This window comes from Nakamurella panacisegetis, from assembly GCF_900104535.1.
Taxonomy (GTDB): domain Bacteria; phylum Actinomycetota; class Actinomycetes; order Mycobacteriales; family Nakamurellaceae; genus Nakamurella; species Nakamurella panacisegetis.
The window spans coordinates 3,483,378-3,539,378 of sequence record NZ_LT629710.1 but is presented as its reverse complement, the minus strand read 5'-3'; the positions used below and the strand labels follow the sequence as shown (position 1 = coordinate 3,539,378).

Here is a 56,001-nt window from a genome sequence, read left to right as displayed (position 1 = left end):
CCGTGAGGCCGTCGCCTTCGGTGGCCGCGTCCGCCAGCAGGGCAATCGCGGCGGCGATGACGGCCAGGCCGGCCCCGCGGAAGGCCAGCCAGGACCAGGTCGACTGAGTGGTCCGGCCGCGGAAACGGACCGCCCACACCACCGACAGCCCGATCAACAGCAGCGCGGCGACGGCGTAGGGCACCCACGCGTAACCGAGGGTGGTCACCGCTGCGGTCGATCGCCTCATGCCCGCATCCGTGTTCGGCTGCATCCACATCGATAGCCCACCCTCCGGTCTCGGTGCGTGGATCAAGTCTTTCATGCGCGGCGACGTCAATTACTACCCGCTTGATAGTTGTTGGGCCCGGCTGCGTCGGGTGAGGCGCCAACCAGCAGAATCATCGACGAACCGAAGGAGGCGGCAAACGTGCCCACACCCGCAGAACCGTTGGCCAAGCTGGGATTTCTGACCATCGGGCTGTTCGACGGTGACCATCCGGCCGACGGGCACGAATCGACCCTGAAGATCATCGAACTCGGAGAGCAGCTCGGTTTCGACAGCGCCTGGGTACGCCATCGGCATCTCCAGTACGGCATCTCCTCGCCGGTGGCCATCCTGGCCGCAGCTACCCAGCGCACCTGCCGGATCGAGCTCGGAACGGCCGTCACTCCGCTCGGCTGGGAGAACCCGCTGCGGTTGGCCGAAGACCTGGCCACCGTGGACATCCTGTCCGGCGGCCGGCTCAACCCGGGGATCAGTGTCGGTCCGCCGATGCGGTGGGACGAGGTCAGACAGGCCCTGTACCCAGACACCGCCGACGTCGAGGACTTCGGCTACGAGCGGGTCAACCGACTCCTCCGCCTGATCAGTGGCGAACCGGCCACCGGATTCAGCGGCGTGGCCGGCATCGAGGTCTTCTCCGATCGCGTACAGCCCCACTCCCCTGGCCTCCGGGCACGCATGTGGTACGGCGGCGCCAGCCTCCGATCCGCCCAGTGGGCCGGCGAGAACGGCATGAACCTGCTGGCCAGCAGCGTCGTCCGGGCCGAGGAATCCGAGGACTTCGCCGACATCCAGCTCTCGCACATCCGGACCTATCGAGCACACCATCCGGACGGAGCGGCGGCCCGCGTGTCACAGGGACTGGTGGTCATTCCCACTGATACCGCCTCGTCCGAGCAACAGGCGAAGTACTGTGCCTACGCCGACTCCCGGCTGGCCCGCACCACCGCACCACAGGGCCCGGCCCGGATGATGTTCGCCCCCGATCTGGTCGGCTCGTCCGAGGAGATCGCCCAGATGCTCTACGCCCACGCCGCTTTCCGGGAGGTCGACGAGGTCGCGTTCGCCCTGCCGTTCAGCTTCGAACACGAGGACTATGTCCAGATCCTGACCGATATGGCCACCCGCCTCGGGCCGGCCCTCGGCTGGTCGGCCCGCACCGCGGAAGGCCGGTGACCCCGCCGGAGCCGGCGGAGACGGCCGCGCGTCCGCCCGCAGCGAAACCGTCGCCCGCTCCCAGGCACATCCGCCGGGACGCCCCTAGAGTTTCTTCATGGATGCTGACCAGGAAAGCCAGGTAGTCGAACTGTTCCCCCGTCGGCGCCGGCCCGAGCCGCTCTGGCGGGAACTGGTGGGGCAGGTGCTCCGGTCCGAACGGATCGAGCAGGGGCGCACCCTGCAACAGGTGGCCGAACGGGCCGGCCTCTCCCCTCAGTACCTGTCCGAGGTGGAGCGCGGGCGCAAGGACTCGTCGTCGGAGATGCTCGAATCGATCTGCGGCGCAATGGGTCTGCGGTTGTCCGACCTGCTCTCGGCCTCCAGCCGGACCCTGCACGGCGTCTCGGCCCACCCGGGCCGACCCACCACCATGCCCGCCGTGAAACCCGCCGGACCGACCGTGCGGCCCGCGGCCCGGCCAACGACCCGACCGTCCGGCGTCACGTCGATGGCGGCGTGAGAGCTTCGGCAGCGACCTTCCGGGCCGGCACGATCCGGTCGGCCAGGCCGTAGGCCAGCGCCTGCTCCGCGTCGAACACCCGGTCGCGTTCCGTATCGGCCAGCAACGTCGCCACCGTCTGGCCGGTGTGACGGCTCAGCACCTCGTTCATCTGGGCCCGGACCCGCAGCACCTCCTGCGTCTGCAGGGCCAGGTCCGCGATCGTCCCCCGGGCGTCGGTCGACGGCTGATGAAGGACCACCCGCGCATGAGGCAGCAGCGACCGATGTCCGGCCGAACCGCCGGCCAGCAGCACGGCCGCCCCGGAGCCGGCCTGGCCGACGCAGGTCGTTGCCACCGGAGCCTGCACGGACTGCACGGTGTCGTAGATGGCCATGGTCGCCGACATCGATCCTCCGGGGGAGTTGAGGTAGATGGAGATCGGCTGACCACCTGACTCCGAGTCCAGATACAGCAGCTGCGCCACGACGACATTGGCCACGTCGTCGTCGATCTCGGTGCCCAGGTAGATGACCCGTTCGGACAACAGTCGCGAGTACACATCGACGATCCGTTCACCCGACGGCGTCTTCTCGATCACCGTCGGCACGGTGTAGTGACCCATGTCAGTACCCCAGCCCGGTGGTGCGCCCGGTCGGCCGGATCTCGTCGAGGGAGGTGATGACTCGGTCGACGAATCCGTAGTCCCTGGCCTCCTCCGCGGTGAACCAGTGGTCCCGGTCGCTGTCCGCTGCGATCGTGTCGACCGGCTGACCGGTGAACTGCGCGTTGAGGCGATTCATCAGGGAGCGGGTGTGCTCCAGATTGGCCGCCTGGATCTGGACGTCGATCGCTGTGCCCTGCACGCCGGCTGATCCCTGGTGCATCAGAATCCGGCTGTGCGGCAACGCGTATCGCTTGCCCGGGGTACCGCCGGACAGCAGGAACTGACCCATGCTGGCGGCCAGCCCCATCGATAGGGTGGCCACGTCGGGACCGATCGCCCGCATGGTGTCGTAGATGGCCAGGCCGGCCGAGACCGAACCTCCGGGGGAGTTGATCATCAACAGGATCTCCTGACGCCGGTCCTCGGCGGCCAGGAGCACCAGTTGTGCGCACAGGCGGTTGGCGACCGCGTCGTCGACCTCCTGACCCAACTGCAGGACACGGCGACGATGCAGCTGGACGGTCAGTTGCTCGCCGAGGTTCTCGGTGACGTGCTCGGTGGTTGTCATGCCCCCACCGTGCCGTCCCCGAGCCACCCCGCGCGAGCAACGCTGCTGACAGCGGATCCGCCTGCAGCAGCGACGCTAGGAGGTGGAGACCGCGCCGCCCCGGCTCCACTCGGCCCAGGACAGGTTCCAGTCGCCGTAGCCGTCCCAGACCGGCATGTCGCCACCGCCGGTGTTCTTGTAGACGGCGACGTCGCCGATCAGGGCGAAATCGAAGAACTGCTTCGCCGCATCCACATTGAGGTTGGTGCATCCGTTGGAGGTGCTGCGCTGACCGATGTTGCCGCCGTTCCAGCTGGCGGCGTGGATGAACTCACCCGAGTTGGTGAGCCGGCACGACCACGGCACCTCGAGGTCGTACTCGTCGCCCGGCGTGGTGCCGATCATCCGCTCCAGCTTCGCCCGCTCCATGATCACCTTGGTGCCGTTGAACGTCGGGGTGGAGGCCTTGCCCAACGAGACCGGGAAGTTGAACTTGACCAGTCCGTCGCTGGTGGTGACCAGCCGCTCGGTGGCGCCGTCGACCATGGTGATGTTGGCCGCCCCGGTTTTGATGCTCAGGGTCAGGCTGTCGTCGAACAGCAGGCCCTTGCCGGCCGAGACGTTCTTGATCGGCAGGTCCAGCGAGATCGCGGCGTGGGCCGGCCAGTACGTCTGGGGACGGTAGTGCGCCTCCATCGGATACCCGCTGTAGATCGCAGACTTCTGGAAGTACCAGGCGCCCTGGATGACCGTCCCGTTGACCTTCACCGTGGTCGCCTTCACGAATGCCTTGGCATCGGTGATCACCTTGGACATGTAGACGATGATCGGCAGGCCGACGCCGTAGGTCTTGCCGTCGCCCTGGTACAGACGCACGTGCACCGGTTTCCCGGTGGGTGCGGCGGTCGTGGTCGGGCTGGCGGTCACCGGTGGGGTGGACGCCGCCGGCGCGCCCGAGGACACGGCTCCGGATGCGGGGGCAGCACCCGACGACGCTGCCGCCGATGACGGGGCGGCTCCGGCAGCGGACGACGGCGCTACACCCGCCGACGACACCGGGTCACCCGGCGTCACGGTGGTGGTGACCACGACGGGGCTGGACGAGCTGGTGCAGGCGGTGAGCACGGCCTCCAGTCCGCCCAGGGCGGCCACGGCCAGGAAGGTGCGGCGGGACAGGGACAACGAACTCATGGGCGGCACCTTTGTGGTCACGTCGATTGACACCGAACAGTCCGCCAAGTTACGGCAGCCGGATCAGCGCCGAACCCGCATCGAGTGCGAGCGTCGTGACAATCCACTGTGCGGGATCGACCCGATCTCATCCGGAATTTACTCGGACGTATCGAGCCGAACCGTGACAGCCAGGCGGCGCGAGTCTACGGTCAGACGAGCGGCGGATCCCCCGTCATCGGCCGGACCATCTGGAGGATAGTCGATCTTGATTCGTCGCGGAGTTGCCCTGGTGTTCGTGGTCGGAGCCGTCGTCCTGAGCCTGGGCCTGGCCGCGCTCCCCGCAGCCGCCGACCCGGCGCCGCCACCGGGCACACCCACGGCGACGAGTTTCGCCGGCGTTCCCTTCGTCGGCGCGGTCTTCGCCGACGGCCTGTCCAACCCGCACAGCTGCTCGGCCAGTGTCGTGCACAGCCCCCGGCACAATCTCGTGCTCACGGCCGCGCACTGCATCAGCGGCACCGGACGCGGGCTCCAGTTCGCCCCCGGTTATGACAACGGCAGCACACCGTACGGCGTGTGGACCGTGCAGAAGGCCTGGGTCGCCCCGGCCTGGATCGCGTCCCAGGATCCGCACGCCGACTACGCGTTCCTGCAGGTGGCGCCGCAACGGTGGGAGCGCCGGAGGGCCAATGTGGAGGATCTCACCGGTGGGTCGATCCTGGGAATGGCCCCATCGCCGGGCACCCAGATCACCGACATCGCCTACGCCTACGGCCTCGACGACCAGCCGATCCGGTGCACCAATACGGTCACCCTCACCGTCGGCTATCCGACCTTCAACTGTCACGGCTACCCCGGCGGCACCAGCGGCAGCCCGTTCCTGGTGACCCGCGGAGATCTGCCCTCGATCGTCGTCGGCGTCATCGGCGGGTTGCACCAGGGCGGCTGTTACGAGTGGAACTCCTTTTCCTCGCCCTTCGGCGCCGAGACCTATCGCACGTATCTCAGGGCCGCCCTCGGCCTGCCCGGCGACACCGTTCCCGTGGCCGGCAGCGACGGCTGCTGAACGCCGGCGGGCCAGCGGCGACCCGGGCGACCGCAGTCAGCGGGCGGCCAGCACTTCGTCCAAGGGCAGCCGCTCGCTGCGCGGCGGATCTCCGGCGTCGTGGGACAGCCGCAGCACCAGCATCGGAGCCTGACCGGCCGTCAGGCCGACGACGTCGGCGAACCGGGAGGACAAGGCACCCAACCGTGACTGGAAGGGTTCCGACACGTTGGCGAGGTCGCGTTCGTCCCGGGCGTAGAGGAAGACCGGCGACACCGGTTGGACCCCGAGCCCGTCCTGCTCGGCGGTGATCCACACCCGTTCCACCGCCGCCCCACCGCGCAGGTAGTCCTGGACCCCGTCGCCGTCCATGGCGACGACGGCGACGGCCGAGCTGGTCCGGACGCGGTCGCGGGTGTTGTCGCCCAGCGCCACACCGCCGCCCCAGGCCGCCAACAGCTCCATCACCTCGGGGCGTCCGGCCACCTCCAGCTTGGCCAGGTCCACCTCGTCCAGTCCGAGTGTTCGCACGTCGATGCCCAGCTCGAGGCGGTCCCGTCCCGGCCATCGCAATTCACTCATCATCTGCGTGTGCAGCAGCGGTGTGAGGTAGCGGAGCCGGTCGGACTCGGCCAGGATGTCGGCCACCTGGCCGAGCCGGTCCGGGTCCTCGACGAGACGGACGAAGCCGCCCTCGATCGCCGCCGCGGCGGCCAACCGATCCCGCACGGCCGCGGTCAACGGCGCCCGCCGGCCCAGGTTCCGATTGGAGATACGGCGGATCATCCCCGGGTAGAGGCCGGGCAGCGACGGATCGGCACCATCGACCAGGGTGACGGCCACCGCCGCCGATGGGTCGCCACCGGGCCGGAAGTCGACCTCGGTCCCCCGCCCGTGGGCCGCCGCGGCCACCCGGGCGTTGAAGGCAGCAGCGCCGATCGCCACGTAGCTGCCACGGAACCGCTGGTCCATGGCCGAGGTGCGCTCCGGTACCAGCGAGATCCGGACGCTGGGCCCAGACACCTCGACCGCCCACGGTTGGACGTTCCCACCGGACGGCGCGAGGCGGATGGCGTGCACGACCGCGTCCAGGACGTCGGCGGGTCGATCCGCGGTGAGGTCGGTTCGCGGGCCGTCGGCGGACATTGACCGGCCGGGCGCCAACGCCGGGTCCAGACGGTCGAAGCTCTGCTCGAGATCGACCCGGATCCGCCCGGACGGCAGGTGCTGCCCCCGCCCGAACCGGCGGACCGCGGTGGCCACCATCGACGCACCCAGTGCGATGTCCCCGCCCAGCTGCGGCCAGGTCGACACGGTGCGGTCGATCTCCACCATCGATGCCGCCATCCGGGCTGACAGCTGCGTCGCCTGGAGGATCCGCATCACGTGCGGGGCCTTGTCCCGGGTCGGCAGACCGCGTAGCGATCCGGCGTCCACGTCACCGAGCAGTCCGTGGAACGGAGGCCGCGACGGCTCAAGGTCGAACCGCTCCACGTCGAACAGACCACGGTCGCTGGTCTCCATCAACACCGGAATGCCACGGCATCGGGCCTCCTCGCGCACCCGCACCTTGATGTCCAGGGAGTCGCACTCCTCGATCACCAGGTCGAGCCCGTCGAAGAACTCGTCCATGGAGTCTTCGGTCAGCCCGTCGGGCAGCACCCGGACCGGAAGATACGGATCGAGCTCGGCGATACGCCGCGCGGCCACCACGGCCTTGTTCACCCCGAGATCGAACACTCCGGCCGGGATCCGGTTCAGGTTCGACAGTTCGATGGTGTCGAAGTCGGCCAGGCGCAACTCGCCGCACAGCCCCTCCAGGGCGATCGTGTGGGCGATGGCGTGACCCACACTCAGACCCACCACCCCGATGACGAGTCGTCCGAGCTGATCCTGTTCGGCCCCGGTGATCTTGTTCCGGTTCCGGTCGGTGCGGATTCGGCGGTAGGCCAGGGGGCCGGGCAACCGGACCACGGTGTTGCGCCACGGGAAGAAGGCCCAGCGGGTCCCTTCGGACACCTCGTCGTCGGTCGGCGGCGGCTGCAGACGGCGCAGTTCGTCCCGGCCGTGACCCGTCTGATCGAGAACCCGCAGCCCGGGACGGGACCGGAGCTCGGACAAGGCGGCCTCGTCGACCCAGACCGGCTGGTGACCGTCCTCCGACACAGGCGTCACGCCGCGACCGGAGCGATCGTCTCGAGTTGCCCGGCGTCGGTCGCGGACAACTGCGCGGCCTCGTAGACGATGTGCGGCAACTGGTGCGCCGCGGACAGATCGGCGAAGGTTTCCCGATCCCACCACATCGGCACCGTCTGGTAGCGGGCGTCGGGATAGGCCACCGGGCAGACGTCCTCGCTGACGGTGCCACCGGTCGTCTGCCACCGGCGGCGGGCGTGCCGCGCCACCGTGCCCAGGGCGTAGCGAACATCCATCAGGGTCAGCGTGTGGACGAATATCCTGGCCATGGCATTCGTCAGGGCATCACGGCCGGGGAACAGGTCATCAACCCAGCCGGTCTTCATCTCGACGACGCCCGCCGACAATCGGGTGCGGATCTCGCGCTCGAGTTCGTCGCTTCCTTCGGCACCACCCCACTCGGCGATCGCGTGGGCCTGCGCGACCTCGCGGTACGGCCCCTGCACGCGCATACCGCCGACCACCGACCCGTCGGGGGCAACCGCCGCGAAGAACATGGCCGTGGAACGCCCGTCGACGACCTGGTCGTACTCCAGCACGGACTCCACGTCGTGCTTGCGGTAACTCTGCTGCGCACCCGCCAGGTAGGCCCGCCAGAGGGTGGGCTGTTGAACCGGGCGAGCGACCAGGAACCGGCATCCGGTGTCCAGATCCCGATAAGAGGCGACCAGTGGGCCACCGGTGGTCGGGGCCTCGATCGGGGCGGTTCGAGGGCCTGGAGACAGCAGATTCGTGCGCGTCATACACCAATACTAGGATTAAGTCTCGCTCCGCTGACGGCCGGTCGATCGGAGATACGCCACAGACCAACGAGCGCTCAGGACCGAAAGCCTGACGGACCCCCCGGTTGGAGGTATGCATATCGTGCAAAGCCCTTCGTTCAGGCGCTTGGCCCGAGGAAATTCGGCTATTTCGGCTACGATCTGCGACAAGTCGACCCGCATAGTCGAATCCCTCACGACAGCGAAATATGATGAGTTGTCATCGCAGCGGGCAATGACTCTGAGCTGCGTGGCCGAAGGATGACCCCATGGACGAGACGACGGATTCGGCACTTCCCTGCCGAGTCTGGTGGGACGAAGAGAACCAGGTGGCGCACAACGATTGGCTGCCTGGTTCGGTGTGCGACCTGGCCGCGGCGCGTCGGGTGACCGCAGCCGTCAGCGCATTCGGGCGGGGTCCGGTCCCGGTCCTGGTCGACATGAGGTTTCTGGCCAAGGCGGACCGGGCCGCCCGGGAGCACTTCACCAGCCCGGAAGCCCAGGCAACGGCCGTTGCCCTCCTGGTCGCCTCCGCGGTGAGCAAAGTGGTGGCGAACTTCGTGATCAGTGTGCAACGGATGCCGGTGCCGGTCCGCATGTTCACGGACGAAGCATCCGCCACCACCTGGCTCAGGGAGCAACGTGAGTGACGCCGCGCTGACGGGCCGTTTCGATGCCGTGATCTCGCTCCTGACTCGACTCGCGGCCGGACAGCTGGAAGCACGAGGAACACCATCGGATCTGGACGACGACATCGACTCGGTGATCGTCGGTATCAACATGCTCGCGGAGGAGTTGCAGGCCAGCCACGAGGAGATGGAACGCCGCGTGATGCAACGGACCCACGAGTTGCAACAACTCAACCGCGACATCACGCAGCTCACCGAACTGGGCAATCTGCTGCAGGCATGCGACAGCGTCCAGGAGGCGTTCGACGCGATGAGCACATCGTTGTCCGCCTTGTTCGACGGCCTGTCGGGGGTCATCTACGTCTATCGATCGTCGCGAAACGTCCTGGAACCCAAGGTGATCTGGGGCGATCTGGTGGACGTCCCGCCCCTGGCCCCGAAGGACTGCTGGGCCCTTCGGCGGGGACAGTCACACGTCGTCAAGGCGGAGAACCCCGCGCTCGTGTGCCAACATCGGCTCGAACGGCAGGGTGACTCGGTCTGCGTACCGATGTCGGCCCACGGTGAGACGAGCGGTCTGCTCCACCTGGTCGAGCCGGCCCGGCCCGGCCAATCGCCCCGCCCCCAGCCGGGCCCGCTGACCCCGGCCAAACAGAGCCTGGCCGCCGCCGTCAGCGAACAGAGCGCCTTGGCCCTGGCCAATCTCGAACTCACCGAGAAGCTGCGGCTGCAGGCCCTCCGCGACCCGCTGACCGGCCTGCTGAACCGCCGTTTCGTCGACGAGTGGATCAACCGGGAGGTCGCCCGCACCGATCAGACCGGCCGATCATTCGGCGTCATCATGGCCGACATCGACCACTTCAAGCAGATCAACGACCTGCACGGCCACGATGCCGGGGATCAGTTGCTCAAAGCGGTGGCGCACAGCATCCGGAACGCATTGCGTCCGGGTGACCTGCCGTGCCGTTACGGCGGCGAGGAGTTCCTGCTGCTGCTCGCCGACATCGACGCGGATGTGCTGCGCGACCGGGCCGAACAGGTGCGGACGAGGATCTCCGAACTCCGTGTCAGCCACCGCGGCGGCACCCTGCCGACGGTCACCCTCTCGGCCGGCATCGCCGTCTATCCCGAAGACGGTCGGACTGCGACCCAGGTCATCGATGCCGCCGACGCCGCTCTGTACGCAGCGAAGCGCAATGGCCGCAACCAGATCGGGGTGGCTCACCCGATCTCGGACGCCGAAGGCACCGGCGCCTGAGTTCTAACGCATCCGCCACTCGGGGTCACGCTTCTCACGGAACGCCGCGACCCCCTCGCCGACATCGGACGTGGTGAGGGCCAGGGCCAGTTGGGCCTGCAGGTGGGACAGGGCCTCCCCCAGCGCAAGATCGCGGGTCACGGCGAGCGCCTGTTTACCCAGACGCATCAGCAGCGGCGACTTGGCCGCGATCCGTCCGGCCCAGGCGTCGACGGTCGCCGCGAATTCCGGCGCCGGGACCACCGCGTTGACGATGTGCAGCGCGAGGGCCTGATCGGCATCGATCAGGTCGCCCAGCATCATCAGTTCGTTGGCCTTGGCCCGTGGGACGCTGCGGTAGATCAACGCGGAGATCATGAACGGGAACACCCCGACGTTGATCTCGGGGCACCCGAACCGGACGCCGCTCCGGGCGATCACCAGGTCGCAGGCCAGGGCCAGTCCGAAGGCACCGGCCAGCACGTCGCCCCCGGCGGCGCAGATCGTCGGCTTCCCCAGGTCTCCGATCAACCGGAACAGCCGCGGGAAGCGGTCCAGGCCGGCGTACTTCTCGATCACCGGACGGTCGTCGGCGAACGCCTTCAAATTCCCACCGCTGGAGAACACCCGGTCCCCCGACGCGGCCAGCACCACGACCCGGACCGCCTCGTCGTCACGGGCGGACTGCAGGTGACCGATCAGCTGGTCGAGCAGATCATCGCCAAGGGCGTTGCGGGTGGCCGGGTCGTCGAGGGTCACCGTGGCCACGCCGCGGCCGTCGACCCCGTATCGAACCAGATCTGTTGTCACGGTCGGATTCCCGTCTGTGGTCGGCTCTCTCGTCGGCGCTCGGTCGGCGATCCGGGAGATCGCATCCGGCCGGCCGCTTCGATGATCCAACACGATCCGGACGGTCCCGGCGAGTGGGGTCAGCCGGAGGGCGAGTTGTCGCTGATGACGTGAGCCGCCTGATCGATCACCGTCCGCCCCCAGTCCTCGGCCTGGTCGATCAGCACCTGATGCGCGTAGTCGACGTCGAAGCCGTTGAGCTGCACCAGAACTCCGACGGCGCGCTGCACCGTGATCTCGTCGGCCAGCGCACGACGCAACACCTCCTCGGCCGAGGGCGACGGAGCGGAGTTCTGGAAGTCGGCCAGTCCACGACTGGCATATTCGGTGAGCACGGTCAACAGGTCTCGATCCGGCATCGGCACCACCGGGTCCTGGCTGTACAGGTTCATCGCTCCGACCGACCGGCCGTTGGCGTACAGCGGCAACGCCAGCACGGCGTACACGCCGACCTGGCGGGCCACCCGGGCCAGATGCGGCCAGGCGCGAGCCAGTTGGACGTCGGTCATGGCGACCGCCGTCCCGGAGCGCATGGCCCGTAGACAGGGGCCGTCCTGGTTCTCGTACTGACGTTCATCGACGATCAGTACCCGGGAGTCGGTGTGTGCAGCCGTCAACGGCGGTCCGTTGAACTGCGCGGTGATCCCGGCCCAGCCGACGTCGGGGAACAGCCGCACCGCCTCCCGGGCGATTCGACTCAACAGGTCCAGCAGCCCGCCCACGTCCACGGCCCGGCGGTGAAGGGCGGCGATGAGATGCGCCATCTCCTCCGGATGAGCGGACAGGGCGCTCATCAGCGCCGGCGATTCGGGAGGGGGTGCCGCGCGGAAATCGGCGATGACGGACTTCTTCCCTTGGTGTCGCATCGTGACTGACGACAGGTTCGTGACCGAAAGGCGTCGCGCGATGCGGTCCCGGCCTAGCAGAGCATCCGCTTTCACGCTAGTCCTCTTCACCCGCCTTACACCGAAATCGCGGCACCTTACAGTCGTCTGCGGGTCCTCACCGGGGTCGGTGCCCGAGCGAGCGCTGCAGTTCGCGAGCGAAGGAAGAGGGCACTTCGAACATCGGGAAGTGCCCGCCCCGCTCGGCCACCTGCCAGTAGGTCAAGTCGCAGAAGCGTTGCTCCACCCAGCGGCGCGGCAGCTTCTCGATGTCAGCCGGAAAGATCGTCACCGCGGTCGGCACCTCGACCACCTCGTCGTTGCCCGGGGGCGGAAAGTTCTCCCAGTAGAACCGGGCGGAGGAACCCCCGGTCCCGCTGAGCCAGTAGAGCGTCACCGTGTCCAGCATGCGGTCCCGACTCACGGCCGCCTCCACGAGGCCGTCGTGGTCGGTCCAGCTGTGGAACTTGTCCAGAATCCAGGCCAGCAGGCCCACCGGTGAGTCGAGAAGGGCGTAGCCGATCGTCTGCGGCCGGGTCGATTGCACCAGCGAGTAGCCCCCACCGGAGCGCCAGAAGCGGCGGGTGTCGGCCACCCAGCCGGTCTCGACCTCGGTGAGGCTCCCGTCACCCTGGGTCGGCTCGCTCACGTACGGGGTGTGGGTGTGGACCGCGGCGACGGTGTCTGGATGACGATGGCCCAGAGCAGTGGTCACCCGCCCACCCCAATCGCCGCCGGCGGCCAGGAAGCGTTGATACCCCAGGCGCCGCATCAGTTCCACCCAGGCATCGGCGGTCCGATCGACATTCCATCCGGCACGGCTCGGCTTGCCCCCGAACCCGAAGCCGGGCAGCGACGGGGCCACTACGTGGAAGGCGGGGGTGGTCGGCGACGCCGGGTTGGCCAGTTCATCGATGACGGCCAGGGGCTCGAGCACCGAACTGGGCCAGCCATGGGTGAGAACCAGCGGTCGGGCATCCGGTCGGGGCGAGCGCACGTGCAGGAAGTGGATGTCCAGCCCGTCGATCTCCGTCAGCGACTGGCCGTGATCATTGAGTTCCCGTTCCACCCGCCGCCAGTCGTACACGTCGATCCAGTAGCGCACCAGCTCAGCGATGTAGTCCACGGGCGGGCCCTGGCGCCAGTCGAGGCCGCCATCAGGACCGGTGACGGTCTCGGCCTCCGGCAGACGCGCTCGGCGCAGCCGTTCCCGCAGGTCGTCCAGCTCGGCCTCACCGACCTCCAGCAGGAATGGACGGACATCTTCAGACTTGGACATCGTTCAGCTCCCTTCCCAGTGGCCCGCCGGCCGGTGACCGGCGGTCGAGTGCTCCGGAGGTGACAGCCAGGGCGACGCCTCCGACCGCCATCCCGGCGCCGACCCAACCAATCGCCGCATACCCGGCGCCGACCGACAACACGAGTCCGCCGGCCCAGGCGCCGATGGCGTTCGCGGTGTTGGTGGCCGAGTGCATGATCGAGGCGGCCAGGGTCGGTGCGTCGGGCGCGACGTCCAGGAGGCGGGCCTGCATGCTCGGCATCGCGCCCATGCACAGCACCCCGAGCAGGAACACCCCGACGACGGCGGTCACCGGATGGTGGACCAATACCGTGAAGGCCGCCATCAACCCCGCGAACGCGATCAGACCGGCCGTGATCGTCCCGAGCACCGACCGATCGGCCAACCGTCCACCGACAACGGTCCCGACCGTCATCCCGACCCCGAAGAGCGACAGGACGGCCGGCACCCATCCGTTGGAGATGCCGGAGACGTCGGTGAGCGTGCTCGAGATATAGGTGTATACGGCGAAGATGCCGCCAAACCCCACGACGCAGGTGGCCACCGCCATCCAGAACTGCCCGTTGCCGAGCGCGCGCATCTCCCGCGTGAGACGACCGTTGCGCCCCCGGGGCAGCACAGGGACGAAGAGGCGGACCGCGAGGACGCTCGCCAGGGCCACCACGGCGACCAGGGCGAAGGTGGCTCGCCAACCCCAGTACTGACCTATGGCGGTGGACAGAGGGACCCCGGCGACGTTGGCGACCGTCAATCCGAGAAAGACCGATGCGATCGCACGGCCCCGCCGCTCGTCCGGCACCAGGGACGCCGCGGCCAGAGCAGCCACACCCAGGTATGCCCCGTGCGGCAGCCCGGCGACGAACCGAGTGGCCGCCAGGGCGGGAAAGTCGGGCGCGAGGGCCGAACCGGAGTTGGACAGGACGACCAGAGCGGTCATCACCAACAGCAGCGAGCGGCGCCGCATCCGAGCTCCGAGGACGCTGATCACCGGGGCACCGATCACTACGCCGAGCGCATAGGCCGAGATCAGCAGGCCGGCCGTCGACTCCGGTACGCGGAGGGATGCCGCCACCCCCGGCAGCACACCCATCGAAGCGAACTCGGCCGTTCCGAGCGCCGCCCCGCCCAGCGCCAGGCTGAACAGGGCGAGGGACGTGCCGCCCGGGGTCAGGGCGCGGCAGTCGTCATCGGCGGTGCGACCGGCCGGTGCGGGCGTCGAGAAGGGCATGACGCGACCGTAACTGGTTATACCGGTTTCATCAACCCCGTGTACCGGTTTCATGCCCAGCTAGACTGACCACATGACGGAGGCGCGAATGACACCCGCCGTGGCCAAGCGGTTCCGGTCGGGACGGGCCTGCCTGGATTTCGCGCACACGGCCGAGACGCCGGACTGGCGGGAACCGGAGCTCGTCTACGACCGACCCAGCCTGGAACGATGGCTGAGTCACATCCTCGGTCTGGCCGCAGTGCGGACGGAGCCCGGCGACGTGGCCGAGGCCCACCGCCTGCGAGCAGCGATCCTGCGGCTGGCCCGGGCCCGCACCAGCGAACAGCCGTTCGACCCGCAGGACGTCGATGTCCTCAACGCGTTCGCCGCGGCCGCGCCGCCGATCCCCCGGCTCACCGCGAACGGTGCCCTGGCCCCGTTGGCCGCCACCGCCGTCGCCGGTCTGTCCGCGATCGCACGCGACGCCATCGATCTGTTCGCCGGCCCGCTGGGCCATCGGATCCGGGTCTGCGCCTCACCGGACTGCGCGTACATGTTCGTCGACGCATCTCGCCCGGGCACCCGGCGGTGGTGTTCCATGCAGCGCTGCGGCAACCTGGCCAAGGTGCACACCCACCGCGACAACCAGGCGGTCAAGGACCTGGCGCGGTAGTCCCGCCGGCGAGGTCGCGGCTGGATGCCGAGTGGCGCCGAGGCAACCTCGCAGGCCTGCTGAACGACGCCACGTACAAACGCCGAGGTCGCGGACGGCAGCGGCACCGTGTCTTCCGTTTCGGGTCGGCTCGGCTGGACTGGCGACCTGGCGGTCGGGGTGACGCTGACCATTGACGAGTGAGCCCAGATGTTGGCCCTGTCATCCGATCCGAGTGTTTCGTCCGACCTTGACATCGGGGACTGATCCCTCCGACGGGCCAGGACGAAGCGCTCCACCCGTCGGCGTCCGCCCGTCGAGGTCGTCGGCACTCAGTAGCTGAAGGTGACGACCGGGTCGTCACCGATCCACTCCCACAGCTGGACCGTGCCCCCCAGGGCCGCGTTGCCGCTCACGGACGCCGCCTCCAGTTGCCGGGCGGTGAAACAGATCGGGCAGACCAGGAACTTGCCGCCGGCGTCGGCGTATCTCTGCATGAGCGACGGCAGCGGTGGGCACCCGTCGCAGGCGACACCGACCGGATACCCGGCCAGGGCCAGCCGCACGGCCTCCTTCGTCAGGAACATGACCGTCTCTCGTCCCGCCTCGGCCGCGCCCACCGCGACCAGCATCGCCACCGTCACCTTTTCCGGGTCCTCCATGCCGGTGGTCAGGCTCACCGCGGTCCGCGAGGTCATCGGGGTTCCTCCTTCTCGACGTCGGGTCGGGTCGCGGTCGGTCGCCAGACGGACCCTGACGATGCCGGGATGTCTTGCCGCGCCCGGATGTTCGGTTCCGGATGAGCGCCCGGCCATGCGCAGATTCTGTTCATGAATAGGTTCTACGTCCGGGACCCGGCGGCTCACATCGGTCGTTCTGCCGATGTTCCGCCGGCGTCAACGAGGCCGTGTCGGAGGGCGAACATCGCCGCCGCGCCGCGCGTCGAGACCCCGGTCTTCGTGAAGACGTGTTCGATGTGCGTCGCCACCGTCCGCGGTGTGACCGACAACCGGGCGGCGATCTGCTTGTTGGCCAATCCACGGACCAGCAACTCGAGCACCTCGGCTTCGCGAGCCGTCAGGCCGGCCACCAGTCGCGTCCGGCGGCCCACCGCATGCCCGGCGGCGGCCAGCACCGCGCGTGCCGCGGCCGCATCCAACCGGCCGGCGTCGACGTCCGCGAGCAGCGCGGCCCGACGCTGCGGAAATGGCAGTGCCGGCCTGGTCGGGCGTTCTTCGGCGAGGTCCTGATAGGCCGCCGCCGCCGCCAGGATGCGAGCCGGCACCGGGATCGCCGCGGCCCGGAGACCCCGCGGGTACCCGGTACCGTCGGATCGCTCGAACGCCATCCCGGCGATGCTCCCGATGCCGGCGAGCGTGGGCTGGCGGGAAAGGATCCGCTCGGTGAAGTACGGGACCTGCCGCACCCGTTCCTGTTCGGCCGCCGACAGCCGTCCTGGCTTGTTCCAGATCGACGTCGACACCCCGGTCGCACCCAGCCGGTGCACCAGGCCGGCTCGCCGCACCAGCGCCCGATCTGCTGCGCTGCAACTCATCTCGACTGCAGCCGCGTCGGCCAGCGCAGAGACCGCCCGTGAGTGCCCGAGATACCAGGGGGATTTGAGGTCGGCGTAGTCCGCGAAGATCTCCAGCATCTGATCGAGCTCAGCGAGCCGAACCGGCCGGTCGAGATCGGGACAGGCCTCGATCACCAGGCTCCAGGCGTCCACCTCGTGAAGGCCGCTGAAGATCCGCTCGGAGTGGGCCAGGCACGTGGCCACCAGAGCCGGATCGAACTCGCTGCCGCGGCGGCTGCGCAGCATCACCCCGGCCGCATCAGGTCCGCCGGTGGAACAGAACACCTCGGCGTCGTCGGCGATCTGCACGACCCGCATCACCGCCTCGATCTGTTCGCCGCCCGCCGTTCCGGGCACGCCCTTGCCGTCCCACCGTTCGAAGGCCTGACTCAACGCGACCTTCACCCTGGCATTCATGCCGAGCCGGTCGGCGACGTCGCCCGTGGTCTGGCAATGCGCCACGAATCCGTCGACCGCATCCCGGAACCCGCCGGTGAGGAAGCGCCCGATCGTGGTGATCCGGCGCAGCGGAGGTGCATCGGCACCGACGTGAGTCAGCATCAACCGCATCATCGGCAGCCCCACCTTGTCGACCTGATAGCTGTCGGCCCGGATCTGTCGGTCGTCCCCGAACCAACGCGACAACTCGTGGGAATCGGCAATGCAGCCGACCCAGGCCAGCAGCGACACGTAGAACGTGTCGGCCTGCGCCGCGTGGTCCAGCCCGGCCGCCTCGGCCAGCCGCATCGCGATCACCGTTTGTCGCAGGACATGCTCCTGCGGCAGGCCGAGACCCAGATCAGTCGCCAGAGACAGCGACGCGATCAACTCGGCCAAACGCGGCTCGCCCTTCATCGATCTATTCTACGGCTCTGACCTGCGGTGATGTCGGCGATCGGGCCGTGTTTCACCCCGATGCGCTTCGGCCGAACGGTGAGTGGACCTTTGATGCGTTTCGGCAATCCCCCACCCCTGGCCCGATCCGGCGCGTACGTTGTCCCGGACACGGAGCGGCCGTGTCACTCGGAACGGTGAGGTGGCTGATGGCGACTGCTCAGGTGGTATTGACCGTGGACGGAGTCGGTGCGCTGGTCGCCGCCGTGGAGGCGCAGCTCTCCGACTACCGGGTGCTTCCGGCGACGGCCGGTCGTGCGTACGAAATCGAGGGGCCCACGCTGCTCGACAACGGATGGCTGTCCGGCACGGTGATCGTGCCCATGGCCGATCGGAGTGGCGAGAACGGCATCAACGCAGTCGCCACCACGCGGATCAATTTGTCGCTCCCGCACCAATCAGTCCTCGCGCTGATCCACTCGGTGCGGCCGGCCGAGAAGAAGTAGCAGCGGCACCGGGCCACGATCGGCCGGTCTGGGTCCGGCGGTCCACGGGCCAGGTCGCGCACCGCACCGGCGAGATATCGGCCATGATCGCTGGATGAATCGACTGATGGTCTGGGAGCGACGAACCGAGTGGCCGCTGGTGGTGGCCGCGTTGATGTTCCTGCTCGGCTACGCACTGCCGATCCTGGACCCCGGCGTACCGCCGGCGCTGCGGTCGGGGTGCACGGTGATTCTGGCGGCGACGTGGCTGGTGTTCGTCGTCGACTTCCTCGGCCGGATCTGGTTCGCCGAACGCCGAGGTCACTATCTCGTCCGTCATCTACCCGACCTTCTGGTGCTGGCGGTACCGATCTTGCGGCCCCTGCGCCTGTTGCGCCTCCTGGTCCTGGTGAAGGTGCTCAACCGACAGGCCGGGAACGCTCTTCGCGGGCGGGTGGCCATCTACGTCGGCGCGGCTGCCGTCACCGTCATCTTCTGCGCGGCTCTGGCCGTGCTGGACGCCGAGCGCGGTCGTCCCGGGGCCAACATCGCCACCTTCGGAGACGCGGCCTGGTGGGCGGTCACCACCGTCATGACCGTCGGCTACGGCGATCGCTATCCCGTCACGGTGGAAGGCCGATTCGTCGCCGTGGGCCTGATGGTCGCCGGCATCGCGTTGATCGGCGTGGTCACCGCATCATTCGCGACGTGGCTGATCGACAAGGTGCGTCAGGTCGAGGCCGAGTCCCGCGCCGCGACCTCCGCCGATGTCAACGCGCTGCGGACCGAGATGACAGCGCTACGCGAGCAACTCGCCCTGCGGGCCGACGAATCGACCGGCAATGGCTCGACTCAGAAGCCCTGATTCGACCGGTTGCGCATCCGAGTTCCAGGCCCGCGGAGCGGACAGGCTTCGGACCACGCGATCACCCGGTCGGATCGGTGCTGTGTTCCAGCTGGTGCAGCAGTTGGTCCACGGCGGTCAGCACCGAACCCTGCAGCATCCACAACTCGGGGCGGCCGGTCGGGTCGACCTGCAGCGTCATGAGTTCCGACAGCACGGCCCGGGTCTCTTCAACCGCGCTGCGCGTGCGGGACATGGCCTCCTCGACGCGATCCGCCTTGTCGGTGCCGTACTGCGCGCTGATCAGGTCACCGTATGCGCGGAGTCCGTTGGCCAGGTCGTCGAACACGACCGCGAACGCCCCGGGCAGCTCGGCGCCGAAGGGCTCGGCCGCCCCGTCGCGATCCATCGGCGACGCCTGCCCGACGACGACGACCAGGGCTCGCTCCGCGGCCAGGCAGCGGTCCAGTCGGTCCAGAGCGGACGGTAGACCCGGGTAGGCCTGGTTGGTGATCAGGGCCCGAGGGTTGAGCCGCAGGCTCTCCTGAACCGCGTGCACGGCAGCGGAAGCGTCGTTGACGTCCCGGGCAATGTCCGCCGTCCAGTCGGACCACGCCCTGACCTCGTCCGGATGCGGTGGGCCGTCGCCCAGGGTGAGGGCGATCTCCTCCAGCAGGGCGGCCTGCGAGCGGGCCACGACGCGCAAGGCGTCGCTGGCCCGCTCGCTGGGGATCGAAACCGGCAACAGCAGGCTGAAGGCGATGCCGACCGCCGTACCGATCAGGGTGTTGACCACCCTGACCTCGGCCGCCACCTCCGGTGAGGAAACGGCCAAGATGAGCATGGCGCTGATCGGCGCCTCCAGGGACTGCTCCCCCAGCCGCAGTACCTTGGCCAGCACCAGCGAGGCCGAGATCACGGCGGCCAGACTCCACCACGACAGACCGAACCAGGTGGCCATGCCCACCGCCACCAGCACTCCGGTGAGGACGGCACCGACCCGGACCAGTCCCATTCGCAGCGTTCCGACCGTCGAGGCCTGCACCACCAGCAGGGCGGTGAGCGGGGCGGTGAGATCGAGGATCCCGGGGGACACCGCGGTGGCCACCAGGTAGGCGATGACGGCCGCCGCGGTGAGCCGGCCGATTTGCGCGGCCCCGGGGCGCACCCGCGCCGGAATGTCGGACCAGGACGTCGGGAACGACGGCCAGACCCGCCAGGCCAGCCGGTGCCACCGCGACTGCGCCCGGCGGAGCCGTTCGTGCGGCACGGTCATCCGCTCCTCGGTAGACGCCCGGCCGACCCCGCGGGCCGACGTCACATCCCGGCGGACGCCCCGACGAGCTGCGGCGCGTCACTCACGCCGTAGTAGAGCACCAGGAACGCCAGGATGTCGTCGATGTGCGGCAACAGATCCGGTAGGTACGTCGTGACCGCGTGGCGTGCGGCCGCGACGAAATCACCGTAGCTGGCGGTACGCCCCCGGACGAAGGGCTCGAGGGTGCGAATCAGCTCGTAGTTGCTGCTGATGTTCAGGGCGGCCAACGCCTGGTCCAACGGCTGGGCCGTGCTGTCCACGGCCGCCAGCACCCGACTGACGTATGTCACCCGGTGCAGCACCCGCCACGCCGGGGGCCGCTTGCCGTCCTGTCGGGCCTGCCGCAGTGCCACGGCGGCCGGATCGCTGCTCTGGTTCAGCCAGATCGGGTCGACCACCTGATTGAAGAAGGCGTCGTAGTTGTCCGAGCGAGGCGAGAGGTAGAAGGTGAGCCACCGGTACGCGTCCACCTTTCCGGGCACCTTCACGTGCCGTCCGGTGCCGTCGACCATCGTGATGTCCTGTTCACCGGTGGCGACGACGTCGACCTCGAACGACTTCTGCGCATCCATCGCCTTGCTCACCGACAGATCCAGGTGGCCGCCGAACATCGCGGAGAGCTCGAAGTTGATCGCCACGCCGAAGATCGAGACGTCGGCGCTGACGGTCCCACCGGCCATGCCCTGGAAATGGTATGCGCCACCAACGGTCTCGCTGTAGGTGTCCAGGGTGGACACCGTCTCGGAGAACTGACCGCCGTCGGCCGTCCAGACGTAGGTGTTGACCAGATCCCGCTGCACCGCCGTCACCATGTCCGGCAGTTGGCCTCCGGACAACTGGTTGGGATCGACGCTGTGCTGGGCGTAGAGGGTGGACAACCGCTGTTCCTGCTGTTGGATCTGCGTCTTCAGTCCGTACGCCTCGATCGGCTTGTAGTAGCTCAGGTCCGTGCTCGGGCCGACACCGGCCGGGTAGTAGTCCGGGTCGACTTCCCCGCCCACCTTGCCGTCCAGCACTCCCTGCTTGATGTACCGCGGATCGATGGGGAAAGTGATGATGTTGTAGTCCTTCGGGATATCCGGATTCGGCTGCATCTGGTAAGCGACCAGAGCGCCCGTGTGGGCCAGACGCAACGCGAAGACGTCGGCGGTCTGTGACTGCACCAGGGCGAACCCGTTGTTGTTCGGCACGAACCGGGGCCCGACCGACTCGTGGGCGGCCTTGGTCTCCTTGCTGCCGGTCAGCTGCAGGCTGCTGATCCGGGTGGCCGTGGTGCCCTGCCCACTGCTGGTGTCGTTGAGCCAGGACAGGGACGTCTCGAAATTCGCCTTGGCCGAGAAGGTCACACCGCCCTCGACCGCGGAGGCCAGTTCGATCTCGCCGACGCCGATGCCCAGCGGGGCTTCGAGTTCCAGCAGGCCGACGAATGTCTGCGCCTCGGCGCCGGACCCGGCGCTCAATTCGAACGTGGCATTGAAGCCGGAATCCCGGGTGGAGGCGTAGGTGTAATTGGTCGTGGTGGCCTCGGTCAGGGCGACTGAACTGACACCGGTGTAACTGTCGGCGACGGTGAGATTCTCGCTCGGCACGGGCGGAGCGCCTTCCAAATAGCCGATCAGCTGCGGATCGAATTGGGCCTGACCGACCCATTGGGTGGTCAGGTCACCGACCTTGAAACCGGTGACCAGGCGCCAATTCCCGGCCGAGTCGACGAATGCGTAACTGCGCTTGAGGGCCCCGGTGGTCGCGCCGGCCGCCGTGCTTTCCAGCGTGGCATATTCGGCGGCCGCCGGCGCGCTGTCGATCACCCCGTTGAACTTCGTGCGCAACCCGAGCACGGCATTGCGGGCCAATGGGGTGTCCTCACCGATCGGGGCGGTCGACAGCACCCAGCCGCCCCCGGTGACCAGCAGGTCGTTGCCGCGTAGTCCGTTGTCGGCCACCATCGCTCCGGCGCCGAACGGGTAGTAGGCGACCAGATCGGCGTATTCACCGGTCAGGCGACCGAACAGGTTGTCCTGCAACTCTTCCGACGTACGAGTGGTGCGCCAGACCCGGACCTCTTCCAGCTGCCCCTTGAAGAACTCAACCGGTGTCGGATTGCCCAGCGCACCCAGGGTGAACTGCGGCGTGGACGCGGTCAGGGATGCGGGATTCAGGGCCGTGGTGGCCACCGGTGCCCCGTCCAGGTACACCGACAGGGTCGATCCGCGGCCGTCGGGGGTGTGCACCCAGGACACCGAACCGTGCAGCGTGGCGTCCCGATGCCCCTTGCGGTCGGATGCGACGTTGCCGAGTCCGTCCTGCATGCGCCACCACGCCACCAGGCCGACCTCGGTCCCGGTGATCGTCGCGCCGATCACCGAGGCCTCCCGGGCGGCACTCCACAGCCGGACCTCCGACAACGCGCCGCGCAGTCCCATCGTGACCGAGCCGGGCCCGAAGCAGCGCCCGATGACGGTGGTGCCCTGGCTGGAGCCGACGTCCGGCCCGTCGTACCGAGTGGCCGCGCCGACCTGCGTTCCGTCCGCGTAGAACGTGACGTCGTCCCACGCCGACACCACCGCGCTGCCGCCCTTGGCTCCGGCGCCCGAGGTGTCGACCAGGACGTTGTGCTTGCGGGTCACTGCGATGCGGCGGAACACGCCGGGCGACAGCAACCCGGCCGAGGAGTTGAACTGGTGCACGCCGTGGTTCTTGTCCTCGAAGGCGAAGACGAGCGCGCCGTCCCGGCCCACCCAGAGCGCGTACGGCACGTTGTCCGGTGTGCCGTCGTCCAGCACCCCGCGGGTGATCAGGCCGTGCGGGGCCGAGAGGTCGTCGATCCGCACGCCCACCTCGATGGTCAGGTCTCGAGCCAGGTTGAGCGAGGTCGAGTCGCCGGCATCGAGGTAACCCCCGGCCGCGACCTGCACCCCGTAGAACTGCTCGAAGGTCGCGGCGACGTGATTCCATGCGGCGCCCGTCAGCCACGGAATCGTCTCGGCCCCCTGGTCGCCGACGGTAGCGATCGCCGAGTACACCGGGTTCGGCCCGGGATAGGCCACGCCGAGTCCGTTGACCGTGCCGTCATGCCGTCCGGGGGTCGCATCGCGCATTGCCTGGCCGTCGTATCGCCAGGCGCCGACCAAGGACGGTTCCGTCCCGACCGCCGGCTTGTGCATCAACGCGGCCACGTCGGCCTGGGCCAGGCCGGTGTTGTAGAGGCGGACCTCGTCGATATCCCCGGAGAAGTTGCGATCACCGGACAGCGAACCACCGATGGTCCACCCACCGCCCACGGGAATGGCGCCGGTCGGGTTCGGGGTGGAGCCGAGCAACGTGCCGTTGCGGTACAGGTGCCATGCCGTGCCGTCGTGCACACCAGCCAGATGTACCCACTGGTTCAGGTCGCCGGAGGGGATCTGAACCGTCACCGCGGCATCACTCGCGCCGGCGTTGTAGTTGCCGACCTGGTAGCTGCCGTTGGACAGGCGCAGGAACACCTCGGCCGGGGGGTTGAAGGTGTAACCGTGGGCGACGATGTCGCGCAGACCGTCGGCCGCGACCGGCCGGATCCAGGCCGAGATGGTGATCGGTCCGGCGATCTGCAGGGCGGGGACGTTCGGCAGCGCGACCTGGTGCCCGGCGCCGCCGTCGAAGTGCAGCGCGGTACCGCGCTGCCGCAGCGCCAGACCGTAGGAGGAGGCGTCGGAATGGTGCACCAGTACCCGGTTCACGCCAGGGCCGGTCGGATTGACCCAGGCTTCCATGGACACGTCACCGGTGATGTCGAAGCCCGCCAGCCGGGCCAGCGCGGGCGGTGAGGTCACCTGGACCGGTGAACCGACCGCTGTCACGGCCACTGGCGATGCGTCATGGTCGACCAGCGCACCGGCGTCCATGTACAGGTACGCGGCGAGCCCGGACTCGGTACCGGTGAGCCGGTGGTTCATGCCGTCGGTGATCTCCTGCGGACCCAGCGGGCGGTTCCAGATCCGCACCTCGTCGACGTCGCCGGCGAAGAAGCGGTCGGTGCCGGCCGCCGACGTGCCGACGGCCCAGGTGGACGGCGTCGCGACCGCCCCGACCTGGTCGTCCGCGGATGCCAGCAGCAGGCCGTTGCGGTACAGGTGCCAGGCGCTGCCGTCGTACACGCCGGTCAGATGGACCCAACTGCCGATGTCCGCGGCCGGCACCGGTACGAAGGCGAAATGGTCGGTGCCGTCCCAGGACCCGATCTGATAGTTGCCGTTGAGGATGCGCAGGTACACCTCGGCCGGCGGATCGAGTGTGTAGCCGCGGGCCACGATGTTGTGGAAACCGGTGGAGGTGGCCGCCGCCGGGCGGACCCAGGCCTGCAGGCTGATCGTGCCGGTGATATCCAGGTCGGTGTGTTCGGCCAGTCGGAAGCCGGAGGAACCGTTCAGGTGCGCGGCCGTGCCGGCCAGCACACCGGCCCGGGTGCTCGTGCCGTTGAAGTCCACGGTGGTACCGGGCGGGGCGGCGAACCACTGGCAGGACGGGGTGCTGCCCAGGGATTGCGCGGTGCCGAGTTCCACCGCGCCGTCGGCGCCCCGGGCGTCGACCCCGACCAGGACGGAGCCCTTCCGCAGGTCCGCTCCGGCCCGGGTGGAGGTGGCCGCCGAGTAGTCGTAGACGAGCCGGTGGACGGGGGTGGCCCCCGGAACCGCCAGGATCAGCGGTTCGATGGACACCGACGTCGCGCCACGTCCGACCGCGGCGGTGGTGGTCAGCAGCCAGCTGCCCGCCTGCAGCAACGATCCGGACGCGACAGGCAGCGAGAGCGGCGCCTCGAACTCCACCGTGTCGACCTTGCCGTTGGTCGCGACCAGCGTGCCCAGGAACACCGGCTGGGTGGTGCCGCCGAGGATCGAGGACAGCACAGAGGCGTCGCGGGGCACCCGGGCCCACGTTTCGGTGACCCCGACCGGGCCCGGCAGCGTGACCGTCAGGGTGCAGGTGGCGTCGTCGTCGCCGGCGCTGACCTCGACGGTCAGGTTGTCCAGCTCGCCGGCGGTGGTCCGGGCGACGAAGGTGACGTCGCCGGCGGCGGCCGGTTGGTGCAGCATGGCCCGGCCGGTGAACGTGTCGTAGTAGGCCAGCAGGAACTCCTCCGCCTGGTCGCGGAAGTACAGGCTCACCCGTCCCAGAGCCCCGTCGAACAGCACCGGTGAACCCGCGGCCGGCGCGAAGCCCAGCACGGCACCCGTGCAGGTCAGTCCCGCCGGGTCCACGTGCAGCAACGGCATGGGCAGCGCCGTGTCACCGTTGAGCAGGTGTTGCAGGGTGGCCAGGTTGGCCTGGGCGGCCGCGAGTTGCGCCTGGTCGTCGGTGATGCCGGCAGCGGCCGCCGAGATCTGCTGCGGCAGCGACTGGCTGAACCCGACCAGGGCGTTGCGGTCGGTCTGGATCTCGGTCTCGGTCTGCTGGATGAAGGGCTGCAGGAGCTGCGCGAAGCCGGAATTGTTCAAGTCCTGCAACCGGGACTGCGCGAAGAGGTAACCCTCGATCGTGCCGGCCACCTCCGGGAACTGGGCCGGCACGGGACCGGCGGAGGTTCCCGCGAGGGTGGCGGTCACCGCGGCGAGCGCGTCCTGCGCGGCTGCGAGCAGCGCCCGGTCGTCCGCCAGCTTGCTGGTGAGACCGGCCACGTCGGACTGGGCGCTGAACACCTTGGACAGCACGTCCGCACCGGTCCCCGAGCCGCCGCCGGGCACGTCCAGCTCGGTCAGGTCCAGTTCACCGGGCAGCTGGGCCAGGGTGCCGTCCAGACCGACCCCGAAGTCGAGGGCGAGCACCGTGCCCGGCGTACCGGCGTCGGCGGAGCTGACCGCGGCCAGCATCACCCGGGCGGCCTGCTTGAGCCGAGCGGCCGGTTGGCCGGCGTATCCGCTGACCGCTGTCTCCTGCTGGTAGTACAGGGTGGCGCCGAGCCCGCCGGTCATCATGCGACCGGACAGGCGCAACGCGGACCGGGACAGTCCGGGAGCGCGCGCGATCGGAGCATCGGAGGTCACCCAGCCGGGTCCGTCCAGCAGGCCCTTGGCGGAGGAGGCGGCGTCCCAGACCGCCGAACCCACCCCTTCGTCGAACCGCCAGTAGCTGGCCAGGCCGGCCTCCAGGCCGGTCAGAGTCGTCCGACGCCCGGCGGCGATGTCCTGCGCCGGCAGCGCGACCGACCAGATCCGGATGTCGTCCACCAATCCGGCGTAGCCGGCCGTCGGTGCGCCGACCGCGGCGATGGGGGTGGTGCAAGGGATCGCGCCGCCGAAGCTGCTGACCGGGTATTGAAGCACTCCGTTCACGTAGACCTGCAACAGCGACTTGGCGTAGGTGACGGCCACGTGGTTCCAGACGCCGGCTGCGAGGATGGGCGGGGTGGTGACGTCGTGCCAGGCCTTGCCGTCACCGAACCCGATACGCAGCGTCTGCGGGTCGGGAAGCCAGATGGACGGCCCAGCCGTCTTCTGGTCGCCGGCACAGGTCAGCAATGCGCGTTCGCCGGTAGCGGCCGGGTCCGGGGACAGCCACGCCTCCACAGTGAACTCGGTTCCGGTGGCGTTCACCCCGTCCAGCGTGACGACCCCCGAACCGTCGGTCGGGAAGGACAGCGCCGTCCCACTGGCGCCGCCGTCGGGGATCCTGGCCACCAGGGCCTTCCCGCAGACCACCGTCGGATCCGCTACCGAGGGCCGGGGACAGGTACCCGGCGTCACCGCAAACAGGTCGCTGTGGTCGGTGCAGGTCAGTGGCTGCCGCCCCAGGGTGTCGAAGAGTCCGTCATCGGTCCGCTCGATGCTGTAGGACCAGATGACCTGGCCGGCGGTGTCGCAGGTGAACAGCTGCCAGCGCCATATCTCGGCGACCTGCGTCGGCACCAGCACCGCGGAGAAGCTGCCCCGGCCGACGGCCGGCACGAACCGCAGGTTCTGGGTCGGCTCGACGAACGGCACCTTGTTCAGGTCGGCAGCACCCAGGCTGTCGGTGCTACCCGCCGGGCGGGTCCGGCTGCGGCTCCGCTGGTAGCGGACCTCGAGCTTCGGTTCCAGTACGGTCCCGACCAGGACGAACCGGTCGACCAGCAGGGTGCCGGCCACGACGGGGACCCGCCGGGCGTTCGCATCCAGCACGGCCGCGCCGGCAGCGTCGGTGACGTAGACCATGGCCTGGTGATCGGCCACCACATCCTTCGCCTGCGCAATCGCCGCCGGACCGGCCTTCGGGTCGAGCAGGGTCAGCTGCGCGGCGTTCAGGCCATCGGGGGTCGGATCAGTGATGGCCTGACGGAACACGTAGACGTAGCGGCCGTCGGATACCACCTGGAATGGGGCAGCGGCGGAGAACCGCGCCGTGGTCGAGAGGTATGGATCCAGTTCGTCGGCGCGGACCGACTGGCCGGCCGGTACGGCGGTGGTGCTGCCTTTGCGGACGGCCGGCAGCCGGTATTGATCGGCCACCCCGATTCCGACGCTGGCGATCTCGTTGGCGAAGGCCAAGGGCTGAGGATTGGGTGACCAGTGGTCGGCGTCGACCATGCTCATCGAGCCGGCCGGGCTGAAATCCAGAACCGAGTAGTGGATCTGGCGGCTCGCGTCCATCGCGAAGGCGAGGACGACACCATTGTGGCGGACCATCGTCGGGTATCTGTACTGCCGGTCGGCGTAGGTTTTGACGATCAGGTCGGAGGTGGTGGCGCTCATGAGGGGTTTCCTGTCTGTTCATGGCGGGATTCGGGTCCGGAACGCTGCGACGAACGGAATGCTCAAGGATCAATCGGCTCGGGACCGTCTCGACCGCGCGCGTTCACATCGGTCGAGCCCAAATGGGGCGGTGCCAGACAGATCGGGACCGGCGAAGAGTAAAGCGCAGGTCCAACGTCCTCACTTGCCGAGATCAACTGCCCTGATTGGATGATCCGGGTCACCGGATCAGCGGTCGCCATTGTGTTGGCTACCCACAATGGCTCATCGATTCGCAAGAGAGCTCCCAGGAACGGAATGGTCCGGCATCGACCATCGGCGTCGACAATGAAGGCTCTCAGGGCATCCGAGTGCTCGCAAGTGCTGCAGGACGCCACAATTGATCCCGACCGCATCCAGCCGGACGAAAGTGCGCTGGAGGGATTTCAACCTCAGGAAATCCTCTGAAAGTGCGTCGGGGCCGACGGCCGCGAAACCCCCATTTGTCACTGTGTCCGTCCGGCGCCGGCCGAGCGCGCGCGCAGCGCCCCGGCCGACCGCACCAAGTCTGTGCGGGCTCGGCGGTCTACGCGAGCACCACGGCCGGCGCAGGGAACGGCTGCGCGTTCACCACCTCGAGTTGGCTCAGCGTGTAGTGCCGGAGTGCGCTCAGCCGCCGAAGGTCGAGCCGGTCGCAGATCCAGTCCCAGTGCAGCGAACACCAGTCCCCGGGACGAAGCCGGCCGCTGAGACCGCGCCCGGCCAGGGACAACATCGCTGATTCCTCCCGCCGCGCCGCCAGTTCGAGCCGGCGACCGTCCCAGGTGAGCGGCCGGGACATCACCCGGGCCTGGGCACCATCGATGATCTCGACGACCTGCCCCCACCGAATCCGGCAGCGGTCCAGGACCCGCAGCGGTTCGTCGACCCGGCCGCCACGCAGCAGACCGAGCCACGGGTAGACGCCGAACACGTGAAAGCTGTGATGCGGCAAGGCTCCTGCAGGCACCGCGTTGACCAGCCGGTCGAACGCCCGGCGACCCACCCGGCCGCGGAACCGATCGTCCAGCGACCGACCCAACGCCATCGGCCCGACCCGTTCCAGCAACCCGTTGCCGACCCAGTACGCCTGCACCACCCGAGCATCGAGCGGATCGGAGATCTCGGCCGCCCCGGCGATGAGTTCCAGATAGGGCCACGCGCCCTCGAAACCTCGGACCAGGCTGCGCAGGGCGCCGTCGTCGGCGTTCGCCGCCACCTGCTCGAGCAGCTGGTCGTGGGCGTCCGGACCGCAGTAGCCCAGCTCGTTGGGCGGATAGGCGTAACGCCCGAACAGCACCGCCCCACCGGGTGTCCCGGTTCCGCCGCCGATCGTCGCCGCGTCCGTCATCACCCCGGCCACCCTGCGGCCGGGACTTCCTGGGGCCCGCGACGCCAGGCCAGGAACCAGACCAACGCGCCGCCGGCCGCGACGACCAGCAGCCAGCCGAGCTGCGGTCCCAGCGGGGCGCGGTGGACCACCGCGTTCAGGGCGGCAGTGATCAGTGCGGCCAGTACCAGCACGGCGGTCACGTCCACCGCCTTGGCCCGGGCCAACGCGGCGAACCAGGTGGCGACGTAGCCGGCCAGGATCACGCCGGTGAGCAGCACCCAGCCCCACTGGGAGGTATCCATGGTCAGCAGCACCCGACCGGACCCGGTGGCCAGCACCCAGCCGATGAGAACCACCGAGCCGAAACCCATCCGGGCCAGTCCGATCGTCCAGGACGTCAGCGATCCGAGAAGCCGTTTGGCCACCACCACCTCCACCGCCCACAGCAGGGTGGCCGCGAGGATCATCAGCTCACCCGAGGACATGGACGCGGTGAAACCACCGGACAGCCCGGCCTGGCCGACCAGCAGCAATCCGATGGCGATCCAGTGCCAGACCTGCAGCCGCTCCTTGAGCACGGCGGCGGCCAGCACCGCCACCCACAGCACCAGGGTCTTGTTCAGAAAGGCGGCCTGGTTGGACGATGCCCGCGCGAGACCCTCGAAGAACAACACGAACGGCACGCTGCCGCCGATCACCCCGACGGCCAGCAGCCTCCACCACTGGCGGGGCCCACGCGGCCGGTCCACCGTCACCCCACGCCCCCGGCCGCCGACCGCGACGCCGCACAACACCGCGGCGGCGACCGCGTTCTTGGCCGTCGTGTAGACGGTGGCGTTGCCGATCGCCTTGACGCCGTAGGCGTTCAGGAAGATGGCGATGCCGCTGATCACGGCGGTCACCAGGGCCAGCATCAACCCCGCACGTCTGGTCCGGGGCAGCAGCGTTCTTCTCATCGGGGTCTCTCCGGGATCGTCGGTGATGTGGCCCGCAGCGCGGCGGCCTCACGGGCTTCCTCCGGGGTCAGCCGGGCCAGGGCGAATCCCGAGTGGGTGAGCACCCAGTCCCCGGGGGTCAGCCGGTCCGCCAGGGTGAGCAGGCTGACCGTCCGAATGCGGTCGCCGCTGGACACGACGGCGGTGGAAGGGCCCACCTCGGTCACTTGCGCGAGTTCACCCAGACACATCAGGGATCGACCCCCCGGGTCACCCGGATCGGAGAGCCACCCGACCCGTGAGAATGTCGGGAACCCGTCGCACCGGCCTGCACCAGGATCCCGCAGGCCGTCTCGACCGCGGGGCCGACGGCCGCACTCACCGCGGGCGAGAGCGGCTCGCCGTAACCCAGCTGCGCGGCCTCGATCCCGATGAGCACCAGTCGCCGGGGCAGCCGGTGCAGGGCCCGGGACAGTTCGACCGCCGCAGCCAGGCCGAACGCATGGGTTCCGCCGCGTCCGGTACCGCTCCACACGCCGTCCGGCAATCGCGGGTCGTCGGCGCCGGATTCCAGGACGATCAACGTGCCCGGGATGCCGTTGGAACAGACCGCGTCCACCACGACGGTCGTCTCCCGGTCCGTCCACAGATCGATCAGCGAGGTCGGGTCGACCCGCTCGAGCACCTGGACGCCGGGAAGCCGGAGTGCCGCGACGTCCAGGGCGACGACGGGACCGACCCCGTCATCGCCGCGATCGGGGCGACCCAGCCCGACGAGCAACGCCGGAGGCAGACCGATCGGTGAGGCGGTCATGAGCGTGTCACGGTCAGGTCCAGGAAGTGCGTTGCGCACGAGATGCACGGGTCGTAGTTGCGGATGGCGTGCTCGCAGCGATGGGACAGGGCGTGGTCGTCCAGCTCGGACCAGGAGTGCACCATCGTGGCCAGGTCGGCTTCGATGCTCGGCTGGTTCTGCGACGTCGGCGGAACGATCTGGGCGTCGGTGATGATCCCGGCCGCGTCGAGGACATATCGGTGGAACAACACACCGCGTGGTGCCTCGCTGGCACCGAACCCCTCCCCGGCCTGCGCCGGCACCGGTACGGACGGGGCGATGCCGTCCCGCCAGCCGTCGATGATCCGGATCGCCTCGTCGAGGGCGTAGACCAGTTCGATCGCGCGCACGATGATCGACCGGAACGGATTGCGGCAGGCGGTGCCCAATCCGGCCTCGCGGGCGATGCCCTGCGCGAGCGGCGACAACCGGTCGAAGTTCAGCGTGTACCGGGCGAGCGGGCCGACCACGTAGGGGGACTCACCGTCCAGCGTGGCGTGCAACGCATTCGACCACGGAACGTGCTGTTCCTGAATGTGCTGGGTGAATTCGCGGACTCCGAACGCTTTGCCCGCCGTGGTGACCACCCTGCCCGATTCGATCGGATAGCCGACCTCGGGCCGGAGCGAGAGATACTCGTAGGGTTGTTCCATCTCCGGGAAGTCGAAACCTGAGACCAGCCGCACGGTTTCGACCGCGTCGTCGCGGGCCCGTTCCAGCACCGGTCGGATGCCTCGCAGTTCCAGCCGGGTCGGCATCTTGTAGAAGCCGCCGATCCGGACGTTGATCGGATGCACCGAGCGGCCGCCGACCAGGTTCATGAGGTCGTTGCCCGCCCGCTTCAACCGCAGCCCGCGCTCGACCACCGTCGGGTGGTCCGCGGCCATCTCGATCGCTCCGTCGTAGCCGAGGAAGTCCGGGGCATGCAGCAGGAAGATGTGCAGCGCATGGCTTTCGATCCACTCGCCGCAGTACAGCAGCCGCCGCATCGATCGGATGGCCTCGGGAACCGTGACCCCGCAGACGTCCTCGATCGCGGCGCAGGCGCTCATCTGATACGCGACCGGGCAGATCCCACAGATGCGCGCCGTGATGTCAGGTGGTTCGGTCCAGGCCCGGCCGCGCAGGAACGCCTCGTAGAAGCGGGGCGGCTCGTAGATCCGCAGTTCGACCTTGGTCGCCCGGCCGCCGGTGTACTCGATGTGCAGGGCCCCCTCGCCCTCCACGCGCGACAGCGTGCCGACGTGCATCACCTGGCCGCCGTCGGTCAGCTTGTGACTCATGACGCCCCCTCCCCCGACTCGGCAGTCGTTGGTGTGGAGAGCGTTTCGTGGCGTTCGGACTCGCGCCGGAAAGGCTCGGCGGCCGCGTTGAAGGTGCGGTAGATGCGCATCACGTCGCCCTCCCGCATGCCCAGCGAGAGCAGCCGGCCGGCCAGGGAGGAGGTGTTCGGGGTGTCCTGCGGACCGAAACAGCCGTAGCAACCGCGGTCGAAAGCCGGACAGAGGGCGCCGCAACCGGCGTGGGTGACCGGCCCCAGGCACGGCGTTCCGTGCGCCACCGTGACGCACACCGTCCCCCGCCGTTTGCATTCGACACACACGCTGTAGGCCGGGATCCGGGGCTTGCGGCCCTGGATCGCGGCGGCCAGGACCTCCAGGAGTTGATGTTTGTCGATCGGGCAACCCCGCAGTTCGAAGTCGACGCGGACGTGCGCCGAGATCGGTGTCGAGCGGGACAGGGTCGCGAGATACTCCGGATGGGCATAGACGATCGACCGGAACTCGGCGACATCCCCGAAGTTGCGCAGCGCCTGGATGCCGCCGGCCGTGGCACAGGCCCCGATGGTGATCACTTGCCGGGACATCTCCCGGATGCGCTGGATCCGGGAGATGTCCTCCGGCGTGGTTACCGAACCCTCGACGAGCGAGACGTCGTACGGACCTTCGACGACGGCGCGGGTCGCCTCCGGGAAATAGGCGATCTGCACCTGGCTGGCCAGCGGAATGAGTTCGTCCTCGCAATTGAGCAGGGTCAGCTGGCAGCCGTCGCACGAGGCGAACTTCCAGACCGCGAGCTTCGGTCTGGTCCGGGTGCGGTCGGCCGCGAGCGTCATCTTTACAACTCCGCACGGAAGATCAAGGGCGCCAGCCGGTCGTAACCGAGCACCGGACCGTCGACGCACAGGAACAGCTCACGGAGCTGGCAGTGCCCGCACAGCCCGACTCCGCATTTCATGTTCCGTTCCATCGACAGCCGCAGCCGCGCCGGGGGCACACCGCGGTCGGACAGGGCCTGGGCCGCGTACCGCATCATCACTTCCGGGCCGCAGACCAGGGCCAGCGTCCGGGCGCCGTCGAATCCGGCGCGGGTGATCAGGTGGGTGACCAGGCCGACCCGCCCGCGCCACGCGTACTGCCCGTTGTCGACGGTCACCTCGACGTCGATGCCGTCCCGCTCGGTCCAGGCCCGGAGGTCGTCGGCGAACAGGATGTCCTCCGGGGTGCGGGCGCCGTACAGCAATACCACCCGGTCGTAGGATGCCCGGTCGGCGACCACCTCCAGGATGGCCGGGCGGAGCGGGGCCAGCCCGATGCCGCCGGCCACGAACACGACGTCCCCGCCCCGGGCCGCCCCGACGTCCCATCCGGAACCGAACGGCCCGCGCACGCCCAGCACCGTCCCCGGCTCGGCGGCGACCAGCGCTGCGGTGACGGACCCGACGTTGCGGATGGTGTGTTCGAGCCGATCCGATCGGCTGGGGTCGCCGCTGATCGAGATCGGGGCCTCGCCGATCCCGAAGGCGTGCAGCATGGTGAACTGGCCCGGGTGCCAGGGCAAGGGAACACCATCGGCCGGCTCGAGTTCCAAGGTGCAGGTGTCGGTCGTGTCCCGCCGATTCCGGCGCACCCGAAATGGGCGTGGCACCATGGGATCCGGCCGTCCCGACGTGGTGGTGCCGCCCGGTTCGAGCGCGGTGACGCTAGCCATGGCGGCCTCCGCCGTACATGTCGATCAGCCGGACCCGAGCGGACTGCAGCCGTTGATTCATCAGCCGGACGAAGCGCGTCATCAGGTCGTGGCCCAGGCGCGGGTCGTCCTGGCAGTGGGCCCGGAGGCACGCCGCATCCAGGGCCACGGCAGTCACGTCGGTGATGGCGCGACCGTCGAACGTCCACCGGTACGGGGGCACCACCCACGACCACCCGGTGACTTCTCCGTCCTCGACGGTGTCCAGCACGATCGCGCCGCCGGGCGTGCGACTCTCGATGGCGACCCGGCCGTGCCGCAGGAGGTAGAAGTGGGACGCCGGCGCTCCCTCGCGGAAGAGGAACTCGTCGGCGCGCCGGTGGACGGCCACGGCGCAACCCGCCAGCAGTTCCGTGGCCGCGGGGTCCAACCCGGCCAGGAAAGGGTGGTCGGGCAGATAGCGCGCAACGGTCTGCATGAGCGGCTCAGAACGGACGGTCGGGTTGCGGCGTCGCCCCGCGGAGCGCGGCGGCCTCGGCGGTGATGTCGATGGCGGCGGGGCACCATGTGACGCAGCGGCCGCAGCCGACACACCCGGACGTCCCGAACTGGTCGATCCAGGAGCCGAGCTTGTGCGTCATCCATTGCCGGTACCGGGATTTCGTCGAGGCCCGGACCGTTCCGCCGTGGATGTAGGAGAAGTCGGCGTCGAAGCAGGAGTCCCAGAAGCGATGACGTTCGGCGTCGTCGCCGGTCAGGTCCCCGATGTCCTCCACCGTGGTGCAGAAGCAAGTGGGGCAGACCATCGTGCAATTGCCGCAGGCGAGGCACCGGGAGGCGACGTCATCCCAGCGAGGGCTCTCCACGCTCGCGTACAGCAGTTCCTTGATCCCGTCGGTGTCCAGCGTGCGGCCCATGCGGCCGGCCGCCGACTGCGCCACCTCGTCCGCGGCGGCGAGATCGTCGGGCGGGGCCGGCGAAGCGGAGATCTCGGTCAGTACCTCGGCGCCCCGTGCTGAACCGACCTCGACGACGAAGCGGTGGCCACCTCCGTCCAGCAGTTCGGTCAGCGAGAGATCGAACCGGGCGTCGGGGCCGTTCTCCGGACGCGGGCCGGTGCCCATCGAGACACAGAAACAGGTGCCACCGGGATCGGTGCAACTGACCGAGACGATGAAGGCGTCGTCCCGGCGGGCGACGTAGTGGGCGTCGGCGCGTACCCGGCCGCCGAGCACCCGGTCGTGGATGGCGATCGCGTGCAGGTCGCAGGACCGGACGCCCAGGAGCGCCACCGGGCCGGCGCCGTCCGGTGCTGCGCCGCCTTCGACGTCTGACTCGACCGTGACCTCCCCGTGGGCGCGGCGCCCTCGCCACAGCAACTCGTCGGTCGGGAAGAAGACCGGCTTCGCCGATTGCGCGCCCGAGGCGAACCCGAAGTAGGCGTCGTCGTCCCGGTGACGCAGCCGATAGTGCGCGGCGTCCTGGTCATCACCCCAACCCCGGGGCAGGTCGTCGATGGTCCGGATCGGGGCGTTCACGATCGCACCGCCGCTGATCGTGGGCCCGATCACCGTGTACCCGCGCCCGGCGAGCACATCGATCAGCGCCTGCAGGCCGGCCGTGTCCAGCTGTCGTGGGGAGACCGATGCCGCTACGGGCAGCGTGTCGGCCCGCCCGCCGCCGGGCTCGTCCGCCATGAAGACCCTCCTGTCCTGACCCTCCGGTCAATGGTGGACAGTCCCGTCGGCTCACGTAAGGGACCAAAGTCACGAAATGGGGCGATAATCCACAGTCACGTCAGGTGGTGTCGTCGGAGCGGATAGGCACCTTCGGCTTCGCCCCGATCACGTCGATCAAGGAGGGGCCGTGTACTGCACTCGATGTGGCGTGTTGGTCGGTGACCAGGGGATGTTCTGTGGGCATTGCGGCGCGCGGCTGTCGGCGGGGGCGACCGCGCAAACGTCATACGGCGCGTCGACGACACGAGGTACGGAACCGACGGCAATTGGGTCGGCCAAGCGGCGGCTGGGTCGAGGGACTCTCATCAGTGCGATCATCATCGCGGTTGCTGCGGCCTCAGCTGCGGTCTTCCTGCTTGTCCAAAGGCCTGGGCCAGTCACCGGCGGCGCCTCTGCGATGACCCGATCAGCCGCCTCGACAGCAGCTGCCGACGGCTCGGTGGGCACCGCACATGACAGCCCACCGGCGGTCCGCCCCGTATCGCCCAGCACCGGTCAGTCCGGCACGCCGATCAAGACCGCAACGACGCTGGTGTCGACGAGTGCGACCTCGGTCGAGACGACCCGGAGTCCATCGGCGGACTTTGCCGCGATTTACGCAAAGCAACAGTCCGGTGTCGTTCGTATCGAAACGGTCAGCTGCTCGTCCTCAGGCATCGGCACGGGGTTTCTTCTTTCTGCGACTCTGGTCGCCACCGTCGACCATGTCGTGACGCAATCGGCCGTCGTCAGCCTGATCACCGCTGCCGGCCGCACGACCGGCACCGTGATCGGCACCGACCCCACGCGAGATCTGGCCTTGATACGGGCCGACCAACCTCTCACCGGGTACCACTTTCACTTCGCCAGAACAACTCCCGGCGTCGGTGACCCGGTCGCTGCCATCGGGTTTCCCATCGGGGACCCGATCACCCTGACCCACGGTGACATCAGTGGGCTCGATCGCACCATCACCGTTGACGGCACGACCCGCATGGGGCTGATCGAGACTGACACCCCCATCAATCCCGGCAACAGTGGCGGCCCCCTGATCGCCGCCGACGGATCCGTGGTGGGACTGGTGGACGCCCTCCGCACGGACGCGAACGGAATCGGCTATGCGGTGCCGGCCAGCCAGGCCAGCGTTGCCGATGCCCAGTGGGCGTCGGCTCCTGTTCCGCAACCACCTGCGGATTGCCAGAACCCGCTTGGGCCGTCTCAGCAACAGCAGGCAGTGAGTCCCACGACGGGGGCCGACTCGGCACCGGACCCCAGGCTGGCCGGGATAATCCAGAGCCTCAATACCTACTTCGAAGGTATTGACAGCGGGGATTACGCCGCCGCCTACAGCGTTCAGGCCCCGGATCAGCAATCCAGTGCGGGAGTTGTCGGGTTTGCAGCGGGCCTGCGCACCAGTTACGACTCCAACATCGTCATCCTGGGTGCCAGGGCAGTCGACGCCACCACCGTCGACGTGGACCTATCCTTCAACAGCCTGCAGACGCCGGCCAACGGACCAGATGGGGACAGCTGCGACAACTGGACGCTGACTTTCGTCATGATTCAAACCGGTGACGGCCGCTGGCTGATGGACGGCGCCGGCCCTTACCACGGCCGAACCCACACCCCCTGCTGAGCTGGCTCCTTCCTGCTGGCTCGCGCCGGGTTGAGCCTGGTGACGTGTCAGAGCCGGCGACGGGCGGCCTCACTTCTCCTTGCCGGGCTCCTCCGGAGCGTCGAGCACCGTCACCGGGATTCCGTAGGGCAGGAACCGCACCATCCGGCGGGGGTCGGTGTTGTTCTTGTTGGCCCGCAACGCATCGAGCTCCGCGGCGAAGACCTGCTCGACCTGGGCACCTCCGTCGTCGCCGACGGTGTAGATCACCCACACCCCGTCGCCGGTCTCCCCCGTGGTCTCCGGCTCCGGCGTGGGCCGGGCGCGGCGCGCGGACTCGGTGAACGGGCCCGGCCACCCGGGTCGGCCGGTTCCCTCCCCCAGTCCACCGAACACACCGCGCAATTGCTCAGCCGCGCTCCGAAGCACACGGTCGATATCTTCCGGATCGATCCCGAACGGTCCGCTGTTGGGCATTGCGACCTCCCTGCCGGTAACCCCGCAGCACGCGCTGCGTGAGACCAGTGTGCGCCTTCTGCCGTCCCCTCGGGGCGGCGTAGACACCGGCCGACGGTCGATCCGTCGGTGATCCCGGAGCATCCCGGATTCTCCGGTCAGGCCGGGGGCACGCACACCGCGATGCCGCCCGGAATGACCGACACGCTCAGGGTGTCCGATGGTTCGATCACGTCACCGTCGAGTTGCCGCGGATGCGTCCGGTCGGACCGGACGTTGATCCGGCTCCCCCGCCAGGTGGTCATGCGGGGCACTGTCCGGCGGCGCAGCACCACGGCCGCGGCCAACCCCAGCCAATGGCCGAGATGGTGGGGTTGCAGGATCGCCACCTCCATCGATCCGCTGTCCGGTTCGGCGTTCGGCAACAGGCGCACCCCGCCCTGCAGGGTCCCCACATTGCCCACCAGCACCGATCGTGCACGACACCGCACCGTGGGCCGGTCGTCGATGTCGATCTCCAGCCGCATCGGCCGGTCGCGGAGGTGCCGGAGCGCGGAGAACACATAGGCGACGGGCCCGAACCTGGCCTTCAAAGTGTCCGACGCGTCGTCCATCATGGCCGCGTCGAATCCCATCCCGGCCATGACCGCGAACACCTGACCATCGACCTGCCCCAGGTCCAGCCTTCGCCGTTCGCCGGCGATGACCAGCCGGACCACCTGAGCTGGATCCTCGGGAAGGTTCAAGTTGGCGGCCAGCAGGTTACCGGTGCCGGCCGGCAGCACGGCCAGCGCCGCATCGGCGTCCAGCATTCCGGCGATCACCGCCCGGACGGTGCCGTCGCCACCGCAGGCGAACACGACTCTCGCTCCGGCCGCGACCGCGCGGCGGGCCTGACCGGTGCCGGGATCCTCGGGAGTCGTCTCCGACCAGGAAGGCGCCGGCCATCCCGCGTCGGCCAGCACTTCCTCGATCATCTGACGCCGCCGGCTCAGGTCCGCTACTCGTGCCGGGTTCGCCACCACCGCAGTTCGCCACCCCACCTCGGACGGAACATCTTTCTCGGCGACCGGTGCGTCGAGCGCACTCATCGGGTGGTGCTGCTGAGCACGGTGGAACTGTCGATCTTCAGGACGCCGCCTTGTGATTGGAGGTGGTACACGGTGGATTCCACGGCCGTCCGGCCGTCTTTGAAGTAGTAGGTGATGGTGGCCTCGGCGGTGTCCGGGCCGGTGCCGCGGGGGTCGGTGGCCGTGACCCGTTGGATGGAGTCCCAGAAGCGTTGGTAGTACTGCCGATTCTGAGCCGTCCCGGTCTGGAAATTGCTGGTCAGGCGAGCCCAACCCTGGTCCGTGTCATTCGGCAGCAGCGCGTAGTAGTCGGTGATGGCAGCCGCGAGTTGTGCCGCCGATGGCGGGACGTCGGTCACGGACGACGCCGCGCTGCTGGTCCGAGGCTTCGGTGGCGTCGATCGGGTCGATGCCGTCCTCCTGGTCGGTGTGACGACCGACGGTGACGGGCTGTGGGACGGAGCGGCCCCGTTCGCGCGAGAGGCAGGCGCCGAAGTGGTCTTCACCCGGGCGACGCGCGTGGGCGAGGCGCCGGCGGTCGGCGTCGCGCCGCCGCGAGAGGTCGGTACCGATGACTGCGAGGTTCGGCCGGCCACAGGACTGTTCACCGAGCCGTTGCCGACGGACGGTGAGGCACTGCGGCTCCCGCCGACGAACTCGTACGTCCCCCAGCCGGCCAGCAGCACAGCCGCCACCGCGAGCAAGACACCCACTCGTTGTCGGCGGCTCCCACGGACCCGGGGTGAAACCGACGGTACCGGGTCACCGGGGCCTTCCCTGCCCCCCACCGTGTCCGGACTGGCCACGTCCTGATCGGCGGGCCAGGCGCGAATGGTCGACGGCGGGACGGCATCGGTCCGAGCCGTCGGCGGGATGGCCGGCGCGGGCGGAATCTTGAGGTCCGCCATGAGCCGGGCGACGGTCGCCATCCCCGGCCGGGCGCCGGGATCGGCCGCCATCATCCGCACCAGCAGCGAGGTCAGTTCTCCACTCCGCCGGGGCGGAATGATCTGGCCGGAGGCGACCTTGTGCAGGATGGCCATGGCATTCTGGTCGCTACCGAACGGCGGCGTCCCCTCCAACGCCGCATACAAGGTCGCACCGAGGGAGAACACGTCGGCCGGGAACCCCGATGGAGCACCACGCGCTACCTCCGGAGCGAGAAAAGCCGGTGTGCCGGTGACCATCCCGGTCGACGTGAGGCTGACATCACCTGCAGCATGGGAGATCCCGAAGTCGGTGATCAGCGCGGCCCCCGAGGCGGTCACCAATATGTTGCTGGGTTTGACGTCGCGGTGGGTGATCCCCACCTGGTGGGCGGCGGCCAACGCGGCGGCCACCTCGGCGCCGACCGTCGTCACGAAGTCGATGGGGAGCAGACCTCGCTCGGCCAGGATCGAGTTCAGGGTGCGCGACGGTACGTACTGCAGGACAAGGCAAGGCTGTCCCCGGTGGTCGATCACGTCATACAGGGTGACGGCGTGCGGGTGGTGCAGGCGCGCGGTGATCCGTGCTTCCCGAATCACGCGGCTCCTGGCCATCGCGACGTCGTCCCTGCTCACACCGGGCTGGGGCAGGAGTTCCTTGATCGCCACGCGCCGTTGCAGCAGTTCGTCCCAGGCCTCCCAGACCGACCCCATACCGCCCGTCGCAACCGGCCGGATCAGGCGGTAGCGTCCGGCCAGCACATCCCCGGGCACCGTCATCAACGCCTCCGAATGTCCACGACGAGCGGTCTGGCCCAGGTCGTGGTGACCCGCCCGCATGCCGCCATCACACCGCGGAGGAACGACCGACGGTGCGCACCAGGGGATCTACTCACTCGTCGCGAAATCCAGCGGCGTCGATCTTGCGGTGGTAGCGCGTGCCGACCTTGCCACCCAGCAGCGCACCCAGCAGGGCGGCGAGCAGCGCGGCGGCAATGGCGATGACCCCGACGGTGGTGACGGCACCCTCCTGCACCGGGATGCGCGGGAGGTTCAGGTTGGCCAGGATGTTGTACTTGGTCCCGGCGATGGCGGCGGCAGCGGCGATGACGGCGGTCGTGATGATCGCCCACAGCCACACCCCGAGGCCCTGCTTGAAGCCATCGAAGCGAGCCATCCGGCCGGCGACGTAGCCGCCCGCGTAGTAGGCCAGGAACAGGATGACCAACAACAGGATCGCGCCGATCAGGCCGACGGTCTTGGCGGTGCCGGTGCTCTGGTTCGCCTCCTGTACCGCTTGGTTGACGTTGCTGCTGCTGGTGAGGCCGAAGGCGACGCCGGCCGCGGTCAGGATGGCCAGCAGCAGCACGGCCAGGCCGGTGGCGGCGAGCCACCCGAAGAAGGCGGCGCCCAGCTTCATCCCGCCGAAGGTCTGGCGCTCCCGCGCCAGGACCGTGTCCCGGTCCGGAGGCAGGACGGCCACGGGTCGTTCGACGATCGCCGAATCCTCGGCCATGACGGCCGGCGCTGTCGAGTGGGGCTCGAACGCAGGCTCGGAAACGTCGCGTCGGTCGCCGAGAGGCGTGGCGACCTCCGCCGGCCTCCCGCTCTCCGGTAGCGACTCGGTCCGAACGTCTCGGCCGGTGCCCGGTGCCGACTCGGTCCGAACCGCTCGGCCGGTGTCCGGAAGCGACTCGGTCGGAACCGGGCTCTCCGTTCCCCGGTGCCACGGCTGGCCCGGTCGCTGATCGGCGTAGCTCGTTTGCCGAGTACCCGCGGAGTCGAGCCGTTCGTGCTCGGGTCCGGCGGCATGGTGGGGGCCGACATCACGCCCGGTGGATCCGGAGTCGTTCTGGTACGGATCGGGCGGGGAATCTACTGGAGTGCTCATCTGGTGCCGTCTTTCGTCGTGTCATCGGGAACGGGAGCATGCGGCGGACCGTTGCCGGAACTGGACCAGCCCGGCCGCGCCGCGCGGGGGACGCGGACGGTGACGTTGCCGCGACCCGCAGACAGGAACTCACCGCAGAGCTGGTTCCGGCATCGTCATCGCGCACCGACCGCTCGTGCTCTGGAAGCGGGTACCCGCGCTGGCCGGTCGGCAAACCCTTCCGGCCACAGCCGTCGCCGGCTGGTGATCAGTTCGTTGTCGCCCACAACGAGGCCAGCGGGCTGGAGTCCACATTGGCCAGCAGATGCGCCGGATCGTCGTACACGGCCGCCGCCCCGGCCGTGCGCAGTTCGGCCTCGGCCATCCCGCCACTGCGGAGGCCGACGAAGGCCACACCAGCTCGCGCGGCGGCTTGTCCGTCCCATACCGTGTCGCCGACCATGACGGCGTCGCCCGCGGCCGCGCCAACCTTGCCCAGGGCCGTCTGCAGGATGTCCGGGTCGGGCTTCGCCGTCTCCGCGTCCTCGGCCGATGTCACCGCGGTCAGGTACTGCTCGGCATCGAGGGCGGTCCGTAGGAGCTTCAGCTCGTCCTCCGGCGCCGACGTCGCCAGCACCACCGCCACCCTGTGCGCGGCCACCGCGGCGAGCAGGTTACGAGCACCCGAGAACGGCCGCAGCCGACCGGACAGGGCTTGATACGCCGTGCGGTGGCGAGCCTTTGCATCGTCACCGAGCTCCGTCGCCCGGTCGCCCAGCAGGGTGTCGAGCAGCTTCGATGAATCGAGCGCGATCGCGCGATGGATGCGCGCGTCATCCACCGGTTGACCCACGGCGTCGAAGGCCTCGGACCACGCCTGCACCTGCAGGTAGTTCGAATCGATCAACGTTCCGTCGATGTCGAACAGCACGGCGGTCGTTCGGGAATGGTGCTTCACGTGACTTTCCCCTCTGGGGCCGGATCAACAGGGCCTGAATGCCGGAGGCGGCGGCGACAGGAGCCCGGAGGCACGCCTGTCCCACGATCCGGCTGCGGCGCAGCCTGATTCAGAGCCTCCTCAACTCCGGCAGGATCTCCGCAGTCGCGGCCCGGAAGAAGCTGTCCTGCTGGTCGGCCCCGATCTGCACCAGAGCCAGATCGGTGTAGCCGGCATCGAAGAACTTCTTGGCCGCGACCACCACCGCCTCCACGTCGTTGCCGCAGGGGATGGCGGCGGCCACGTCCTCCGGACGGGCGGTCTCGGCCGCGCTCGCGAACGCGGCCGGGCTCGGCAACTCCGCATTGACCTTCCACCCGGGCAAACTCCAACGGAACAGCTCGTGGGCGCGCCTGGTCGCCGCCTCGACGTCGGAATCCCAGGAAATGGGTAGCTGGGCGACCTTCCTTGAGCGCCCGTCGCCGGATTTGTCCCACCACTCGACCAAGTCTGGGTCTGGGTCGATCCCGATCATGACATCTCCCATCGGCCCGAACGTCTCGCACGACTGGCGACCGGAAACGGCAATACCGATCGGGACCCGAACGTCGGGGAGATCCCATAGCTTGGCCGAATCCACCTGCAGATATTTGCCCTGGAAGTTGACCGAACCGCCGTCGAACAGCCGGTTGATGATGTCGACACCTTCGACCAGCCGAGCCTGCCGGATGTTCGCACCGGGCCAACCGGAGGCGATGATGTGTTCGTTCAGTGCCTCACCCGAGCCGAGCCCCAGAGTGAACCGATTCTGCGAGATGATCTGGAGGGTCGCCGCCTGCTGCGCGACCACGGCCGCATGGTAACGAAAGGTCGGGGAGGTCACATAGGTCATCAGACCGACCTGATCGGTAGCCTGGGCCACCGCGCCGAGTGTGACCCAAGCGTTCGGCGAATGGCCCATCTCCTCCAGCCAGGGAAAGAAATGGTCGCTGCACACCTCGAAATCAAACCCGGCACGCTCGGCGGCCGTGGCGTGCGCAATCAGCTCACGGGGGCCGGCCTGCTCGGTCATGAGGGTGTAGCCGATTGCCGTCATGCCAACCATGATGCCAGAGCTGAAGCCCTTGTGCAGCAGGCTCTGTGGACACACAAGAAAGACACTATCGGCGTTTCACCACAGACCGTCCGGGGTATCGACCGCTTTCCTGCGGTCAGCACCGGACGGATGAACTTGAGCAGACCACTGGATCGGCGGGCGACTCGACGACGGATGTCGGTCAACAATTCCTCAGTGTTCAATTCCACAGTGTTCAATTCCATTGTTCGACGTATCAGACAACGAGGGACCGGGTTTGCCCCACACCGAGGCGGTAGGCCAGATGACCGCCGAGGTAGGCGCCGGGACCGACGAGCCCGAGGGCGAGCAGCGCCAGACGCCGCGCCGCTGGCCGACGGCCGTTGCTCCTCAGGACCGAAGATGCGCTGTACAGCGAGACCGCGGCGGCGTTGAGGGCCCAGTGCACGGCGGCGATCCGACGCGCTTCGCCCTCCGTGGGCAGAAACTGCGCGACACCCGCCAGCGCCGTGGGAACGGCGGCGGCCAGGCCCAACCGAAGGGTGGCGTCCGCCACCGCCTCGTCGTGGGGATCCTCGGTGGCCACGCCGCGCCGGTCGTACCACGCGCTCACCAGCCAGGCACCGGCCGGCACGACGACAAGAGCTGGGTGCAGCGCATGGCCGAACCACCGTTCACCGGACAGGGCCGCGACCACTTTCGCCGCCGGCCCGTGATCGGTGCGGCGCACGATCGCCTGCTGCAGGCCGGCGGCCCACCGGTCGAGCGCGCTGCCGGCTCCGGGCAGGTGGGTGATCGTCGGTGCTGTGGTCACGGCTGACTCCTTCCGCTGGCGATCCGGGATTGACCGTCCTCGACCCAGTTCCCCGGATCCGGTTCGGCAACCACGACCGAGCGGGAATGGGCCTCGATAGTCTGGAGGAACGCGGATGAAGGGTGGTGCTGACCGATCGTGATGACCGACCACGGCGAGGCGGGTGGACAGACGCACTGGAGGAACCGGCTTCGGTCCACCGTCGAGGCCCTGACCGGTGAACTGGCTCGCCTCGAGTCCGAGCTCCTGTCGACCCGAGCGGTTCGCGCCAACGGCGGCGATGACGACGAGCATGATCCCGACGGCATCCCGCTGAGTTCGGTCCTGCAGACGCTGGAGGGGCAGAAAGCACGGGCCCTGACCGAGATCCGGGTCGCCGAAGATGCCCTGAACGATCTGCAGCACGGCCGGTACGGCGTTTGCCGGGTCTGTTCGATGCCCATCCCGGCCTCGCGACTGGAGATTCGACCCGCCACCACCACGTGCGTCAGTTGTGCCGCCCGGGCTCGATGACCAGGGGGCACCGGGGCTCCGCTCGTTCAGCCGTTGATCGGAGCCCCGGTGTCAGGCGGGACTACAGGCCGGGCAGGACGGCCGTGTGCTCGATGCGGACGGCCTGCAAGGCGTTGGGGTTCAGACCGAGCAGACGCAGGATGGTCGGGGCGATCTGAGTGGTCCTGACGCGACCCGAATTCACGGCGCGCTGGGTGACCGGACCGGAGACGACGAGGGCGACGTCGAGATCGGCCGGCGCGTCTCCGCCGTGCTCGGCGATCTTCTTCACGCCGCCGGTGTAGACAACGCCCGGTTGGGTGATGCCGATCAGGTCAGGTGCGTGCGAATCACCGTTCCTGGCCCGCACCAGGGTGTCTGCGGCCCTGCCGGTGTAGACGCGGGTCAGGCCGGACCGGTCGACCGTGGCCGAGTAGACCCCCTTCGAATCCGTGGCCAGGTTGGCCGGGGCAGCGTAAGTGAGCAGGAAGTGCTGGGCGAAGTCCAGGGCGGCCGAGGATCGGTCGGAGAGCCAGAGCAGCATGCCGTCGTCGTCGACGGAGAACGACACCAGCGGCGCGGCGGCCGGATGATCGGCGGCCCAGGCCGAATCCAGGGCGGCGATGATCTTGCCGTCGTCGACGCGGCGCAGCGTGCTCTCGTCGACGGGAGCCTGGCCGTGTTTGGCCGACAGGATGATGGCGGTGCTGCCGGTCAGGCCATTGCGGCGGATGGCCGCGGTCATGGTGTCGACCTGGGTGTCGATATAGGTCAGCGCCCTCTGCACCAGCGGCCCCGGGGTGCCGTCCGCGTGGTACCCCCCGGCGAGGCCGTCCGAGACGGGGAGTTTCTGGGCGGTCGACACCGTCTGGAAGTTCATCCCGAAGATGGCCGGCGTGCCCACCCGGCGACTGCCGGAATGGTCGAAGCCGTTGATCTCATTGACGATCGCGGCGACCTTCGTGCTGTCGTACTCCTGCGTGAGGGCGTTGTCGGTGGTCCAGTCGTCACCGGCGTTGTCGGCGACGCCGTTGATCTCCGGGGTGAACAGATCCTGCACTCCGGCTCCGGACGGGCCGTTGAGGATCTCGTAGGCCGGGTGCTTGTCCGACCACGCCGTGCGCAGACCAGCCGCGCGGGCCACTTCGAAGACGGTGTTCACCCTCAGATACTGGCTCGGGTAGACGGGGAGGCAGGTGGTCGGGTTGACCGGCAGCGTGGCCGGGTCGATCAGGGCCTGCGGAGTCGGGGTCATCTTCAGGATGGCGGCGGTGACGCCGGCCGAACTGGCGATCGTCTCGGCCAGGGTGTTGGTGGGCAACGCCGTGAGGACCGGAGCGGACAGCTTCTGTCCGGCGTCCAGGGTGATCGGGCTCTGGGAGCGGTCGGCCGCCTCCGTCCACGACACCTCGGTGCCCGGGGTTGCCGTCGAGCAGTCGAGGGTGCCAGCCGGGAGCAGTGCACGGTTGTAGGTGTCGTCGTAGAAGACACCCGAGGTCCCTGGGCCGCCGCCGGTCAGCGCCGCGACCATACCGGGGAACGAATCCGAAGGAAACGTCGTCTGGGCGTTGGTGTATTCGGTGCCCGAGGCAACCAACGAAGCGAGGGCCGAGTGCGGATGGGTGCGGATGTACCAGGCCAGATCGGTCTGGTGCAGACCGTCCACCGAGAGCACGAGGACGTGTTTGGCCAGGACGTGATTCTGTTGCTTGACGGGCGACCCCTTGGTGCCCGCGGCCGACGTTGCTCCCGCCTCGCCGGAGGAGACAGACGCAGCCAGAAGAGTCGCTGCCAGTACAGCCGCACCGATGCGGTACCGCTTGTGCACGAACATGGTCGTCCTTTCCGAGCCGGCGGTCGCCGTCTCGGGAACAGTCCTATTACTATCGAGCGGGTAGTAAAACGCCGATTCGGGCAACATCAGCTGAACATTCCGCGCATCGCTTGCCATGCCCCGGAACCGAAGTGGCTCGGCCGTTCCCCACCTGGCCTGCACCCCAGGGGCATACTGAGAGCATGCTTGCCATCCTCGGAGTTCTGTTGCTCGTATGGATCGTCGTTGCCGTTCTCGGATTCGTCATCAAGGGCTTGATCTGGCTCGCCATCATCGGGATCGTGCTGTTCCTCGCGACCAGCATCTTCGGCTGGGTCCGGCGCAAGACGACACGCCGCTGACGCGACGCAACCGGGCCGGCACGACCCGGATTCGTCCAGCATGCCCCGCCCACGATCCGAGCAGTCCCGGAACCTCGCTCCGGTCGAACTCGTCGAGCCCGGCCATCTCGGAAGTATGACGACTCCCCGTCCAGCTTTACGCCGATAGGGTGGTCGGCATCCCTCGGTCACCTCGTTGGGGGGTAATCGCCTGTCGCAGGACTCCGTCGTGACTTAGGGCAGTACCTTTGAGTGAACCTCAGGGGTGTACGGGACAACGGCCCAGGTCTCAGGGGTGTAAGGGACAACTGCCCAGGTAAGGACGGTCGTGTGGTGGAGATTCGACGCAACACTGTCGTCCGGTTCCTGTACAGCCGTGGACGCCTGCGCCAGGCCGGGCGAGCACAGCAGGAATTGCCCGATCGATTCGACAGCGAGCAACAGCAGCAGCTCTTGCAGGACCTGGGCGTGGATGCCGGCACGATCGAGCGGAGTTTCCCGCCACCGACCCCGATCCCGGCCCCTACCTCCCCGATGCCGGCGAGTGCTGCCTCTCCGGTCGAGGGCCCCAAGGTCAACCGGCGGTCGGACTGGGCGACCCTCGAGTCCCTGGCCGACACGGCATCACGAACGACGGCCGACCCGGTTACTTCCGCTGCCGAGCGAGATCTGACCTGGCGCGCCCTCAGGACTTGGCTCTCGGACCGGGACGTGCCGCCGTCGGCACCCGAGTCGCCGGACACGGGTGTTCTCGGCATGGTGTTCGGTCCCGCCGTCACACGCGGCTGACGCAGGGCGGGATCGAGCCCGTCGAAGAAGAGTTGCTTGACCAGTCCGGCATGGCTTGGGATGGCGTCGCGAGGGGCGGCCTGGCCGCGGGCCGTGAGCAGCATGTCCGTGGCCCTCGCATCGGTCGCGGCAACCCGCCGGGCCACCAGCTCGCGCCTCTCCATGCGCAGCAGCTGATGGGAGACCCGGCTGCGTTCCCAGCCGATCCGCAGTGCGAGGTCGCTGACGGACAGGTGCTGATCCGGCGAGTCGGTCAATGCGTTCAACACGTCGAAATCGGCCGACGACAGATCACTGTGCAACTGGAGTTCGCGATTGATCTCGAACCTCAACCGCAGCGCCACCCGCATATAGGCGAACCACGTCTGCTGCAGCGAGCTCTTCGTCGACGGCGGTGACGAGCAGCAGTAGCGACGAACGGATCGGCGGGGGCGACGGCTCGGCCCGCGCCCCGCGCCCCCCGTCCGCCGTCACCGGCAACCACGTCGCGCGGGCCACGGAGATCGGCGGTCGTAGTGCCGGTTTCGCACCGCCGTTCGTGACGTCAAAATCTCAGACGTCCTCCGGCCGGCCCGATTCCCCGAGCCCGGAGGCGGCTTTGGTCAGCATCGCGTGCAGCGAGGTTCTCTCGCTGACGGTGAGGATCCCGATGCTGTCGGCCAGCACGCCGTCGACGATGCCCGAACCGGTCCGGTAGGCGGCCTCCCCTTCATCGGTCAGGCGATGACGCACCGCCCGCCCTGGTCCAGCAGCCCGGATCACCAGACCACGGTCGACCATGCGTTTGGCCAACTCGCCCATCGACTGGTCGGTCTGGAAGGTTGCTGTCGCCAGGTCGTGCAAGGACGCGTCGGGCTCGCGATGCAGGTGTCGCAAGACATCCCACTGGACCAGAGACAGGCCGGCCCCGGTCCTCAGGCGGCGGTTGGCCGTCCGGTGATGGCTCCACTGCAACTGTTTGACGGCGAGACCCACGTCCTGCAGCGACGGCTTCATGGTCGTCACGATAGGCAAGCCAACCGATGAGATCAAGTTCCTTATCTACGGGTCCTTGCGCTACCAAGGACCCTGACCTAAGGTTCCTGATATACCGATCCGAACACCGCCACCGCACCTCACGAATGGACCTCATGATGAGCAGCACGACCAGCCCGGTCACGGGCCTCCAGTCCTCCCACACCAACACGTTCGCCGCCGGCGGCGTGGAGATCACGTTCTACGACCACGACCGCGCCCGCGTCTTCCTGCTGCTCCACGGTGGGGCGGGAGCCGGCAGCGTGCGCGGCTTTGCCGACCTGCTCGCCGAACGCACGCGTTCACGCGTACTCGTGCCCACCCACCCCGGATTCGGGGGAACGGCGCGGCCGGAGGACCTGACGACGACCCGCGATCTCGCCGCCGCCTACGTCGCGCTGCTCGACGAGCTCGACCTCACGGACGTCACCGTCGTCGGCAACAGCTTCGGCGGCTGGATCGCGGCCGAGATGGCATTGCTGGCCAGTCCGAGGGTGTCGAGCGCGGTGATCGTCGACGGCATCGGTATCGAGGTCGATGGCCACCCGATGACGGACGTCGGCGGGCTCGCCCCGGCCGACCTGGCCGCGCTCGCCTTCCACGACCCGGCCAAGGCTCCCCGACCGCCGGCCGGCGCTGCGGGTGGCCCGAGCCCCGACGTCGCCGCGATCATCGGGTACGCGGGCCCGACCATGTCCGACCCCAGCCTGCTCGACCGGTTGTCCGTCCTCGACGTCCCGGTCCACGTCGTCTGGGGTCAGAGCGACGGGGTCGTCGGCCTCGACTACGGCCGGGCCTACGCCGACGCCATCCCGACCGCCACGTTCACCGTGCTCCCCCGCAGCGGCCACCTGCCACAGCTCGAAACGCCCGAGGAACTGCTCCGGGCGATCACCGAGGTCAACTGACGCTCGATTCGTCATCGGCCGGTTGCGCCCTTCCTCAGAGTGTCGCCGGGTGGGCGCTACCGGGACCCTCATTGGCCAGACGGCCACACCGCCGACGGATCGGGTCACAGGTCCCTGATCGGCGAGACCTTCGGCCCTGCCGCGGAAACGTCCGAGGGATGAGCCTGGCATCGGCGCGCCGAGACGCGCGATCACGGATGCCGATGGAGGCGACGAAGATGCCGGCCGTTCACCTGCCGCGCGGGGCCCTGCTGGCCGTCGTGGCGGCATTCGTCCTTGGCGGGTGCAGTACCTCCACTCCTGGCTCGTCGACCCCGGCCGCGTCGACCGCGTCCGCAGTGGCCTCCCCGTCGGCCGCGGCATCGGCTTCCCGGCCACCGAGCACCCTCGGCTCGTCCCCGGTCGCGACGACCGGAGCGGCTGAGCCGTCGTCCACCACGTCCACGATCGCCACCCCGAGCCCGACGGCCTCCAGCAGCCCGACCACCACCGCGCCGGCGTACAGCGCGACGACGAGCCACAGCCGGACGAGTTCCCCGGCCTCCTCTTCCGCGGAGCCGACGCGCACCGGAGATGGCGTCCTGCCCACCGATCTGAAGGGCGTGGTCTACGGGTACATCAAGGCGGTGGACGTCAAGGCATCGCGCCTGACCTTGGACAAGGTCGACTGGTTCACCGGCGCCGCGGCTCTGAAAGCCTGCGAGGAGGACAAGGTCTCGCATGAGGCCTGGGTCAACGGATGGTGCTCGAAGTACTACATCCGCAACGTCAACCCGACGCTTCGCGTCGTCTCCGTCAGCCCCCACGTCTCGGTCACCACACTCAACGGCAACGGCCAGGTCACCGGCGATCTGGCGTCCCTCAAGAGGCGAATCGCGACGGTCACCGGCTCGGGGCGGACGTATCGACTGACTGTGCACAACGGAATGGTCACGACGGTCACCGAGATCTATTCGCCCTGACCACGGAGCCTCGAGAACGCCGACGACGGATGATCCACACGGCGATCCCGAGCACCACCAGACCCAACACGACCCAGCTGAACAAACCGGCATAGTTCTCCAGCTTGGTGTAGCTCGCCCCGGCGAGAAATCCCAGCACGCCGAATCCGACACCCCAGATGATCCCTCCGGCAGCGTTCCAGGTCAGGAACGTGCGGTACCGCAAGCCGACGGTCCCGGCCATGCCCGGCATGACCGCCCGCAAGAAGGCCGTGAACCGAGCCAGGAAGACCGCGCGGCCGCCCAGCCGTCGCAACCGTTCCTTGCCTCCGTCGAGCGCAGACTGATGCCGGCGAAAGATCGGGAGTCCCAGTATTCGGTTTCCGAACAGCCGCCCCACCTCATATCCCACCGAGTCCCCGACCACAGCCGACAGGACGACGACGATCAACAGCAGTGGCAACGAGATGGAGTGCCGGTAGGCCAGCACACCGCCGAGGATGACGGCCGTCTCCCCCGGCAGCACGAAGCCGACGAACAGCGCCGCCTCCGCGAACACCAGACCACCGACCACGGCATAGGCCGGCCAGCCGTGAAAGGTCAGGACCGGGTCGACGATGGCGCTGATCAGACTCATGACCCGGCGATCGACGAGCCTTGGCCGACGCGGATCGATGGCGGGCCGAAGGGCGGGTGTTCCATGGTTCGAATACTACGTCCTGCGTAGTAGCGGTGCTGTTCTGATCCAATCACGTTGGCGCGCAATGCGTACCGCCACCGTCGAAGGGATTCGCCTCAGACGGCGCGCACCGCGCGCACCAGGGGTGCCAACTCCGGCCGTTGTTCGGCGGCGTTGATCGCCTGCCGCAATGCATCGTCGTGGGTGGGGCGGGCCGCAGTCAGCAGCGCCGTGCCGGCGGGAGTCACGTCCGTGTAGATACCGCGACGGTCGGTCGGGCACAGGTAGCGCGCCAGCAGTCCGCGATCCTCCAGTCGGGTCACCAGCCTGGTGGTGGCACTCTGGCTGAGCACGACCGCCTGGGCGACCTGATTCATCTGCAGATGTCCACCCTCGCCCGAGTGCTGACGGCTCAGCACATCCAGCAGCGAGAACTCTCGGATGCTCAGTGCGTGGCTCGTCTGCAGGGCACGCTCGATGGTCGACTCGATACTTCCGTGCAACGCCGACAACGCCCACCAACCGTCGATCAGCGAGGGATCAGTCGCCGTCATCGGTGCCTCCTGTCTCTCCGGTCACGTCTACCCGATATTACATCGAGCAGCGGCAACCCGCGATTGCAATAGCCCGCGCCTGCAATTAGTGTAGGCGCCTGCTACCACTGATCGCACAGAAAAGGTCGTTCATGCCTCTCGCCCTGCTCGCCTTGGCCATCGGTGCCTTCGGGATCGGCACCACCGAGTTCGTCATCATCGGACTGTTACCCGAGATCGGCGGCACCTTCGCCGTTTCCGTCCCCACCGCCGGATGGCTGGTCACCGGTTACGCACTGGGCGTGGTCATCGGCGCGCCGCTGATGACGGCACTGGGGACCAAGATCCCCCGCAAGACCATGCTGATGGCCCTGATGGCGGTCTTCGTCGCCGGGAATCTCCTCTCGGCGGTCGCCCCGACGTTCGCGGTGATGCTGTCCGGACGGCTGCTGGCTTCGCTGGCGCATGGTGCGTTCTTCGGGATCGGGGCGGTGGTCGCCGCCGACCTGGTCGCCCCGCAAAAGCGCGCCGGAGCGATCGCGACCATGTTCACCGGCCTGACGATCGCCAACGTCGTCGGGGTCCCACTGGGCACCTACATCGGACAATCGGTGGGGTGGCGCACCACCTTCGGCCTCGTCGCCGCGCTCGGAGTGGCCGGGTTCGTCGGCATTGCCGCTCTGGTACCCCCTGTCGCCAAGCCGGCCGGAGTCCACCTCCGGGCCGAACTGACCGCCTTCCGGAACGTTCAGGTGCTGCTCGCCATGGCCATGACGGTGCTCGGTTTCGGTGGGGTCTTCGCGGCCGTCACCTACCTGGCCCCGATGATGACCACGGTCGCCGGGTACTCCGCGGGCGCTCTCACGTGGCTCTTGGTGATCTTCGGCGTTGGCATGGTCGCCGGTAACCTCCTCGGAGGCCGATTCGCCGACCGCTCGCTGATGCCGATGCTGTAAATGACCCTCGGATCGCTGGCTGTCGTACTCGGCCTGTTCACCTTCACGGCGCACAACAAGGTGCTGGCAGCCGCCAGCATCGCCTTGGTCGGGGCCTTCGGCTTCGCCACCGTTCCGCCCCTGCAGAAGCGCGTGCTCGACCAAGCTTCGGGCGCCCCGACCTTGGCCTCGGCGGTGAACATCGGAGCGTTCAATCTCGGCAACGCACTGGCGGCCTGGCTCGGAGGCCTGGTCATCACGGCCGGCCTTGGGTACACGGCACCGAACTGGGTCGGGGCGCTGCTGGCCGTCAGTGCCCTGGCACTGGCCGTTCTCTCGGGAACCCTGGAGCGGCGGGCCGTTCACCCGGGCTCACGGACCGGGACCGAGCCGTGGACCGTTGACGCACACTCGAGCGGCACCATTCCGGTTCAGATCCACACGAATCCCTGACCATTCGCGACCAGCGGTTCATCAGCGGCACTACCCTGTTCTGATGAAGTGGGCCGCCAGTTCCCAGCCTCCACAGCAGATCAAGTTCTGCAATGCGCCGGACGGCGTGCGGATCGCGTACGCCGTGCACGGTCGCGGGCCGGCCCTGCTAATTTCCACCTGTTGGCTCAGTCATCTGCAATTCGATTGGCAGAGTCCGGTCTGGCGACACTTTCTCATCGAGCTCGGGAAGATCGCCACGGTCGTCCGCTTCGACGAACGCGGCCACGGCCTGTCGGACTGGGATGTCACCGACCACAGCTTCGAAGCCCGGGTCGGCGATCTCGAAGCCGTCGCCGACGCCGCCGGCTTCTCGACCTTCGCGCTGATGGGCATGGCCCAGGGCGGCCCCGTTTCCGTCGCCTATGCCGTGCGGCACCCCGAGCGCGTCACGCGAATGCTCTTCTACGGCAGCTTCTCCAACGCTGGACGACTGATGACGGCCGAGGACCGCGAACTCGACGATGCGTTCGAACCAATGATCAAGGCCGGCTGGGCGCGTCCGGACTCGACGTTCCGCCGCGTCTTCACCTCACTCATGATCCCCGCCGCCACCGAAGAGCAGATGACCTGGCTGGATGATCTGCAGCGGATGGCGACCTCCGCCTCGACTGCCGTCATCGCTCGCCAGCAACGTCGCCAGAGCAACGTGGACGAATTGCTGGGCGAATTGCGCGTGCCCACCTTGGTGCTGCATGCGACCGGTGATCGGATGAACAGATTCGAATTCCGACGTGAGCTGGCCTCCGGGATTGCCGGGGCCCGGTTGGTGGCGTTACCGAGCGACAACCACATCGTCCTTCAGGACGAACCGGCGTGGCCGATCTTCGTCGACGAAGTGGACCGGTTCCTCGAGGAGGATCGAAGAACATCGAACGCCGAGCCGCTGCCCGACAGCCTGTCCGAACGCGAGCTCCAAGTGCTGCAATAGGTTGCCGACGGCCACGACAACCATGCGGTCGCCGCCACCCTTCACCTCAGCGTCCGGACCGTCGAACGGCACCTGCAGAACATCTACGCCAAGCTGGGCCTGCAGGGGCACTCGGCCCGCATCGTGGCCGCCGCCCGCCTGCGCGCCTGAAGTCTGCGCGTTCGCCGCCACCTCGGCGATCCGGGCGACGGCACAAATGGGTAGGGACGCGGATGTGACGCGCCCAGTCGTCGATCTACCTTCGATTCACCCCCCGAACCGAAGGAGAGAACACCATGACTGAATCATCGATCACACTCGATCCGATCAAGAGCAAGCATCGGGCCATATGGGCCCTGGGCGACTACGACCGCGTATCGGTCGAGGTGGTCGGCGGGCTCGGTCCGGCACTCGTCGAGGCGGCCGACATTCGCCCCGGTGATCGGGTTCTCGATGTTGCCGCCGGGTCGGGCAACGCGAGCCTGCCCGCCGCCGCGCGCGGTGCTTGCGTCGTGGCCACGGATCTCACACCCGAACTCATCGAGACCGGCCGTCAGCGTTCGGCCACACGTGGCCTGGCCGTGGACTGGAAGGAAGCGGACGCCCAGTACCTGCCGTTCGGAGACGACGAGTTCGACGTGACGCTCTCGTGCGTCGGCGTGATGTTCGCGCCGTTCCACCAGCCGGTGGCCGACGAACTCCTCCGGGTGACCCGGTCGGGCGGCCGGATCGCCATGATCAATTGGACCCCGGAGGGCTTCATCGGACAGATGTTCGCGGCCATGAAGCCCTTCGTGCCGGCTCCCCCGCCGGGCTCCACTCCCGGACCCCGTTGGGGTGCAGTGGATCACGTTCGCGAACTGTTCGGCGATCGGATCGCCGGCCTGCGGGCGGAGCGCCGGTTGCTGCCGGTCGACCGGTTCACCTCCGGTGCCGATTTCCGCGACTATTTCGCCACCCACTACGGACCGACCCTGGCCGCGTACCGCAACGTCGCCGACGACCCGGATCTGACCGCGGCTCTCGATGGAACGTTGATCGAGCTGGCCAACGACCATGGCGCCGTCGACGGACACATGGACTGGGAATACCTGCTGGTCGTCGCCGAGGTTGCCTGAGCTACCGCCGAGCCTTCACCGGTCGTAGCCCGCAAACCCCGACTACCTCCCGACCCGATATCCGGACGGGTCCCAGCGCGCGTCTTCAGTCGCGAGCCCCACTTGTAAGAAGAAGTTCGGTACTCCTCTTGCCGCCCCTTGCTCGAAGTGATGCGCGCGCTGGCCGCCGACGGCATGACGATGGTGGTCGTCACCCACGAAATGGGATTCGCCCGCGACGTAGCTGACCGGGTCGTCGTTGTGGACGAAGGCGTCGTAGTCGAGTCGGGTCGGACGGACCGGTCCGAACTGGAGCAACCCGCATCGTCCGGCCCAGGCCGCAGGGTTACCACGACGGACGGTGAAGGTTCCTGCCCGCTCTGCGAGCGACGTTTCCGGGCGGGGTTAGTCGTTGTCGATCTTGTCGATGAAGTTCAAGAGCGCTGCGGCTAGCTGGTCGGGCGCTTCCTGGGCCACATAGTGGCCGACGCCGGTCAGCTCAATCGCTGAGATCTCGTTCGCACTGACCTGCTGGAGGGCGGAGGCGGTGAACGCGCCCCCGAACGCCCCGATCGCGAGAACGGGCATCGTGAGCGGAGCGGCTGACGCCAAGGCTCGGATCTCGGCTCCTTCATTCAGCATCGAGCGGTAGA

Annotated in this window: 51 protein-coding genes and 4 pseudogenes (2 of these 55 running past the window's edge); 19 read left to right on the top strand and 36 right to left on the bottom strand. The window is 68.5% G+C overall.

Annotated features, from left to right (window positions below; all coding sequences use genetic code 11):
- A protein-coding gene (locus BLS97_RS15865) for a phosphatase PAP2 family protein (RefSeq protein WP_157695471.1) crosses the window boundary here: on the bottom strand, nt 1–229 show its 5' end (the start). 560 nt of this gene lie to the left of the window's left edge; only the first 229 of its 789 coding nucleotides appear in the window; the start codon lies at nt 227–229; its stop codon lies off the left edge, out of view.
- Nucleotides 230–409: 180 nt separating this feature from the next.
- Between BLS97_RS15865 and BLS97_RS15860 the strand changes: the two genes are divergently transcribed.
- Nucleotides 410–1,441 carry an LLM class flavin-dependent oxidoreductase gene (locus BLS97_RS15860; RefSeq protein WP_090477466.1) on the top strand — a complete coding sequence of 344 codons (1,032 nt, stop codon included), beginning with the start codon at nt 410–412 and terminating at the stop codon, nt 1,439–1,441.
- 97 nt (nt 1,442–1,538) lie between these two features.
- Nucleotides 1,539–1,943, top strand: a complete 405-nt coding sequence (locus tag BLS97_RS15855; protein WP_090477465.1) for a helix-turn-helix domain-containing protein — start codon at nt 1,539–1,541, stop codon at nt 1,941–1,943.
- Here BLS97_RS15855 and BLS97_RS15850 read toward each other — a convergent pair.
- From BLS97_RS15850 to BLS97_RS15840, 3 genes are all read right to left on the bottom strand, one after another.
- The gene (locus BLS97_RS15850; protein WP_090477463.1) at nt 1,924–2,547 is read right to left on the bottom strand and encodes a ClpP family protease; all 624 of its coding nucleotides are present in this window, start codon (nt 2,545–2,547) and stop codon (nt 1,924–1,926) included. The two genes, BLS97_RS15855 and BLS97_RS15850, sit on opposite strands and share 20 nt — an antisense overlap.
- A gap of 1 nt (nt 2,548) precedes the next feature.
- Nucleotides 2,549–3,157, bottom strand: coding sequence for a ClpP family protease (locus BLS97_RS15845; protein WP_090477461.1), 609 nt, complete (start codon nt 3,155–3,157; stop codon nt 2,549–2,551).
- 75 nt (nt 3,158–3,232) lie between these two features.
- Nucleotides 3,233–4,327: a L,D-transpeptidase gene (locus BLS97_RS15840; protein WP_090477459.1), complete on the bottom strand. Its 1,095-nt coding sequence runs from the start codon at nt 4,325–4,327 to the stop codon at nt 3,233–3,235.
- A 247-nt stretch (nt 4,328–4,574) separates the two neighbouring features.
- On the opposite strand from BLS97_RS15840, the gene BLS97_RS15835 reads away from it, so the two are divergent.
- Nucleotides 4,575–5,375: a trypsin-like serine peptidase gene (locus BLS97_RS15835; RefSeq protein WP_157695470.1), complete on the top strand. Its 801-nt coding sequence runs from the start codon at nt 4,575–4,577 to the stop codon at nt 5,373–5,375.
- Nucleotides 5,376–5,411: 36 nt separating this feature from the next.
- On the opposite strand, the gene BLS97_RS15830 is transcribed toward BLS97_RS15835, so the two are convergent.
- Nucleotides 5,412–7,529, bottom strand: a complete 2,118-nt coding sequence (locus tag BLS97_RS15830) for an Rv1355c family protein (protein ID WP_090477456.1) — start codon at nt 7,527–7,529, stop codon at nt 5,412–5,414.
- Entirely contained in the window at nt 7,526–8,293 is a 768-nt protein-coding gene (locus BLS97_RS15825) for a hypothetical protein (protein WP_090477454.1), read from the bottom strand. Before BLS97_RS15825 ends, BLS97_RS15830 begins: the two co-directional genes overlap by 4 nt.
- 287 nt (nt 8,294–8,580) lie before the next feature.
- Between BLS97_RS15825 and BLS97_RS15820 the strand changes: the two genes are divergently transcribed.
- Together BLS97_RS15820 and BLS97_RS15815 are read left to right on the top strand one after the other, a co-directional pair.
- Entirely contained in the window at nt 8,581–8,961 is a 381-nt protein-coding gene (locus BLS97_RS15820) for a DUF7793 family protein (RefSeq protein WP_090477452.1), read from the top strand.
- Entirely contained in the window at nt 8,954–10,198 is a 1,245-nt protein-coding gene (locus BLS97_RS15815) for a sensor domain-containing diguanylate cyclase (protein WP_090477450.1), read from the top strand. Before BLS97_RS15820 ends, BLS97_RS15815 begins: the two co-directional genes overlap by 8 nt.
- A 3-nt stretch (nt 10,199–10,201) precedes the next feature.
- On the opposite strand, the gene BLS97_RS15810 is transcribed toward BLS97_RS15815, so the two are convergent.
- The 4 genes from BLS97_RS15810 to BLS97_RS15795 form a co-directional block, all read right to left on the bottom strand.
- Entirely contained in the window at nt 10,202–10,987 is a 786-nt protein-coding gene (locus BLS97_RS15810; protein WP_090482367.1) for an enoyl-CoA hydratase/isomerase family protein, read from the bottom strand.
- Between the two features lie 119 nt (nt 10,988–11,106).
- Nucleotides 11,107–11,892: a GAF and ANTAR domain-containing protein gene (locus BLS97_RS15805; RefSeq protein WP_090477448.1), complete on the bottom strand. Its 786-nt coding sequence runs from the start codon at nt 11,890–11,892 to the stop codon at nt 11,107–11,109.
- A 136-nt stretch (nt 11,893–12,028) separates the two neighbouring features.
- On the bottom strand, nt 12,029–13,189 hold the full coding sequence (locus BLS97_RS15800; RefSeq protein WP_090477446.1) for an epoxide hydrolase family protein: 1,161 nt from the start codon (nt 13,187–13,189) through the stop codon (nt 12,029–12,031).
- Nucleotides 13,176–14,438, bottom strand: a complete 1,263-nt coding sequence (locus BLS97_RS15795; protein ID WP_090477444.1) for an MFS transporter — start codon at nt 14,436–14,438, stop codon at nt 13,176–13,178. The genes BLS97_RS15800 and BLS97_RS15795 overlap by 14 nt, the downstream gene beginning before the upstream one ends.
- Before the next feature lie 73 nt (nt 14,439–14,511).
- Between BLS97_RS15795 and BLS97_RS15790 the strand changes: the two genes are divergently transcribed.
- Nucleotides 14,512–15,093, top strand: coding sequence for a CGNR zinc finger domain-containing protein (locus BLS97_RS15790; RefSeq protein ID WP_231988137.1), 582 nt, complete (start codon nt 14,512–14,514; stop codon nt 15,091–15,093).
- A 311-nt stretch (nt 15,094–15,404) separates the two neighbouring features.
- On the opposite strand, the gene BLS97_RS15785 is transcribed toward BLS97_RS15790, so the two are convergent.
- Entirely contained in the window at nt 15,405–15,770 is a 366-nt protein-coding gene (locus BLS97_RS15785) for a DsrE family protein (RefSeq protein WP_090477442.1), read from the bottom strand.
- 164 nt (nt 15,771–15,934) lie between these two features.
- Nucleotides 15,935–17,503, bottom strand: coding sequence for an HD domain-containing phosphohydrolase (locus tag BLS97_RS23915; RefSeq protein ID WP_090477440.1), 1,569 nt, complete (start codon nt 17,501–17,503; stop codon nt 15,935–15,937).
- Between the two features lie 188 nt (nt 17,504–17,691).
- Here BLS97_RS23915 and BLS97_RS15775 point away from each other — a divergent pair, with 188 nt between their 5' ends.
- Together BLS97_RS15775 and BLS97_RS15770 are read left to right on the top strand one after the other, a co-directional pair.
- Nucleotides 17,692–17,988 carry a hypothetical protein gene (locus tag BLS97_RS15775; RefSeq protein WP_157695469.1) on the top strand — a complete coding sequence of 99 codons (297 nt, stop codon included), beginning with the start codon at nt 17,692–17,694 and terminating at the stop codon, nt 17,986–17,988.
- A 94-nt stretch (nt 17,989–18,082) separates the two neighbouring features.
- Nucleotides 18,083–18,832, top strand: a complete 750-nt coding sequence (locus BLS97_RS15770; RefSeq protein ID WP_090477437.1) for a potassium channel family protein — start codon at nt 18,083–18,085, stop codon at nt 18,830–18,832.
- A 61-nt stretch (nt 18,833–18,893) separates the two neighbouring features.
- On the opposite strand, the gene BLS97_RS15765 is transcribed toward BLS97_RS15770, so the two are convergent.
- From BLS97_RS15765 to BLS97_RS15715, 11 genes are all read right to left on the bottom strand, one after another.
- The gene (locus BLS97_RS15765) at nt 18,894–20,087 is read right to left on the bottom strand and encodes an FUSC family protein (RefSeq protein WP_157695468.1); all 1,194 of its coding nucleotides are present in this window, start codon (nt 20,085–20,087) and stop codon (nt 18,894–18,896) included.
- Nucleotides 20,088–20,128: 41 nt separating this feature from the next.
- Nucleotides 20,129–27,832 (bottom strand): LamG domain-containing protein, encoded by a 7,704-nt coding sequence (locus BLS97_RS15760; protein ID WP_090477432.1) that lies wholly within the window; start codon nt 27,830–27,832, stop codon nt 20,129–20,131.
- Between the two features lie 565 nt (nt 27,833–28,397).
- A complete protein-coding gene (locus tag BLS97_RS15755; RefSeq protein WP_090482360.1) occupies nt 28,398–29,201 on the bottom strand; it encodes a DUF6390 family protein in 804 nt (267 codons plus the stop codon).
- Entirely contained in the window at nt 29,201–30,139 is a 939-nt protein-coding gene (locus tag BLS97_RS15750) for a DMT family transporter (RefSeq protein WP_090477430.1), read from the bottom strand. Before BLS97_RS15750 ends, BLS97_RS15755 begins: the two co-directional genes overlap by 1 nt.
- Entirely contained in the window at nt 30,136–30,369 is a 234-nt protein-coding gene (locus BLS97_RS15745) for a HypC/HybG/HupF family hydrogenase formation chaperone (RefSeq protein ID WP_090477428.1), read from the bottom strand. Before BLS97_RS15745 ends, BLS97_RS15750 begins: the two co-directional genes overlap by 4 nt.
- Complete coding sequence (locus BLS97_RS15740) at nt 30,369–30,932, bottom strand: hydrogenase maturation protease (protein ID WP_090477426.1); 564 nt, start codon at nt 30,930–30,932, stop codon at nt 30,369–30,371. The genes BLS97_RS15745 and BLS97_RS15740 overlap by 1 nt, the downstream gene beginning before the upstream one ends.
- Nucleotides 30,929–32,236, bottom strand: a complete 1,308-nt coding sequence (locus BLS97_RS15735; protein WP_090477424.1) for a Ni/Fe hydrogenase subunit alpha — start codon at nt 32,234–32,236, stop codon at nt 30,929–30,931. Before BLS97_RS15735 ends, BLS97_RS15740 begins: the two co-directional genes overlap by 4 nt.
- Nucleotides 32,233–33,069, bottom strand: a complete 837-nt coding sequence (locus BLS97_RS15730; protein ID WP_090477423.1) for an NADH-quinone oxidoreductase subunit B family protein — start codon at nt 33,067–33,069, stop codon at nt 32,233–32,235. The genes BLS97_RS15735 and BLS97_RS15730 overlap by 4 nt, the downstream gene beginning before the upstream one ends.
- 2 nt (nt 33,070–33,071) lie before the next feature.
- Entirely contained in the window at nt 33,072–33,944 is an 873-nt protein-coding gene (locus BLS97_RS15725; RefSeq protein WP_090477421.1) for an FAD/NAD(P)-binding protein, read from the bottom strand.
- Nucleotides 33,937–34,401, bottom strand: a complete 465-nt coding sequence (locus tag BLS97_RS15720) for a Crp/Fnr family transcriptional regulator (RefSeq protein ID WP_090477419.1) — start codon at nt 34,399–34,401, stop codon at nt 33,937–33,939. Before BLS97_RS15720 ends, BLS97_RS15725 begins: the two co-directional genes overlap by 8 nt.
- 7 nt (nt 34,402–34,408) lie before the next feature.
- Entirely contained in the window at nt 34,409–35,620 is a 1,212-nt protein-coding gene (locus BLS97_RS15715) for a 4Fe-4S dicluster domain-containing protein (RefSeq protein WP_090477416.1), read from the bottom strand.
- Nucleotides 35,621–36,059: 439 nt separating this feature from the next.
- On the opposite strand from BLS97_RS15715, the gene BLS97_RS15710 reads away from it, so the two are divergent.
- The gene (locus tag BLS97_RS15710; protein WP_157695466.1) at nt 36,060–37,277 is read left to right on the top strand and encodes a S1C family serine protease; all 1,218 of its coding nucleotides are present in this window, start codon (nt 36,060–36,062) and stop codon (nt 37,275–37,277) included.
- Between the two features lie 69 nt (nt 37,278–37,346).
- Here the strand turns inward: BLS97_RS15710 and BLS97_RS15705 are convergent, their stop codons facing one another.
- The 7 genes from BLS97_RS15705 to BLS97_RS15675 form a co-directional block, all read right to left on the bottom strand.
- Complete coding sequence (locus BLS97_RS15705; RefSeq protein WP_090477413.1) at nt 37,347–37,733, bottom strand: hypothetical protein; 387 nt, start codon at nt 37,731–37,733, stop codon at nt 37,347–37,349.
- 137 nt (nt 37,734–37,870) lie between these two features.
- Nucleotides 37,871–38,803, bottom strand: a complete 933-nt coding sequence (locus tag BLS97_RS15700) for a diacylglycerol/lipid kinase family protein (protein ID WP_090477410.1) — start codon at nt 38,801–38,803, stop codon at nt 37,871–37,873.
- On the bottom strand, nt 38,800–40,548 hold the full coding sequence (locus tag BLS97_RS15695) for a serine/threonine-protein kinase (protein ID WP_090477408.1): 1,749 nt from the start codon (nt 40,546–40,548) through the stop codon (nt 38,800–38,802). The genes BLS97_RS15700 and BLS97_RS15695 overlap by 4 nt, the downstream gene beginning before the upstream one ends.
- Nucleotides 40,549–40,600: 52 nt before the next feature.
- Complete coding sequence (locus tag BLS97_RS22975; protein ID WP_157695465.1) at nt 40,601–41,224, bottom strand: hypothetical protein; 624 nt, start codon at nt 41,222–41,224, stop codon at nt 40,601–40,603.
- A gap of 622 nt (nt 41,225–41,846) precedes the next feature.
- The gene (locus BLS97_RS15685; protein ID WP_090477404.1) at nt 41,847–42,536 is read right to left on the bottom strand and encodes an HAD family hydrolase; all 690 of its coding nucleotides are present in this window, start codon (nt 42,534–42,536) and stop codon (nt 41,847–41,849) included.
- A gap of 109 nt (nt 42,537–42,645) precedes the next feature.
- A complete protein-coding gene (locus BLS97_RS15680) occupies nt 42,646–43,611 on the bottom strand; it encodes a TIGR03557 family F420-dependent LLM class oxidoreductase (protein WP_090482358.1) in 966 nt (321 codons plus the stop codon).
- A gap of 235 nt (nt 43,612–43,846) precedes the next feature.
- Nucleotides 43,847–44,404 (bottom strand): DUF2231 domain-containing protein, encoded by a 558-nt coding sequence (locus tag BLS97_RS15675; RefSeq protein ID WP_090477402.1) that lies wholly within the window; start codon nt 44,402–44,404, stop codon nt 43,847–43,849.
- A 141-nt stretch (nt 44,405–44,545) separates the two neighbouring features.
- Between BLS97_RS15675 and BLS97_RS15670 the strand changes: the two genes are divergently transcribed.
- Complete coding sequence (locus BLS97_RS15670; protein WP_090477399.1) at nt 44,546–44,917, top strand: TraR/DksA family transcriptional regulator; 372 nt, start codon at nt 44,546–44,548, stop codon at nt 44,915–44,917.
- A 61-nt stretch (nt 44,918–44,978) separates the two neighbouring features.
- Here BLS97_RS15670 and BLS97_RS15665 read toward each other — a convergent pair whose 3' ends face one another.
- Nucleotides 44,979–46,730: an alkaline phosphatase family protein gene (locus tag BLS97_RS15665; protein ID WP_090477397.1), complete on the bottom strand. Its 1,752-nt coding sequence runs from the start codon at nt 46,728–46,730 to the stop codon at nt 44,979–44,981.
- Nucleotides 46,731–46,912: 182 nt separating this feature from the next.
- Between BLS97_RS15665 and BLS97_RS23260 the strand changes: the two genes are divergently transcribed.
- Complete coding sequence (locus BLS97_RS23260) at nt 46,913–47,071, top strand: hypothetical protein (RefSeq protein ID WP_090477395.1); 159 nt, start codon at nt 46,913–46,915, stop codon at nt 47,069–47,071.
- A gap of 309 nt (nt 47,072–47,380) precedes the next feature.
- The gene (locus tag BLS97_RS23910; RefSeq protein ID WP_231988136.1) at nt 47,381–47,839 is read left to right on the top strand and encodes a hypothetical protein; all 459 of its coding nucleotides are present in this window, start codon (nt 47,381–47,383) and stop codon (nt 47,837–47,839) included.
- Nucleotides 47,840–47,961: 122 nt separating this feature from the next.
- Here the strand turns inward: BLS97_RS23910 and BLS97_RS24540 are convergent.
- Nucleotides 47,962–48,189 (bottom strand): annotated as a pseudogene (locus BLS97_RS24540) (MarR family transcriptional regulator); the annotation flags it as partial.
- A gap of 202 nt (nt 48,190–48,391) precedes the next feature.
- A complete protein-coding gene (locus tag BLS97_RS15650) occupies nt 48,392–48,835 on the bottom strand; it encodes a MarR family winged helix-turn-helix transcriptional regulator (RefSeq protein WP_090477391.1) in 444 nt (147 codons plus the stop codon).
- A gap of 137 nt (nt 48,836–48,972) precedes the next feature.
- Here BLS97_RS15650 and BLS97_RS15645 point away from each other — a divergent pair, with 137 nt between their 5' ends.
- Nucleotides 48,973–49,761 (top strand): alpha/beta fold hydrolase, encoded by a 789-nt coding sequence (locus BLS97_RS15645; RefSeq protein WP_090482355.1) that lies wholly within the window; start codon nt 48,973–48,975, stop codon nt 49,759–49,761.
- Nucleotides 49,762–49,979: 218 nt separating this feature from the next.
- Nucleotides 49,980–50,723 (top strand): hypothetical protein, encoded by a 744-nt coding sequence (locus BLS97_RS22970; protein WP_157695464.1) that lies wholly within the window; start codon nt 49,980–49,982, stop codon nt 50,721–50,723.
- Here the strand turns inward: BLS97_RS22970 and BLS97_RS15630 are convergent.
- Together BLS97_RS15630 and BLS97_RS15625 are read right to left on the bottom strand one after the other, a co-directional pair.
- A complete protein-coding gene (locus BLS97_RS15630; protein WP_090477385.1) occupies nt 50,701–51,339 on the bottom strand; it encodes a DedA family protein in 639 nt (212 codons plus the stop codon). The genes BLS97_RS22970 and BLS97_RS15630 overlap by 23 nt on opposite strands.
- 158 nt (nt 51,340–51,497) lie before the next feature.
- Nucleotides 51,498–51,935: a MarR family winged helix-turn-helix transcriptional regulator gene (locus tag BLS97_RS15625; protein ID WP_090477384.1), complete on the bottom strand. Its 438-nt coding sequence runs from the start codon at nt 51,933–51,935 to the stop codon at nt 51,498–51,500.
- Between the two features lie 131 nt (nt 51,936–52,066).
- Here BLS97_RS15625 and BLS97_RS15620 point away from each other — a divergent pair.
- From BLS97_RS15620 to BLS97_RS24530, 5 genes and pseudogenes are all read left to right on the top strand, one after another.
- Nucleotides 52,067–53,302 (top strand): annotated as a pseudogene (locus BLS97_RS15620) (MFS transporter).
- A 43-nt stretch (nt 53,303–53,345) separates the two neighbouring features.
- Entirely contained in the window at nt 53,346–54,272 is a 927-nt protein-coding gene (locus tag BLS97_RS15615) for an alpha/beta fold hydrolase (RefSeq protein WP_197676205.1), read from the top strand.
- Between the two features lie 12 nt (nt 54,273–54,284).
- Nucleotides 54,285–54,422, top strand: a pseudogene (locus BLS97_RS24535) (LuxR C-terminal-related transcriptional regulator); the annotation flags it as partial.
- 125 nt (nt 54,423–54,547) lie between these two features.
- A complete protein-coding gene (locus tag BLS97_RS15610; RefSeq protein ID WP_090477381.1) occupies nt 54,548–55,369 on the top strand; it encodes a class I SAM-dependent methyltransferase in 822 nt (273 codons plus the stop codon).
- A 138-nt stretch (nt 55,370–55,507) separates the two neighbouring features.
- Nucleotides 55,508–55,801: pseudogene (locus tag BLS97_RS24530) on the top strand (hypothetical protein); the annotation flags it as partial.
- Here the strand turns inward: BLS97_RS24530 and BLS97_RS15600 are convergent.
- Nucleotides 55,754–56,001: the final stretch of an alpha/beta fold hydrolase gene (locus BLS97_RS15600; protein WP_090477379.1), read on the bottom strand. The gene runs 643 nt beyond the window's last position; the window shows 248 of its 891 coding nt (coding positions 644–891); its start codon lies off the right edge, out of view; its stop codon occupies nt 55,754–55,756. The pseudogene BLS97_RS24530 and the gene BLS97_RS15600 sit on opposite strands and share 48 nt — an antisense overlap.

What these genes read in the sequence shown, in the direction of transcription:
- BLS97_RS15855 (WP_090477465.1), top strand. Translation starts at nt 1,539, where the DNA reads ATGGATGCTGACCAGGAAAGCCAGGTAGTCGAACTGTTCCCCCGTCGG.
- BLS97_RS15850 (WP_090477463.1), bottom strand. Translation starts at nt 2,547, where the DNA reads ATGGGTCACTACACCGTGCCGACGGTGATCGAGAAGACGCCGTCGGGT.
- BLS97_RS15845 (WP_090477461.1), bottom strand. Translation starts at nt 3,157, where the DNA reads ATGACAACCACCGAGCACGTCACCGAGAACCTCGGCGAGCAACTGACC.
- BLS97_RS15840 (WP_090477459.1), bottom strand. Translation starts at nt 4,327, where the DNA reads ATGAGTTCGTTGTCCCTGTCCCGCCGCACCTTCCTGGCCGTGGCCGCC.
- BLS97_RS15825 (WP_090477454.1), bottom strand. Translation starts at nt 8,293, where the DNA reads ATGACGCGCACGAATCTGCTGTCTCCAGGCCCTCGAACCGCCCCGATC.
- BLS97_RS15820 (WP_090477452.1), top strand. Translation starts at nt 8,581, where the DNA reads ATGGACGAGACGACGGATTCGGCACTTCCCTGCCGAGTCTGGTGGGAC.
- BLS97_RS15805 (WP_090477448.1), bottom strand. Translation starts at nt 11,892, where the DNA reads ATGCGACACCAAGGGAAGAAGTCCGTCATCGCCGATTTCCGCGCGGCA.
- BLS97_RS15800 (WP_090477446.1), bottom strand. Translation starts at nt 13,189, where the DNA reads ATGTCCAAGTCTGAAGATGTCCGTCCATTCCTGCTGGAGGTCGGTGAG.
- BLS97_RS15795 (WP_090477444.1), bottom strand. Translation starts at nt 14,438, where the DNA reads ATGCCCTTCTCGACGCCCGCACCGGCCGGTCGCACCGCCGATGACGAC.
- BLS97_RS15790 (WP_231988137.1), top strand. Translation starts at nt 14,512, where the DNA reads ATGACGGAGGCGCGAATGACACCCGCCGTGGCCAAGCGGTTCCGGTCG.
- BLS97_RS15785 (WP_090477442.1), bottom strand. Translation starts at nt 15,770, where the DNA reads ATGACCTCGCGGACCGCGGTGAGCCTGACCACCGGCATGGAGGACCCG.
- BLS97_RS23915 (WP_090477440.1), bottom strand. Translation starts at nt 17,503, where the DNA reads ATGAAGGGCGAGCCGCGTTTGGCCGAGTTGATCGCGTCGCTGTCTCTG.
- BLS97_RS15775 (WP_157695469.1), top strand. Translation starts at nt 17,692, where the DNA reads ATGGCGACTGCTCAGGTGGTATTGACCGTGGACGGAGTCGGTGCGCTG.
- BLS97_RS15770 (WP_090477437.1), top strand. Translation starts at nt 18,083, where the DNA reads ATGAATCGACTGATGGTCTGGGAGCGACGAACCGAGTGGCCGCTGGTG.
- BLS97_RS15765 (WP_157695468.1), bottom strand. Translation starts at nt 20,087, where the DNA reads ATGACCGTGCCGCACGAACGGCTCCGCCGGGCGCAGTCGCGGTGGCAC.
- BLS97_RS15760 (WP_090477432.1), bottom strand. Translation starts at nt 27,832, where the DNA reads ATGAGCGCCACCACCTCCGACCTGATCGTCAAAACCTACGCCGACCGG.
- BLS97_RS15755 (WP_090482360.1), bottom strand. Translation starts at nt 29,201, where the DNA reads ATGACGGACGCGGCGACGATCGGCGGCGGAACCGGGACACCCGGTGGG.
- BLS97_RS15750 (WP_090477430.1), bottom strand. Translation starts at nt 30,139, where the DNA reads ATGAGAAGAACGCTGCTGCCCCGGACCAGACGTGCGGGGTTGATGCTG.
- BLS97_RS15745 (WP_090477428.1), bottom strand. Translation starts at nt 30,369, where the DNA reads ATGTGTCTGGGTGAACTCGCGCAAGTGACCGAGGTGGGCCCTTCCACC.
- BLS97_RS15740 (WP_090477426.1), bottom strand. Translation starts at nt 30,932, where the DNA reads ATGACCGCCTCACCGATCGGTCTGCCTCCGGCGTTGCTCGTCGGGCTG.
- BLS97_RS15735 (WP_090477424.1), bottom strand. Translation starts at nt 32,236, where the DNA reads ATGAGTCACAAGCTGACCGACGGCGGCCAGGTGATGCACGTCGGCACG.
- BLS97_RS15730 (WP_090477423.1), bottom strand. Translation starts at nt 33,069, where the DNA reads ATGACGCTCGCGGCCGACCGCACCCGGACCAGACCGAAGCTCGCGGTC.
- BLS97_RS15725 (WP_090477421.1), bottom strand. Translation starts at nt 33,944, where the DNA reads ATGGCTAGCGTCACCGCGCTCGAACCGGGCGGCACCACCACGTCGGGA.
- BLS97_RS15720 (WP_090477419.1), bottom strand. Translation starts at nt 34,401, where the DNA reads ATGCAGACCGTTGCGCGCTATCTGCCCGACCACCCTTTCCTGGCCGGG.
- BLS97_RS15715 (WP_090477416.1), bottom strand. Translation starts at nt 35,620, where the DNA reads ATGGCGGACGAGCCCGGCGGCGGGCGGGCCGACACGCTGCCCGTAGCG.
- BLS97_RS15710 (WP_157695466.1), top strand. Translation starts at nt 36,060, where the DNA reads ATGACCCGATCAGCCGCCTCGACAGCAGCTGCCGACGGCTCGGTGGGC.
- BLS97_RS15705 (WP_090477413.1), bottom strand. Translation starts at nt 37,733, where the DNA reads ATGCCCAACAGCGGACCGTTCGGGATCGATCCGGAAGATATCGACCGT.
- BLS97_RS15700 (WP_090477410.1), bottom strand. Translation starts at nt 38,803, where the DNA reads ATGAGTGCGCTCGACGCACCGGTCGCCGAGAAAGATGTTCCGTCCGAG.
- BLS97_RS15695 (WP_090477408.1), bottom strand. Translation starts at nt 40,548, where the DNA reads ATGCGGGCGGGTCACCACGACCTGGGCCAGACCGCTCGTCGTGGACAT.
- BLS97_RS22975 (WP_157695465.1), bottom strand. Translation starts at nt 41,224, where the DNA reads ATGGCCGAGGATTCGGCGATCGTCGAACGACCCGTGGCCGTCCTGCCT.
- BLS97_RS15680 (WP_090482358.1), bottom strand. Translation starts at nt 43,611, where the DNA reads ATGACGGCAATCGGCTACACCCTCATGACCGAGCAGGCCGGCCCCCGT.
- BLS97_RS15670 (WP_090477399.1), top strand. Translation starts at nt 44,546, where the DNA reads ATGACCGACCACGGCGAGGCGGGTGGACAGACGCACTGGAGGAACCGG.
- BLS97_RS15665 (WP_090477397.1), bottom strand. Translation starts at nt 46,730, where the DNA reads ATGTTCGTGCACAAGCGGTACCGCATCGGTGCGGCTGTACTGGCAGCG.
- BLS97_RS23260 (WP_090477395.1), top strand. Translation starts at nt 46,913, where the DNA reads ATGCTTGCCATCCTCGGAGTTCTGTTGCTCGTATGGATCGTCGTTGCC.
- BLS97_RS15650 (WP_090477391.1), bottom strand. Translation starts at nt 48,835, where the DNA reads ATGAAGCCGTCGCTGCAGGACGTGGGTCTCGCCGTCAAACAGTTGCAG.
- BLS97_RS15645 (WP_090482355.1), top strand. Translation starts at nt 48,973, where the DNA reads ATGAGCAGCACGACCAGCCCGGTCACGGGCCTCCAGTCCTCCCACACC.
- BLS97_RS22970 (WP_157695464.1), top strand. Translation starts at nt 49,980, where the DNA reads ATGCCGGCCGTTCACCTGCCGCGCGGGGCCCTGCTGGCCGTCGTGGCG.
- BLS97_RS15630 (WP_090477385.1), bottom strand. Translation starts at nt 51,339, where the DNA reads ATGAGTCTGATCAGCGCCATCGTCGACCCGGTCCTGACCTTTCACGGC.
- BLS97_RS15625 (WP_090477384.1), bottom strand. Translation starts at nt 51,935, where the DNA reads ATGACGGCGACTGATCCCTCGCTGATCGACGGTTGGTGGGCGTTGTCG.
- BLS97_RS15615 (WP_197676205.1), top strand. Translation starts at nt 53,346, where the DNA reads ATGAAGTGGGCCGCCAGTTCCCAGCCTCCACAGCAGATCAAGTTCTGC.
- BLS97_RS15610 (WP_090477381.1), top strand. Translation starts at nt 54,548, where the DNA reads ATGACTGAATCATCGATCACACTCGATCCGATCAAGAGCAAGCATCGG.